The organism is Glycomyces sp. NPDC021274 (assembly GCF_040641195.1).
Lineage (GTDB): Bacteria > Actinomycetota > Actinomycetes > Mycobacteriales > Micromonosporaceae > Glycomyces.
Genome location: NZ_JBFADC010000009.1, coordinates 113,613 through 171,283, shown reverse-complemented (window position 1 = coordinate 171,283; position 57,671 = coordinate 113,613). Strand labels below are relative to the sequence as shown.

At 69.3% G+C, this 57,671-nt stretch carries 44 protein-coding genes, 2 tRNA genes and 1 pseudogene (2 of these 47 cut by a window edge); 38 read left to right on the top strand and 9 right to left on the bottom strand.

All coding sequences use genetic code 11. The annotated features are described in order from the left end of the window. On the top strand, nucleotides 1–101 hold the 3' portion of the coding sequence (locus AB0I03_RS19655; RefSeq protein WP_360414801.1) for a patatin-like phospholipase family protein. 964 nt of this gene lie to the left of the window's left edge; only the last 101 of its 1,065 coding nucleotides appear in the window; its start codon lies beyond the left edge, outside the window; its stop codon occupies nucleotides 99–101. Then, the gene (locus AB0I03_RS19650) at nucleotides 82–2,424 is read left to right on the top strand and encodes a protein kinase (protein WP_360414799.1); all 2,343 of its coding nucleotides are present in this window, start codon (nucleotides 82–84) and stop codon (nucleotides 2,422–2,424) included. Before AB0I03_RS19655 ends, AB0I03_RS19650 begins: the two co-directional genes overlap by 20 nt. Before the next feature lie 22 nt (nucleotides 2,425–2,446). On the opposite strand, the gene AB0I03_RS19645 is transcribed toward AB0I03_RS19650, so the two are convergent. Continuing rightward, a complete protein-coding gene (locus AB0I03_RS19645) occupies nucleotides 2,447–2,818 on the bottom strand; it encodes a DUF5319 family protein (RefSeq protein WP_360414797.1) in 372 nt (123 codons plus the stop codon). A gap of 161 nt (nucleotides 2,819–2,979) precedes the next feature. On the opposite strand from AB0I03_RS19645, the gene AB0I03_RS19640 reads away from it, so the two are divergent. The 5 genes from AB0I03_RS19640 to AB0I03_RS19620 all read left to right on the top strand — a co-directional run bounded on the left by AB0I03_RS19640 (nucleotide 2,980) and on the right by AB0I03_RS19620 (nucleotide 6,817). After that, nucleotides 2,980–3,171 carry a hypothetical protein gene (locus AB0I03_RS19640; protein WP_360414795.1) on the top strand — a complete coding sequence of 64 codons (192 nt, stop codon included), beginning with the start codon at nucleotides 2,980–2,982 and terminating at the stop codon, nucleotides 3,169–3,171. A gap of 273 nt (nucleotides 3,172–3,444) precedes the next feature. Beyond that, nucleotides 3,445–4,935: an IMP dehydrogenase gene (gene guaB, locus AB0I03_RS19635; protein WP_360414927.1), complete on the top strand. Its 1,491-nt coding sequence runs from the start codon at nucleotides 3,445–3,447 to the stop codon at nucleotides 4,933–4,935. A gap of 24 nt (nucleotides 4,936–4,959) precedes the next feature. Next, entirely contained in the window at nucleotides 4,960–6,081 is a 1,122-nt protein-coding gene (locus AB0I03_RS19630; protein WP_360414793.1) for a GuaB3 family IMP dehydrogenase-related protein, read from the top strand. 107 nt (nucleotides 6,082–6,188) lie between these two features. Then, entirely contained in the window at nucleotides 6,189–6,404 is a 216-nt protein-coding gene (locus AB0I03_RS19625; protein ID WP_360414791.1) for a hypothetical protein, read from the top strand. After that, nucleotides 6,401–6,817 (top strand): PIN domain-containing protein, encoded by a 417-nt coding sequence (locus AB0I03_RS19620; RefSeq protein ID WP_360414789.1) that lies wholly within the window; start codon nucleotides 6,401–6,403, stop codon nucleotides 6,815–6,817. The genes AB0I03_RS19625 and AB0I03_RS19620 overlap by 4 nt, the downstream gene beginning before the upstream one ends. Before the next feature lie 447 nt (nucleotides 6,818–7,264). Here AB0I03_RS19620 and AB0I03_RS19615 read toward each other — a convergent pair whose 3' ends face one another. Together AB0I03_RS19615 and AB0I03_RS19610 are read right to left on the bottom strand one after the other, a co-directional pair. Further along, a complete protein-coding gene (locus AB0I03_RS19615; RefSeq protein WP_360414787.1) occupies nucleotides 7,265–7,735 on the bottom strand; it encodes a hypothetical protein in 471 nt (156 codons plus the stop codon). After that, a complete protein-coding gene (locus AB0I03_RS19610) occupies nucleotides 7,732–8,109 on the bottom strand; it encodes a hypothetical protein (RefSeq protein WP_360414785.1) in 378 nt (125 codons plus the stop codon). Before AB0I03_RS19610 ends, AB0I03_RS19615 begins: the two co-directional genes overlap by 4 nt. A gap of 429 nt (nucleotides 8,110–8,538) precedes the next feature. On the opposite strand from AB0I03_RS19610, the gene AB0I03_RS19605 reads away from it, so the two are divergent. Together AB0I03_RS19605 and AB0I03_RS19600 are read left to right on the top strand one after the other, a co-directional pair. Then, nucleotides 8,539–11,904: an adenylate/guanylate cyclase domain-containing protein gene (locus AB0I03_RS19605; RefSeq protein WP_360414783.1), complete on the top strand. Its 3,366-nt coding sequence runs from the start codon at nucleotides 8,539–8,541 to the stop codon at nucleotides 11,902–11,904. A 549-nt stretch (nucleotides 11,905–12,453) separates the two neighbouring features. Continuing rightward, nucleotides 12,454–14,346 carry a protein kinase gene (locus tag AB0I03_RS19600; RefSeq protein ID WP_360414781.1) on the top strand — a complete coding sequence of 631 codons (1,893 nt, stop codon included), beginning with the start codon at nucleotides 12,454–12,456 and terminating at the stop codon, nucleotides 14,344–14,346. Nucleotides 14,347–14,476: 130 nt separating this feature from the next. On the opposite strand, the gene AB0I03_RS19595 is transcribed toward AB0I03_RS19600, so the two are convergent. Together AB0I03_RS19595 and AB0I03_RS19590 are read right to left on the bottom strand one after the other, a co-directional pair. Continuing rightward, entirely contained in the window at nucleotides 14,477–15,472 is a 996-nt protein-coding gene (locus AB0I03_RS19595; protein WP_270116103.1) for a ribonucleotide-diphosphate reductase subunit beta, read from the bottom strand. 90 nt (nucleotides 15,473–15,562) lie between these two features. After that, on the bottom strand, nucleotides 15,563–17,929 hold the full coding sequence (locus AB0I03_RS19590) for a ribonucleoside-diphosphate reductase subunit alpha (protein ID WP_360414779.1): 2,367 nt from the start codon (nucleotides 17,927–17,929) through the stop codon (nucleotides 15,563–15,565). A gap of 417 nt (nucleotides 17,930–18,346) precedes the next feature. Here AB0I03_RS19590 and AB0I03_RS19585 point away from each other — a divergent pair. Then, nucleotides 18,347–18,419 (top strand) — tRNA-Arg (locus AB0I03_RS19585). A 56-nt stretch (nucleotides 18,420–18,475) separates the two neighbouring features. On the opposite strand, the gene AB0I03_RS19580 is transcribed toward AB0I03_RS19585, so the two are convergent. Further along, a complete protein-coding gene (locus tag AB0I03_RS19580; protein WP_360414777.1) occupies nucleotides 18,476–18,796 on the bottom strand; it encodes a DUF3817 domain-containing protein in 321 nt (106 codons plus the stop codon). A 189-nt stretch (nucleotides 18,797–18,985) separates the two neighbouring features. Between AB0I03_RS19580 and AB0I03_RS19575 the strand changes: the two genes are divergently transcribed. The 13 genes and pseudogenes from AB0I03_RS19575 to AB0I03_RS19515 all read left to right on the top strand — a co-directional run bounded on the left by AB0I03_RS19575 (nucleotide 18,986) and on the right by AB0I03_RS19515 (nucleotide 37,171). Beyond that, nucleotides 18,986–19,642, top strand: a complete 657-nt coding sequence (locus tag AB0I03_RS19575) for an LppX_LprAFG lipoprotein (protein ID WP_360414775.1) — start codon at nucleotides 18,986–18,988, stop codon at nucleotides 19,640–19,642. Beyond that, on the top strand, nucleotides 19,629–21,134 hold the full coding sequence (locus tag AB0I03_RS19570; RefSeq protein WP_360414773.1) for an MFS transporter: 1,506 nt from the start codon (nucleotides 19,629–19,631) through the stop codon (nucleotides 21,132–21,134). Before AB0I03_RS19575 ends, AB0I03_RS19570 begins: the two co-directional genes overlap by 14 nt. 10 nt (nucleotides 21,135–21,144) lie before the next feature. Continuing rightward, nucleotides 21,145–21,435 carry a GNAT family N-acetyltransferase gene (locus AB0I03_RS19565; RefSeq protein WP_270116110.1) on the top strand — a complete coding sequence of 97 codons (291 nt, stop codon included), beginning with the start codon at nucleotides 21,145–21,147 and terminating at the stop codon, nucleotides 21,433–21,435. Nucleotides 21,436–21,610: 175 nt separating this feature from the next. Continuing rightward, complete coding sequence (locus AB0I03_RS19560) at nucleotides 21,611–22,117, top strand: hypothetical protein (RefSeq protein WP_360414771.1); 507 nt, start codon at nucleotides 21,611–21,613, stop codon at nucleotides 22,115–22,117. A gap of 92 nt (nucleotides 22,118–22,209) precedes the next feature. Next, on the top strand, nucleotides 22,210–24,231 hold the full coding sequence (locus AB0I03_RS19555; protein WP_360414769.1) for an AAA family ATPase: 2,022 nt from the start codon (nucleotides 22,210–22,212) through the stop codon (nucleotides 24,229–24,231). Nucleotides 24,232–24,355: 124 nt separating this feature from the next. Further along, nucleotides 24,356–26,044 (top strand): ABC transporter family substrate-binding protein, encoded by a 1,689-nt coding sequence (locus AB0I03_RS19550; RefSeq protein ID WP_360414767.1) that lies wholly within the window; start codon nucleotides 24,356–24,358, stop codon nucleotides 26,042–26,044. Nucleotides 26,045–26,284: 240 nt separating this feature from the next. After that, a complete protein-coding gene (locus AB0I03_RS19545; RefSeq protein ID WP_360414765.1) occupies nucleotides 26,285–27,982 on the top strand; it encodes an ABC transporter substrate-binding protein in 1,698 nt (565 codons plus the stop codon). Between the two features lie 356 nt (nucleotides 27,983–28,338). Continuing rightward, nucleotides 28,339–30,042, top strand: a complete 1,704-nt coding sequence (locus tag AB0I03_RS19540; protein WP_360414763.1) for an ABC transporter substrate-binding protein — start codon at nucleotides 28,339–28,341, stop codon at nucleotides 30,040–30,042. Nucleotides 30,043–30,490: 448 nt separating this feature from the next. Next, nucleotides 30,491–32,224 (top strand): ABC transporter family substrate-binding protein, encoded by a 1,734-nt coding sequence (locus AB0I03_RS19535; protein ID WP_360414761.1) that lies wholly within the window; start codon nucleotides 30,491–30,493, stop codon nucleotides 32,222–32,224. A 204-nt stretch (nucleotides 32,225–32,428) separates the two neighbouring features. Next, nucleotides 32,429–33,454, top strand: a complete 1,026-nt coding sequence (locus AB0I03_RS19530) for an ABC transporter permease (protein ID WP_360414759.1) — start codon at nucleotides 32,429–32,431, stop codon at nucleotides 33,452–33,454. Then, entirely contained in the window at nucleotides 33,447–34,361 is a 915-nt protein-coding gene (locus tag AB0I03_RS19525; protein ID WP_360414757.1) for an ABC transporter permease, read from the top strand. The genes AB0I03_RS19530 and AB0I03_RS19525 overlap by 8 nt, the downstream gene beginning before the upstream one ends. 2 nt (nucleotides 34,362–34,363) lie before the next feature. After that, nucleotides 34,364–36,549, top strand: a pseudogene (locus tag AB0I03_RS19520) (ABC transporter ATP-binding protein). A 103-nt stretch (nucleotides 36,550–36,652) separates the two neighbouring features. Beyond that, the gene (locus tag AB0I03_RS19515) at nucleotides 36,653–37,171 is read left to right on the top strand and encodes a hypothetical protein (protein WP_360414755.1); all 519 of its coding nucleotides are present in this window, start codon (nucleotides 36,653–36,655) and stop codon (nucleotides 37,169–37,171) included. A gap of 407 nt (nucleotides 37,172–37,578) precedes the next feature. On the opposite strand, the gene AB0I03_RS19510 is transcribed toward AB0I03_RS19515, so the two are convergent. Beyond that, entirely contained in the window at nucleotides 37,579–39,027 is a 1,449-nt protein-coding gene (locus tag AB0I03_RS19510) for a DUF222 domain-containing protein (protein ID WP_360414753.1), read from the bottom strand. A 493-nt stretch (nucleotides 39,028–39,520) separates the two neighbouring features. On the opposite strand from AB0I03_RS19510, the gene AB0I03_RS19505 reads away from it, so the two are divergent. From AB0I03_RS19505 to AB0I03_RS19465, 9 genes are all read left to right on the top strand, one after another. After that, nucleotides 39,521–39,603 (top strand) — tRNA-Leu (locus AB0I03_RS19505). Nucleotides 39,604–39,835: 232 nt separating this feature from the next. Beyond that, on the top strand, nucleotides 39,836–41,518 hold the full coding sequence (locus AB0I03_RS19500) for an ATP-binding protein (protein ID WP_360414751.1): 1,683 nt from the start codon (nucleotides 39,836–39,838) through the stop codon (nucleotides 41,516–41,518). Continuing rightward, nucleotides 41,518–41,949, top strand: coding sequence for a roadblock/LC7 domain-containing protein (locus AB0I03_RS19495; protein ID WP_360414749.1), 432 nt, complete (start codon nucleotides 41,518–41,520; stop codon nucleotides 41,947–41,949). Before AB0I03_RS19500 ends, AB0I03_RS19495 begins: the two co-directional genes overlap by 1 nt. Beyond that, on the top strand, nucleotides 41,949–42,320 hold the full coding sequence (locus tag AB0I03_RS19490) for a DUF742 domain-containing protein (RefSeq protein ID WP_360414747.1): 372 nt from the start codon (nucleotides 41,949–41,951) through the stop codon (nucleotides 42,318–42,320). Before AB0I03_RS19495 ends, AB0I03_RS19490 begins: the two co-directional genes overlap by 1 nt. Next, nucleotides 42,298–42,894 carry an ATP/GTP-binding protein gene (locus AB0I03_RS19485; RefSeq protein WP_360414745.1) on the top strand — a complete coding sequence of 199 codons (597 nt, stop codon included), beginning with the start codon at nucleotides 42,298–42,300 and terminating at the stop codon, nucleotides 42,892–42,894. The genes AB0I03_RS19490 and AB0I03_RS19485 overlap by 23 nt, the downstream gene beginning before the upstream one ends. 10 nt (nucleotides 42,895–42,904) lie before the next feature. After that, nucleotides 42,905–43,456, top strand: coding sequence for a GAF domain-containing protein (locus tag AB0I03_RS19480; RefSeq protein ID WP_360414743.1), 552 nt, complete (start codon nucleotides 42,905–42,907; stop codon nucleotides 43,454–43,456). A 138-nt stretch (nucleotides 43,457–43,594) separates the two neighbouring features. Then, the gene (locus AB0I03_RS19475) at nucleotides 43,595–45,334 is read left to right on the top strand and encodes a 5'-nucleotidase C-terminal domain-containing protein (protein ID WP_360414741.1); all 1,740 of its coding nucleotides are present in this window, start codon (nucleotides 43,595–43,597) and stop codon (nucleotides 45,332–45,334) included. A gap of 155 nt (nucleotides 45,335–45,489) precedes the next feature. Next, a complete protein-coding gene (locus tag AB0I03_RS19470; protein ID WP_360414739.1) occupies nucleotides 45,490–46,275 on the top strand; it encodes a Bax inhibitor-1/YccA family protein in 786 nt (261 codons plus the stop codon). Between the two features lie 40 nt (nucleotides 46,276–46,315). Continuing rightward, entirely contained in the window at nucleotides 46,316–46,594 is a 279-nt protein-coding gene (locus tag AB0I03_RS19465) for a hypothetical protein (protein WP_360414925.1), read from the top strand. A gap of 8 nt (nucleotides 46,595–46,602) precedes the next feature. Here the strand turns inward: AB0I03_RS19465 and AB0I03_RS19460 are convergent, their stop codons facing one another. Continuing rightward, nucleotides 46,603–48,684: an FUSC family protein gene (locus AB0I03_RS19460; RefSeq protein WP_360414737.1), complete on the bottom strand. Its 2,082-nt coding sequence runs from the start codon at nucleotides 48,682–48,684 to the stop codon at nucleotides 46,603–46,605. A gap of 57 nt (nucleotides 48,685–48,741) precedes the next feature. Between AB0I03_RS19460 and guaA the strand changes: the two genes are divergently transcribed. After that, a complete protein-coding gene (guaA, locus tag AB0I03_RS19455) occupies nucleotides 48,742–50,286 on the top strand; it encodes a glutamine-hydrolyzing GMP synthase (RefSeq protein WP_360414735.1) in 1,545 nt (514 codons plus the stop codon). A gap of 63 nt (nucleotides 50,287–50,349) precedes the next feature. Next, on the top strand, nucleotides 50,350–51,267 hold the full coding sequence (locus AB0I03_RS19450; RefSeq protein ID WP_360414733.1) for an NUDIX domain-containing protein: 918 nt from the start codon (nucleotides 50,350–50,352) through the stop codon (nucleotides 51,265–51,267). Here AB0I03_RS19450 and AB0I03_RS19445 read toward each other — a convergent pair. Further along, nucleotides 51,264–52,514 carry a phosphatidylserine decarboxylase gene (locus AB0I03_RS19445; RefSeq protein WP_360414731.1) on the bottom strand — a complete coding sequence of 417 codons (1,251 nt, stop codon included), beginning with the start codon at nucleotides 52,512–52,514 and terminating at the stop codon, nucleotides 51,264–51,266. The two genes, AB0I03_RS19450 and AB0I03_RS19445, sit on opposite strands and share 4 nt — an antisense overlap. Nucleotides 52,515–52,751: 237 nt before the next feature. On the opposite strand from AB0I03_RS19445, the gene AB0I03_RS19440 reads away from it, so the two are divergent. The 4 genes from AB0I03_RS19440 to pcrA all read left to right on the top strand — a co-directional run. Further along, nucleotides 52,752–53,879: a Cys-Gln thioester bond-forming surface protein gene (locus AB0I03_RS19440; RefSeq protein ID WP_360414729.1), complete on the top strand. Its 1,128-nt coding sequence runs from the start codon at nucleotides 52,752–52,754 to the stop codon at nucleotides 53,877–53,879. Between the two features lie 428 nt (nucleotides 53,880–54,307). Next, nucleotides 54,308–55,429 carry a Cys-Gln thioester bond-forming surface protein gene (locus tag AB0I03_RS19435; protein ID WP_360414727.1) on the top strand — a complete coding sequence of 374 codons (1,122 nt, stop codon included), beginning with the start codon at nucleotides 54,308–54,310 and terminating at the stop codon, nucleotides 55,427–55,429. 247 nt (nucleotides 55,430–55,676) lie between these two features. After that, nucleotides 55,677–55,940: a chorismate mutase gene (locus AB0I03_RS19430; RefSeq protein WP_360414725.1), complete on the top strand. Its 264-nt coding sequence runs from the start codon at nucleotides 55,677–55,679 to the stop codon at nucleotides 55,938–55,940. An 88-nt stretch (nucleotides 55,941–56,028) separates the two neighbouring features. Further along, nucleotides 56,029–57,671 carry the 5' portion of a DNA helicase PcrA gene (pcrA, locus tag AB0I03_RS19425; protein WP_360414723.1) on the top strand. 586 nt of this gene lie beyond the right edge of the window, so only the first 1,643 of its 2,229 coding nucleotides appear in the window; the start codon lies at nucleotides 56,029–56,031; its stop codon lies beyond the right edge, outside the window.

Here is a 57,671-nt window from a genome sequence, read left to right as displayed (position 1 = left end):
CGATCCAGGGGATACCGGTCGCGGAGCTCCGCGACGGGTCCTTCCGGTCCGTGCCCCGCATCGTCACGGTGAGGACCGCCGATGGCAAGCGCGTCGGTTGACCTCCTCAGCGCCGCCTGCGCGCACCTGACCGGCCGCGCCGAGAACCGCGACGCCGCAACGGCACTCGACACCTGGGACGCCGCGGACTGGCGCGCGGCCCTGCTCGACGTGCCGCTCGACGAGCGGGCCTACGCGGACCGGTTCGGCATCGAGCGGTGCACCGAGCTGGACGAGCTGTGGGCCTGGTGGTCCGATCCTGAGGCCGACGAGCGGGTGACGCACGCGACCGCCGGTTACCTCGGGTTCTTCCTGCTCACGCTCGTCTCGATGCACCGTTCGGACCGGATGCGCTATCACGGCGAGGCGTACGGGAGCAGTGAGATCGCCGGCCGCCCGGCGGACGAGCTGTGCGGCGAGCTCGTCGCCCATCCGCATGTGCAACGCGCGATCAAGCAGCTGTACGCACCGTCGCCAGAGGACGAAACGGCGGCGGTATGGGCCACGATCGATTTCGCCACCATGACCTTTCACCGTCAGGGCACGACGTCGATCATCGTCAAAGTGGACTCGGTCGCCCCCGCGGTCGGCCGCCCCGAGTGCCATGCCCTGAAATGCCTCATCTACCCGTACCTGCGCACCCCCGCGATCGTCGAGGCCACCAGGAACTACGCGCGCGAGTTCGGCGGCGTCCGCCCCGAGCGGTCGCCGCTGGTCACGGTGTGGGCCAGCCACGACAGCTGGGTGCTCATGGAGTACGTCGACGGCACGACGCTCACCGACCACCTCCGCAAGATCGCCGAGGAGCGCCAGGGCCGCAAGGGCTACAAGGCGCCGAAGTCCGAGCTCCTGCGGCCCGTCGACGTCAAGGAGCTGCGCGTCCTCGGCACCGCCCTGCTCGACGCGATGGCCGTGCTGGCGGAGAAGGTCGGCCACCACAACGACCTCACCCCGTCGAACATCATCGTCCAGGAGGAGGGGCGGCGGCTCAAACTCATCGACCTGGGTGTGAACTTCCTGCACACCCGGACGCTCGTCGGCGCCGAGTCCCGCGAATCCGGGTACATCGCGCCCGAGGTCAGGGCCACCGGCAAGGGCGGCCCCCTCGCCGACCTCTACTCACTCGGCATGGTGCTCATCGCGATCGGAGGCATCCCCCGCACGGCCGACGGCACGGTGCCCGACCAGTTCTATGTCGCCTCAGTCGGTCTCGCCCGTCTTTTCGAAGACCTGCTCGACGCCGACCCGGAGCGGCGCCTGATCGTCTCCGGCATCAAGCCCGGACCCGGCTCGTTCAAGGAGATCCGCGAGCTCTTCGTGCGCGAGATCGATGTGCTCGAGGCGGCCGAGTACGGGAAGCCCAGGACGCTGTGGCAGCGGGTGAAGGGCATCGTGCCCGGTGCACTGGAGGTCGGCAGGCAGCGCGCCATCGCGAAGGTCCGCAGAAGGCAGGCGAAGGCGACCGACAGGAAGACGCATCCGATCCAGGCCCACCACCTGCGGCAGGAGAAGGCCCTCAAGCGCTGGGCGATCGCCTGCGCGTTCATCGCGTGGGTGACGATCGCGCTGGTGCTGACCTGGTGGTCGCGGGACCTCGACCTCTTCTGGCAGGCGAAGTACGTCGAGTACGCGAACTTCCTCTTCAACCGCTCGGGGCAGGGCATCCCGTTCCTCGACGACATCCGCGCCGCCGACTACCCGATCCCGGACGCCTGGGACAACCTGCCGGTGCGGATCGTCGCCCTCACGTACGCGCTCACAGGTGTGCGGCTGTACCTGAACATCTTCGCCGACATCACGCCGCATTCGGCGCTGCGCAGGCGCGGCTGGACCGGTCTGCGCACGGCCGCGGCCTCGTTCATGATGCGGGCCACGGCGATCTACCCGTTCGTCTACATCCTGTTCCCGACCCTGGTGCAGCGGCGGTGGTGGGTGATCTTCTCACCGCTGGGGGTCATCACGGTGGCGGTGCTGATCTCGGCATGCCTGTGGTTCGCGCGCGACGCGAACGCGCGGGCCCGCAAGGCCGGCCTCTCCACCGTCCCCAAGGGAGAGATCATGACGCTGCAGCGCCTCGAATCCTGGGCGCCCGCCGCCTGGCTCTACGCCCTGCCGGTGGTCATCATCGGGATCTTCCTCTACAACGACCGCCTGCAGGACGAGCTCATGTACGCCATCGCGATCGGCCTGATCAACATGGGCATCCAGTTCGTCAAGAACACCGGGTCCGACGCGCCGTACGTGCGGGCCGGGCTGACGCGAGCGATCCTCGCGGCCGAGCGGCTCGACGTGCTGGAGCAGCACCGCAAAGCGAAGGCCGAGGCCGCTGCGAAGCGGGCCCGCGAGCCCCGCGCGGACGAGCCCCTGCAGGAGGCGGTCGCCTGAGCGGGCCGGCGAGGGGCGTCGCCTAGGCCATGTCCTCGCCGTGCGTCATGAGCCAGCAGTCGGAGAACCCGCGGGCGTAGTCCCAGGTCACGTAATGCGCCGGGTCGGGGTCGAAGGCGGGTTCGTGGACCTGCGCGCAGTTGGCCTCCAGGAGGCCGCGCAGGTTCGCCATGAGCAGGCCCCACGTGAAGTAGTGGGCTTCGTCGCAGTCGGCGCAGTCGACGACGACACCGCGGTAGCCCTGCGGTTGCAGGACCTTCTCGAACAGCTCCAGTTCGTGGAGGTCTTCGAGGAGGTCCGCGCGGTCGTCGTCGTCCAGTTCGGGCTCGAACGGGGCGAGCGCCTCCGCGTGGTCGGGATCGTCGGCGAACGGGTCGCGTGGCTCCTCATACACGTTCACCAGCCTAACCCTTGGCAACGACCTTGCCAGTCGGCCGCGGTGCGCGGGCGGTGACTCCCGGATGCGTGCCAGCCTGCACTCCGCATGATGACAACGCACCGGCCGCTCGTTAGCATGGGCCGCAAGTCAACCCACTCAACACTGAGGAGACGGCCATGGACGGCTTCGGCGAGAACGTAGAAGAGATCTTCGACGACGTGGTGGACGGCGTCGCCGACGCCGTGACCGACATCGACGCCACGGAGGTCTGGGAGGACGTCAGCGAAGGCGCGAGCGACGCGTGGGAGGCCGTGTCGGAGTCGGACACGTTCGAAGCCGCCTCTGAGGAAGTCAGCGACCTTTTCTAGGACAAAACCGGTTAAAGCCGAAACGGGCCTGGCAAAGGCGGCGGGTGAACGAGGCTTCGCCACGTTTGCAGATCCGCTGCTCTTCCCGGGCCCGTCCGGTCATCCCCCCAATTCGCGTTATTCCTGCTGCGAATCACACCTCAAGGGGACGTGTGCGCTGCGGAGCGACGCAGGTTACGGCACTACGATTGACCCATGGCGTTCTCAGGGGATTTCGGAATTCAGGGGCACGAGGGTGCCGCCGGTGAAAGGGTCGGGGGCACCACGGTGCCGATGGGCGCGGCCAGTGCCATCCCACTCGGCCTGACCTTCGACGACGTACTGCTCCTGCCCGGCGAATCCGACGTGATCCCGTCCGAGGTCGACACCTCCTCCCAGCTCACCCGCAACATCCGCATCTCCGTGCCGCTGCTCACGGCCGCGATGGACACCGTCACCGAAGCCCGCATGGCGATCGCCATGGCCCGCCTCGGCGGCCTCGGCATCCTCCACCGCAACATGTCCGCCGAAGAGCAGGCCCAGCAGGTCGACCTCGTCAAGCGCTCCGAGTCGGGCATGGTCGCCGACCCGGTCACGTGCTCGCCGCACGACACGCTCGAGCAGGTCGACAAGCTCTGCGGCCGCTACCGCATCTCCGGGCTCCCCGTCACCGACGAGGACGGCAAGCTCATCGGCATCGTCACCAACCGCGACATGCGCTTCGAAAGCGACATGTCCGTCACCGTGGCCTCCGTCATGACCTCCCGCAACCTGGTCACCGCCCCCGAGGGCGTCTCCAGTGAAGAGGCCCTGGCGCTGCTCAAGGCCAACAAGATCGAGAAGCTCCCGATCGTCGACGGCGACGGCCACCTGCGCGGCCTCATCACCGTCAAGGACTTCTCCAAGCGCGAAGAGTTCCCGAACGCCTCCAAGGACGACGTCGGACGCCTGCGCGTCGGCGGCGCGATCGGCGTCGGCGACGACCAGTACGCGCGGGCCGGGCAGCTCGTCGAGGCCGGGATCGACGTCCTGTCCGTCGACTCCGCGCACGGCCACTCGCGCGGCGTGCTCGACATGATCTCGCGCGTCGCGAAGGACTTCGGCGACAAGGTCGACATCATCGGCGGCAACATCGTCACCGCCGAGGCCGCGACCGCCATGATCGACGCGGGCGCGGACGCCATCAAGATCGGCGTCGGCCCCGGCGCGATCTGCACCACCCGCGTGGTCGCGGGCGTGGGCGCGCCGCAGATCTCGGCGATCATGGACACCGTCCGCATCGCCCGCCAGCGCGGCGTCCCGGTCATCGCCGACGGCGGCATCCAGTACTCCGGCGACATCGCCAAGGCCATCGTCGCCGGCGCGTCCTCGGTCATGATGGGACAGCTGTTCGCCGGCTGCGCCGAGAGCCCCGGCGACCTGATCTACATGAACGGCAAGCAGTTCAAGTCCTACCGCGGCATGGGCTCGCTCGGCGCCATGCAGTCGCGCGGCGAGGCCAGGTCCTACTCCAAGGACCGGTACTTCCAGGGCGGCGTCGACTCCAACGACAAGCTCGTCCCCGAAGGCGTCGAGGGCCAGGTTCCCTATCGCGGGACCCTCGCACAGGTGGTCTACCAGCTGGTCGGCGGACTGCGCAGTGCCATGGGCTACACCGGGGCCGGTACGATCGAGGGGATGCATGAGCGTGGACGGCTGGTCCGGATCACCGCTGCGGGCCTCAAGGAGAGCCACCCGCACGACATCCAGATGACTGTTGAAGCACCCAACTACCACACGCGGTAGTCGGGCCCTGTAGGAGGAGTGACTGTGCGGGAATTGGTCGAGATCGGCCCCGGCAAGATCGTGGCGCGGGGCTGGCGGCTGTCCGAAGTGGCGCTCGTGCCGACCCGGCGGACCCGGGACATCGACGACGTCTCCACCGAATGGCAGCTCGACGCCTACCGGTTCGAGATCCCGGCTGTGGGGCACCCGTCCGATGCGACGATGAGCCCGACGTCCGTGATCGAGATGGGCCGCCTCGGCGGCCTCGGGGTGCTCAACGGCGAAGGGTTGTGGTGCCGCTACGTCGACCCCAACTCGCTGCTCAAGGAGCTGGCGGACACGCCCGCCGAGACCGCCATCGAGCGGCTCCAGGAGATCTACGCCGAGCCGGTGAAGCCCGAGCTCATCGCGGAGCGGATCGCCGAACTGCGCGCGGGCGGGATCACCACCGCCATCCGCTTCAGCCCGCAGCACACCGCCGAACTCGCGCCGCTCGCGGTCGAGGCCGGGGTGGACCTGCTGGTCATCCAGGGCACCATCGTCTCCGCGGAGCACGTCTCCTCCGGCGGCGACGTCCTGAACCTGAAGCAGTTCATCGCGGACCTGGACGTTCCGGTCGTCGTGGGCGGGGCCACCAACTACAAGACGGCGATGCACCTGATGCGCACCGGCGCTGCCGGCGTCATCGTCGGCGTCGGCTCCGACGACTGGTCCACCACGGACACGGTCCTCGGCATCGACGTCCCGATGGCCTCGGCGATCGTGGAGGCCGCGGCCGCGCGCCGCGACTACCTCGACGAGACCGGCGGGCGCTACGTGCACCTGATCGCGGACGGCGAGATGACCAACTCCGGCGCGATCGCCAAGGCCATCGCGTGCGGCGCCGACTCGGTCATGCTCGGCTCGATCCTCGCGGACGCGGCCGAGTCCCCGGCCGCCGGCGCCTGGTGGCACTCCGCCGCCTCGCACCCGAAGCTCCCGCGCGGCCGCTTCCGCCCGGGCGACTCCGGCGACGTCGAGGTCCCCGACCTGGAGGCCATCCTCTACGGCCCGAGCAACTCCTCGGACGGCAGCCAGAACCTCTTCGGAGGCCTGCGCCGCGCCATGGCCAAGACCGGCTACACCACGGTCAAGGAATTCCAGAAGGCCAGCCTGGTCACCGCTTAACCAAGCAGCCAATCGAGGCCCGGTTCCGCATTTGCGGAACCGGGCCTCGGCGCATTTCAGCGCCAGACCCCGTACGCTTGAAGCCGACACGCAAGGGAGGTGCCGAAATGACGAGCAAGGAGCTGCTGCACCGGCTGGTCGAGGACCTTGGCGAGCCGCAAGCGGCCGAGGCGCTCACCTGGATCCGGGCCCGCTACGCGATGCCGGACCCTGCCCGAGACGACGCCGCCCTGCCCGACTGGGTCGGGTCGTTTTCGTCGGGTCGGGGCGACCTCGCCGAGCGGCACGAGGAGATCCTGCGCGACGAGGATGACGCCCGTTGATCGTTGTCGACACCGGCCCGCTGGTCGCGTTGATGGACAACGACGACGACCACCATTCTCGCTGTGTTGAGTGGTTCCGCACGGTTCGAGTACCGCTATTGATTCCGGCACCGGTCCTGACCGAAGTCTGCTGGCTCCTCGATCGCAACCGGGGATCCAAGGCCGAGGCGATCTTCCTGCGGGCGCTCGCCGACCCGCGAGGACCATTGACGCTCAGCCCGACCACGGACGAGGAGCTGTTGCGGATCGCCGATCTGGTCGAGCAATACGCCGATCTGCCGCTCGGAGCGGTGGACGCTTCAGTAGTCGCGTTGGCGGAACGCCTCGGCATCCGCGAGGTCGCCACGATCGACCACCGCCACTTCAACATTGTTCGCCCCGCACACACCCAGGCCTTTACGCTCCTTCCGTGAGCTGCGGTCCGAGTTCGACGAACTTCAGTCAGGGTCGGTCGGTACGTGGTTGAACTGCCCTGCAAAAGCAGGTGCCGCGGAGAGCGACGATCTCCGGCCGAGTAATCGGTTCGATTCTCGGTGGCGACGTGTCGGGATTGAAAAGCGGGTCGACGAATGTCTCCCAGACGGACTGCCGTTCTCCGATGGGCAACGGCCACAATGCGATCCGTCCGACCCGACCGGCCAGCATCTCGGACACGCCGCAAGCGGCGCGAGAGTTGGCAAATCCGGTGAGCAGGCGCTGGCCGCGGTCGTCACGGGTGGTCGGCCGCCGTTTTGATCACGAGAATGAGCCCCTGGCCTGCCCGAAGTCAAAGCGATCAAAACGCCGGATCTGAAGTGATCAGAACGCCGGACAATCGGGACCCGGCCCGCGAAGCGGACCGGGCCTCGGCGCGTTCGGAGTCACCGCGACGGGTCTGGCGGGTCGTTGCCGTCGATGAGGTCGATCTCGTCGACGAACGCCTTCCAATCCTCGATGTCCGCCTTGGAGCGTGAAACGGGGATTCGATGAAACGCGCCTCCGGGCCCGAATTCGACGATCGCGCCGCGCTGCGTCCGGCCGATCCAGCGGTATCCGCTGCGCGGATACGTCCTTCCACCGTTGACCACCAGCGTTTCGATATCGGGGCGGTAGGTGAAGTAGTGCGACCGGATGAGTTGGGTCGCGCCGCTCGTCGCACACCCGATGGCGACGAAGTAGGTGAGCATGATCGAGAGCGTGCCCCCGTACTGGAAGAGCGGCCTGCGATCTGACATGAGGTCGTACAGCACGGTCGCAAGCAGCATCGCCGTCCCGAACACGAGCCACGAAGCGGCGGCGGTGCGATTGAAGCGGACGGTGATCTCCGGAGCCGCGGCCTTGCCGTCGCTCATGATGACTCTGGTTCGGCGGGGGCGTGATCACGCTCGAACTGGTCGATGAACGCGCGCCACTCGGCGCGGACCGCTTCGTGGCGGTCGACCGGGACGCGTCGGCGTTTGCCGTCGGCGCGGACCTGGTAGAGCCTGCCGGTCCCGGCCTCGTATTCGAGCCGGTCGAAGCCTTCACACGGGTACTCGCGCCACAACCCCCAGATCCGGTCGCGCGCTGTGACAGTGCGAGTCTGCGAGTCATACGTAAGGTGGCGGCGCCGGAGGGACGAGACGAGCCCGACTCCGAGGATCCCGCCGATCAGCGCACCGGCGACTTGGGGCCAGTACCAGGCTATCGATGGAGGAGAATGCGGATCGGTGAGGTACAGCGCCATCCATACGAGCACTGCAACCGCCAGCAATCCGAGGCCGAGGAGCAGTATTCGAGGATTCTGGACGTGGTGCACCACGATCGGGGGTGTCGAGGGCGGGTCGACATCCGACGAGGGAACGTTCGGGGCCATATTGGGGGCTTTCGTTGCGGAGCCTGGAGGGGTTCGGCTCGTGTCAGGGGATTTTATCGGGGCGGGCGGGGTCGGTGGGTGCTGTCGGGGTGTCCGGTTCGAGGCGGGCGGGTTCAGCTTTTCGGCTGAGCGGGGTGCCCGCTTCCCGGGTATTTGTGCTCCTGCACACAGGTATCTGTCAGGTAGGCCACGTATCCTTGCGAGCGTGAATTGCAAGAACCACCCCATTCCCACAAGGAGTGGGGAACAACACACCCTGCCCACGGCGTTGGTGCTGCTGTGACCTGCCCATTCTGCTCCGTGCCCACCGTGCCCGGCGCGCGCTACTGCCACAACTGCGGTGCGCCCCTCTCCCCGGAGGCGACCGCCCCGCAGACGGAGCGCCGGTACGTCACGGTGCTGTTCGCCGACCTCTCCGACTTCACCACCTGGTCCGAGAGCCTCGACCCCGAGCGGGTCTCGTCCGTCACCGACCGCCTGCTGGCGGAGTGCGTTTCCGCGGTGAACGAGTTCGGCGGGCATGTGGACAAGCTCATGGGCGACGGCCTCATGGCCGTCTTCGGCGCGCCGCTGTCGCACGAGGACGACGCCGAGCGGGCCGTCCGGGCCGCTCAGGCCATGCAGAAACGGGTGCGTCGCCTTCTCAAAGCCGAGTCCGGTGGTGGTCTTCCCATCGGACTTCGCATTGGGCTGCGCTCCGGCCTCGTCGTCGCGGGCATGCAGGCGAACCTCGAGTACACGGTCATCGGCGACACCGTGAACACCGCCTCCCGCATCTGCGCGATCGCCTCCGTCGGCACCATCTGGGCCGGCGAGGAGACCATGCGCTCCACCAAGCACGCCGCCGCCTGGCGCCGCCTCACCCCCGTGCGGCTCAAGGGCAAGCGCGAACCCGTCGACGTCTACCAGCTCCTGGGCCTCGAGGACGAGCCCGGGACGCGCGCCAGCCTCGGCGACACCGCGCCGTTCATCGGGCGCGACGCCGAGATCGGACGGGTCAACGGCCGGCTCGAAGCGGTCATCGACCGCGGCGAGCCGCTGGTGCTCATCCACACTGCCGAAGCCGGCATGGGCAAGACCCGCTTCGCCCGCGAAGTGCGCACCGTAGCGACCGAACGCGGCGCCCGCGTCCTCACGGTGCGCGTCGCACCGTACGGCGAGGGCCGCCGCTTCGGCCCCCTCGCCGACCTGGTCCGCAAGGCCGCCGGCATGCGGTTCGACGACGACCGCGCCACCGCCGAGGCGAAGCTCCGGCGCATCGCGGACGGGCACGCCGACCACGGCGAATGCCGCCTCAACATCACGCTGCTCCTCGGCCTGCTCGGCCACGGCCGCCCCGGCGCGGCCGACCGCGTCGGCGGGTTCACCGGCCAGCAGTCCGACGCGTACACGATTCCTGAAGCCGTCGCCGAGCTCATCACGCACATGGCCACCCAGGGCCCGCTGGTGCTCAACATCGACGATCTTCATACGGCTTCTGCGGCCGGCATCGACGCCCTCGGGGTCGCGCTCGCGAAGATCCACGGCCCCGTGCTCGTGCTGCTCTACGGCCGCCCCGAACTCACCCGCTCCTCGGGCGTCCTCACCCGGATCTCCGAGGCCGAAGTGCACCCGCTGCCGCCGCTCGCCGGCGCCGACGCGGCCCGCCTGCTCCGCGAGTTCCTCGGCGGCGGGCGCATGCCCAAGCCCGACGAGGACCGCCTCCTCGGCTTCGCCCAAGGCAACCCGTACTACCTCGCCGAACTCGTCACGCTCCTCACCGAGCAGGGCCTGCTCTCCGGCGACGGCGACCACTGGCGCCTCGCCGCCGGGTCGCTCACCGGCCGCGTGCTCTCCCGCGACCTCGCGCAGGTCCTCGGCGCCCGCATCGACGCCCTCACGCCGGCGGCCCGCGCGCTGCTGCGCGCCGCCTCGATCTTCGGCGACGCCGTGCCCCCCGAGGCCGCGCAGCTCCTGGAGAAGGAGGTCCCCGGCGAGTTCGAGGCCGCACTCCAGGAACTCCTGGACCGCCGCATGCTGCGCCGCCGCTCCTACGGCGGCTACCGCTTCGTCACCCCGCTGCTGCGCCAGGCCGCCTACGCGCCCATCGGCAAGGCCGACGCCGCGCACGCGCACGCCGAGATCGCCCGCTGGGCCGCCGACACCGAACTCGAAGGCCAGAGCGCCGACGACCTCGTGGTCTACCACGCCGAGCAGGCCGTCACCCTCGCCAAAGAGGTCGAGATCGAAGCGCTCGACGAGGTCTGGAACGTCCTCCCGCTCGCCGTCGAGGCCGTCCGCAAGCAGGCGGCCCGCGCCATGGACGCCTCCGAGCCCGAGCGCGCCGTCGCCCTCCTCAACGGCGTGGAGGGCCTCGCGCCCCTCTCCTTCGACGACCGCCTCCTGCGCGGCCGGGCCCTCACCCGCCTGGGCCGCAGCGTGGAGGCCGAGTCCGAGATCGAGGGCCTCGCCATCGACATCGGCCTCATCGTCCCCAGCGACGACCACGAGGAGCACCCCTCCGGGCGGCTCTTCGGCGACGACTTCGCCGAGGACGAAGCCGAACTCGTGGCCCAGCTGCTGCTGCTCCGCGGCCGGCTGCACCGGTACAAGGGCGAACTCCAGGACGCCCGCACCGCCTGGACCGCGGCCCTGGCACTCTCCCGGCGCGAAGGCCTCGCCGGGCCGCGCTGCGACGCGCAGTGCCGCATCGGCCTCCTCGACTTCCTCGCCGGGCACCTCTCCGAAGCCGAGGCCCGCTTCCTCGACGCCTACGACACCGCGTTCGGCGTCGGCGACGACAAGCGCCTCGCCTGGGCCCTCCAGCACCGCGCGTGGGTCCTGGTGGCCCGCGGCGACTTCGACGGCGCCGACGACGTGCTCCGCGAGGCCGCGAAAGCCTTTGCGCGCCAAATGGACCTGGTCGGCCGGGCCTGGGTGCGCGGCGTCTCCGCGTTCGCGCTCCTCATGGCCGGGCGCTTCACCGAGGCAAAGCGACTGTCCGATGTGTTCATGCCGATCGGCGAGCGCTCGGGCGACGTGTTCGCCGTCGGGCTCCTGCGCGCCATCGGCGCCGCCGCCCAGGTCGCGCTCGGCCACCCCGAAGGCGCCGACGCCGCCGCCCGCAAGTCGTTCCGCGACTTCGAGCGCATCGACGACGACTGGGGCCGCGGCTTCGCCAAGTACGTGCGGGCCCTCGCGGCCCGCTCGATCGGCGCGCTCGACCACGCCCTCGACCTCGCCCAAGGCGCAGAGGAGTACGGCGCGAAGACCGGCCATCCACTGTTGATCTCCTTGGCGCACAACCTCAGAGGCCAATGCGCCCTCGAACTCGGCGACCTGGCCACCGCCGAGGCCGCCGCCGCCGAAGCGCTGGCGCTCGTCACCGACGACGTGCTCGAACCGGGCCGCGCGGCCAACACCGCGCTCCTGGCCGACGTGCGCGCCGCCAAGGGCGACCGCGCCGGGGCCCTGCAGATGCTCGAACCCCTTGCGATGCACCACGACGAGCCCGCGCTGGGCCGTGCGCGCCGCGCGATCGTGGCCCGCTACGCCCGACTCCTCGACGAGGACGGCCAGGTCGAGGCGGCCCGCGAATGGGCGCAGGCGACCTTGAAGTCCTTCGGCGAGGACCCGGCGTCGACCGCCTGGGCCGAGGAGTACCTCGAGGCCGCCAAGGTCTCCTGACCGCAACGGCTCGCAGGGCGCCGGCTCCTGCGGGCCGCGGGTTCGCGCTTGCCGTTCGTCGCGGGCACCGCCACCTGAGGGCATCGTCTCCTGTAAGGACGCACACCCTGTACGCCGGGGGCGCCGCCGGTGCTGCAATGCTTGGAGGCAGAGTGGGGGAGACGCAGCGGGTGGACGGGCGGCCCTTTCGGGCCGGGGCCTTGCGGCACGGGGCCCGTTCCAGTCGGACCGCCCGTCCTCCCGCGCGCTACACGGGGGATGCATTCACTATGAGTCACCCGGCTCTGCCGCAGTGGAAGCGACATATCAACCGTTCGGCCAGTTATCGCTGGCTCTTCGTCCAGGGGTATACAGAATCGTGGGCGCGTTGCCGTAACGTTATGCGTCAAAGGTCCCATGACTCGGTTCCCCCAGGCCCGAGTGCCGCGACCTGAGGTCCGGAACAACCCCATGCACCGATCAGATGATCGGCGCACCGACCTGCACCAGGTACGACGCCAGCACGGGTTCACGCCCGTGCGCGTCGCCGAGAACGGAGGCTGTATCACAGTGGACACCATCTCGTCCTACGGTGCTCCAACCGATCCCCACCTCGCCCCGTCCGCCCCCGTCTCACCCCCAGGTCAGCGCCCCGATACCGATCCGGAAGCCCTCTTCCACGGCATCGAGCGCCTCACCGGCTTCCGCGAGATCGACCGCGGCGCCTTCTCGATCGTCTACAGCGCCACCCGGTACGACGACGGCTCCGAAGTCGCCGTCAAGGTCGAGGCCCGGCCGCTCACCGACGACGACGCCCGCGAGCGCTTCCGCCGCGAGGTCCAGACCGCCGGGCGCCTCTCCGGCCACCCGTGCGTGGTCAAGATGCTCTCCGCCGGCCTCACCCACCAGGCGAACCCGTACGTCGTCATGGAGCGCTGCCGCGGCACCGTGGCCGACCTCCTCGACCGGCACACCCGCATCCCCCCGCACCGGACCATCGAGATCGGCATCCGCATCGCGGACGCCCTCGCCGCCGCCCACGAGGCCGGCATCGTCCACCGCGACGTCAAGCCCGCGAACCTCCTCGTCGACCACCACGGCCACGCCGTGCTCGGCGACTTCGGCCTCTCGAGCCTCATCGCCGCGCCCCGCCCGGGCGAGCCCGTCTCGACCATGGCCACGCCCGCGTACGCGCCCCTGGAGGTCTTCCAGATGCGCGAGGTCGGCCCCAGCGCCGACGTCTACTCGCTCGCCGCGACGCTCTACACGATGCTCTCCGGCACGCCGCCGCGGTTCCCCGTCGACGGGGTCCTCGACATCAACGACGTGGCGGCCCTGTTCGACCAGCCGATCCCGGCGATCCCCGGCATATCGCCGCTGCTCCTCGAGATGCTGCGCACCGCCCTGATCAACAACCCCGGCGGGCGCCCGACCGCGGTCGAGTTCCGCGAGTTCCTCGCGAGCATCCCCGAGGCCTCAACCGGGGTCTTCTCCCGCGTCACCGACGACCCGCCGCCGAGTTCCCCTGCGCCCCAAGGCGTCGGCGTCTTCGGCGCGTACTCCTCCCCGCCGCGGGAGGAGGCCCGCACGGCCTCGCCCCCCGGCTACGCCCAGCTCGACCCGAGCGCGTTCCCCGACGCGCCCTCGACGCTGCGGCTCGCCCCCGGCAAGCGCCGCGGCCGGACCCCCGAACCGCAGCCGGTACGCGCGGCCGCGGCCGGACTCGAAGCGCCGTTCACCTCCCCGGTCGTCCCGGACCTGAACACGCGCCTCCCCAACCCGCCGGTCAGCCCGGCCGTGGGCGGCCCCGCGGGCCAGGAGGACGACTTCGGCGGCGAGACCACCGCGTGGAAGTCCTTCGCCTCCGGCGGGAGCCGCGACGACCACGATTCGCGCCTGCCGGTCCCCGTGCCGCGCAACGAGACCGGCCTGACCCGCCGCGAGCGCCGCCTCAAGGAGGGCGACAACGACTCGAGCGTCGGCCGCATCGTCGGCATGGGCGCGGGCGCCCTGGTCATCCTGGCCCTCCTCGTCTTCGGCGGCATCAAGCTGTTCGGCGGCGAGGAGACCCCCGACCTGGCGGAGCAGTCCAACGCGGGCGACTACGTCAGCACGTGCACGCTCCAGACCGAAGGGGTCGGCTGCGTCTCGGAGCCCGCGTGCTTCGACGCGAACTTCGCCGCCGCCGACTGCGACGCCGCCCACCGGTGGGAGGCCTACGCGACCGGCCCGCTCCCTGAAGGCGTCACCGACGCCGCCGGGGCCCGAGCCGACGCGACCGTCGCCGCCGCCTGTGTGAACGCGCAGGCCGAAGGCGGCCCGCTCTCGCAGCTCATCGGCGGCGACTCGCTCGACTGGACCACGGACGTGTACGTCGGCGGCGACGGCACGTTCCAGTGCGTCGCCCAGCTGAAGGACGGCACGGACGCCACGGGCGCCATGTTCGTCCGCGACGCCGGCTAGGACGCCCTCGAGAGAGGGCAGCGACAAGACGAAGCAGCGAAAAAGGGCCCGGTACCTCGCGTACCGGGCCCTTCGCCGCAGCGGGACACATCACGGCTCGCACGCTTCGCCGTGCCGCCGCGGCCTCAGATCAGAACTCCTCGTCGAGGTCGACCTTGCCTTCCACGGCCACTTGGTAGGCGGTCGCGCGCCGTTCGAAGAAGTTCGTCAGCTCTTGCACGTCCTGGAGCGCCATGAACGGGAACGGGTTCTCCGAACCCCACTGCTTCGGCATGCCGAGGCGCACGAGGCGCTGGTCGGCGGCGTACTCCAGGTACGACTTCATGTCCTTGACGGTCATGCCGGGCATGCCGTCGCCGATGAGGTCCTCGGCGAACTGGAGCTCGGCCTCCACGGCCTCCTCCATCATCGCGACGACCTCGCGGTGCATCTGCTCGTCGAAGAGCTCCGGCTCCTCCTGGCGCACCTGGTCGACCACGCTGAACGCGAAGTTCATGTGGCAGGACTCGTCGCGGAAGACCCAGTTCGTGCCGGTGGCGAGCCCGTCGAGCAGGCCACGGCTGCGCAGCCAGTACACGTAGGCGAAGGCGCCGTAGAAGAACAGGCCCTCGATGCACGCGGCGAAGCAGATGAGGTTGAGCAGGAACGTGCGGCGGTCCGCGGCGGTCTTCAGCTCCTGCATGTCGAAGGCCGAGTCGATCCACTTGAAGCAGAAGTCGGCCTTGCGCTTGATCGACGGGATGTTGTTGACCGCGTCGAACGCCTTCGTGCGCTCCTCCGGGTCGGGCAGGTAGGTGTCGAGCAGCGTCAGGTAGAACTGGACGTGCACGGCCTCCTCGAAGAGCTGGCGCGACAGGTACAGGCGCCCCTCGGGGGAGTTGATGTGCTGGTACAGGTTGAGGACCAGGTTGTTCGCGACGATCGTGTCGCCGGTGGCGAAGAACGCCACGAGGCGGTGGATGAGGTGCTGCTCCTGGGGCGTGAACGCGTTCAGGTCCGTCAGGTCGGACGCGAGGTCGACCTCCTCCACGTGCCAGGTGTTCTTGATGGCGTCCTTGTACTGCTCGTAGAAGTCCGGGTACTTCATCGGTCGCAGTGTCAGGTTCATGCCCGGGTCGAGCAGCATCGGCGGGTCCTCTCTCGTTTGCGGTGGGCGGGGTGGCGGCGTGGGGATGGTGCGGGCGGGGCCCGAAGGCCCCGCCCGTCTTGCGACGTCCTACTGGCAGGCCTCGCAGCTCTCCGGGTTCTCCAGGGAGCACGCGATGTCGGCCGGGACGACCTCGAGTTCGGTGGGCGTCGTGGCGGCGGGCGCGCTGACCGTGGTCTGGTTGATGCGCGTGGCCGGGCGGCTGCGCAGGTAGTACGTGGTCTTCAGGCCCGACTTCCAGGCGTACCGGTACATCGAGGAGAGCTTGCCGATGGTCGGCGCGGCCTGGAACAGGTTGAGCGACTGGGCCTGGTCGATGAACGGCGTGCGCGCTGCGGCCAGGTCGATGAGCGCCTTCTGCGGCAGCTCCCAGGCGGTGCGGTACCGCTCCTGGAGGTCCGCCGGGATCTCCTTGACGCCCTGCACGGAGCCCTCGGCGACGATGATCGCCTGGCGCACCTGCTCGCTCCAGATCCCGCGCTCCTTGAGCTCGGTGATCAGGTGGCGGTTGACCTGCAGGAACTCGCCCGAGAGGGTTTCGCGCTTGAAGACGTTCGACACCACGGGCTCGATGCATTCGGCGCAGCCGGCGATCGAGGCGATCGTCGCGGTCGGCGCGATCGCGATCATCAGCGAGTTGCGCAGGCCGTGCTCGCCGATCCGGGCGCGGACCGCGTCCCAGCGCTCGCCGAGGGTCAGGCGGGCGTCCTGGTAGTGGTCGATGTGCAGCACGCCGTCGGCGGCGCGGGTCTCCGCGAAGTTCGGGTGCGCCCCGAGCTCGGCGGCGAGCCCCGCGGAGGTCTCGTACGCGACGATCGCGATGCGCTCGGCGATCGCGGTCGAGAGCGCCAGCGCCTCCTCTGAGTCGAACGCGAGCTTCAGCTTGAAGAACACGTCGGCCAGGCCCATGCAGCCCAGGCCGATCGGGCGCCACTTGCGGTTGGCCTTCTCGGCCTCCGCGGTCGGGTAGAAGCCGAGGTCGATGGTGCGGTCGAGGAACTTGACGGCGGTGCGCACCGTGGTCTCGAGCCGCTCGAAGTCGAAGCCTTCGGGCGTGGTGTGCTCGGAGAGGTTCACCGAACCGAGGTTGCACACGGCGGTCTCGGAGTCGTTGGTCACCTCGAGGATCTCGGTGCACAGGTTCGAGAGGTGGATGACGTTCTCTTTGCGCGCCGTCTGGTTCGAGGTGCGGTTCGCGGTGTCGGAGAAGGTCATCCAGCCGTTGCCGGTCTGCGCGAGCGTGCGCATCATGCGCCCGTACAGTTCGCGCGCCGAGACGGCCTTCTTGGCCTTGCCCGCGGCCTCGGCGGCCCGGTAGGCCTGGTCGAAGTCGTCGCCCCAGAGGTCGACCAGCTCGGGGGTCTCCTTCGGGTCGAAGAGGGACCACTGCGCGTCGTCCTCGACGCGGCGCATGAACTCGTCGGGGATCCAGTTGGCGAGGTTCAGGTTGTGGGTGCGGCGCTCGTTGTCGCCGGTGTTGTCGCGCAGCTCGAGGAACTCCTCGATGTCGGCGTGCCAGGAGGCGAGGTAGACGCACGCGGCGCCCTTGCGGCGGCCGCCCTGGTTCACGGCGGCGACCGAGGAGTCGAGGGTCCGCAGCCACGGCACGATGCCGTTCGAGTGCCCGTTCGTGCCGCGGATCAGCGAGCCGCGCGAACGCACGCGCGACCACGCGATGCCGATGCCGCCCGCGTACTTCGAGAGCCGCGCGACCTGGCTGTACCGCTCGTAGATCGAGTCCAGCTCGTCCTTCGGCGAGTCCAGCAGGAAGCAGGAGGAGAGCTGCGCGCGGCGCGTGCCCGAGTTGAACAGGGTCGGCGACGACGGCAGGTACGAGAGCGTCGACAGCAGGCGGTAGAGTTCGGCGGCCTCCTCGACCGACTGGCTCAGCCCGCACGCGACGCGGAGCATGAAGTACTGGGGGCGCTCGAGCACGGTGCGGTGCTCGGGGTGGCGCAGCAGGTAGCGGTCGTAGACCGTGCGCAGGCCGAAGTACTCGAAGCGGTCGTCCGCGGCCTCGTCGATCACGGCGTCGAGCGCTGCGGCGTTGGCGTTCACGAACGCCACCAGGTCGTCCGCGAGCAGGCCGTTGGCGTTGGAGGCGGCGATGGAGGTCGTGAACGAGGTGACGCCTTCGCCCGCGGTCTCGTCCGCGATGTGCTCGGCGAGGAGCCGCGCGGCGAGCTTGGAGTAGGTGGGCTCGGAGGCGACGGTGGCCGAGGTGATCTCGATGGCCCGCTCGCGCAGGGCCGGCAGGGTCGCGCCGGGCCAGAGACCCGCCTCGATCTGGGCGATGACCTTCTCGGCGTCCACATCGGGCAGTCCCGCGGCGTGCACGCGGAGGCGCTCGGCGATGCGGGCGGCGGGACCCTGCTCGGGTTCCCGCTGCTGCGGTGCGGTCGTGGTGGCGGATGGCGTGGTGGCGAGCCCGGTCATCTCTGCATCCCCTCGGAGTCCTTGTGCGATGTGGCGGTGCGTCGTGGTTGTGCGGCGCGGTCGTGCGACGCGGCGTGCGATCTCCTGCAGATCGCGCCGGCGGCGCGGCGGCGCCGCCCTCCCCGCGCAGTGGGAACGGGAACTGACAGCACCGACCTGACAGAGCAGAATCATACATGTAGTGGTCGGTGCTCGGGGTCGCCCCAAGATGTTGCGGTTTTCCGGGGTTTTGAACACCGAACCCCCAGCGTGTCAGCTAGGCTCGGAGGTTTCCGCCGGGTCAGCCTAGACCCGCCGTCCGACATTCCTCCCGCGAAACGGCCGCACTCACCCGGGTGTGATCCTCACCGGCCAAACCGGCTGCGACCCCGCGCCCGCGAACTGGTAGCATCGTGGCGGCCTGTTCAGTCAGGCCATGCCTCCGTAGCTCAGTGGATAGAGCACTGGTTTCCGGGACCAGGTGTCGCAGGTTCGAATCCTGCCGGGGGCACAGCACGGATCCGCCCGAGTCGTTTCGACTCGGGCGGATCTTTTTGCGTTGCGGGCCTAGGCCGGCTGGGCGGCGGCGTGCTCGGCCGCCAGGAACTCGTCCTTCTTCGCGTGGTGGAAGAAGAACGGCGCCAGCGGGACCACCGAGCAGATCAGGGCGACGAGGGTCGTGCCGAGGCCCCACTGGAGGCGGCGGCGGATGAAGAGGGTCGCGAGGACCAGGAGCACGAACAGGGCGCCGTGGAGGGCCCCGAGCGGCATGACGAGGTCGATGTCGGAGATGCGGCTCAGGAGCGAGCCGAACACGAGGAGCAGCACGAACGACCACCCCTCGGCGAGGGTCAGCATGCGGTAGCGGAAGACGGGGTTCGCGAGCACGGCAGGGTGTCCTTTCGACAGCGCAGTCTTTCGACGGCGTTCCACGGGGTGTCACATGGGGTTTCCTGCGGCCGACACTAACACCGGGATCCTGCACGGCCGCTGTGGTCTTGAGCGGCCTGAGGCAGGTCACGCCGGTGCCCGCGTCGAGGTCGCCCACCGGTGTTCCGCACGGCATAGGATCGGCTCATGCGATCGATACCCCTCGTGGTCACCGCCGGTCTCGCGCTCGTCGCGGCCGCCGCCTGCTCGGGCGGCGGGGACCTGCCGCCCGCCGACGAGATGATGCCCGACGCCGCCGCCGCCATGCGCGAGGTCGAGACCGTCCGCTTCGACCTCGCCGTGGACGGCGACGTCCCCGGCCTCGAGATCAAAGCCGCCGACGGGGCGGTCACGGCCGACGGCTCCGCGCAGGGCACCGGGATCCTCATGGCCTTCGGCATGGACATCGAAGCCGAGTACGTGATCATCGGCGAGGACGCCTGGGTCAAGGGACCCACCGGCGGCTTCCAGCAGATCCCGGTCGGCGACGACATGCTCCCGTACGACCCCACGCTGCTCCTCGACCCCGACTCCGGCGTCGCCACCCTCCTGGAATCGGTCGATTCGGCCGAACCGGAGGACACCGAGAACCTCGACGGCGTCGACACCTACCGGTACGCCGTCGAGTTCGACCCCGCCGCGTTCGCCACCCTCATCCCCGCCGAAGGGGATTGGCACAAGGCCACCGTCTGGTTCGACCAGGAGACCGCCCGCGTCGTGAAAGCCGAGTTCTCCCAAGGCGACGCGACCGTGACGCTGCTCCTCTCCGACTACGACGAACCGGTCCAGATTGACGCGCCCTAAGCTGCAGCGCTCTGAGGCGGGCCGCCGCCGGCTCGCCATCAGCGCGGCCGGAGCCGCCGTCCTCATCGGCTCGATCGACGCCTACGTCCTGGTGACGGTGCTCGTCGACATGATCGGCGAGTTCCACATCCCGGTCAACCACCTCGAGCGGGCCACGCCGCTCGTGACCGGGTACCTCCTCGGCTACACCGCCGGGATGCCGCTCCTCGGGCGCCTCTCCGACCGGCTCGGGCGCGCGCCCGTCATCCACGCCTGCCTCGCCGCGTTCGCCATCGGGTCCGTCATCAGCGCGACCGCGACCGACCTCTGGCCCCTCGTCGCCGGACGGGCCCTCCAAGGTCTCGCGGGCGGCGCCCTCCTGCCGGTCACCATGGCGCTCGCCGCCGACCTCTTCGCCGCCCGGCGGCGCCCCGCCGTCCTCGGCTGGGTCGGCGCCGCACAGGAACTCGGGGCCGTCATCGGGCCGCTGTTCGGCGCGGGCGTCGCCGCCCTCGTCGGGTGGCGCGGGATCTTCTGGATCAACGTGCCCCTCGCCGTGCTCGCGATGCTGGCGATCCACTACGCCCTGCCGAAGGCCGAGCGGCGGCCGGACGCCGGGCGCGTCGACTACCTCGGCGGGCTCCTGCTCGCCGTCGCCTTGGGGCTCTTCACCGTCGGGCTCTACAACCCCGACCCCGAGCACGCCGTCCTGCCCTCCTGGGGCGTGCCCACCGTCCTCGCGGGCGTCGCCGTCCTCGCCCTCTTCGGGCTGCAGCAGTGGCAGTCCTCCACGCGACTCCTCGACCCCGCGGGCGTCTCCTGGCGGCCGTTCGCCGCCGGGCTCGCCGCGAGCCTGGCTGCGGGGGCCGTCCTCATGGTCACCCTCGTCGACGTGCAGCTGCTCGCCCAGACCCTCCGCGGGCTCGACGCCGCGGGCGGCGCGCTGCTCCTGCTCTGGTTCCTCATCGGACTGCCCGCCGGCGCGCTCCTCGGCGGGTTCCTCGCCTCCCGCCTCGGCGAACGCCTTCCCACAGTGAGCGGCTTCGCCGCCGCGGCAGCCGCCTACTGGTGGATCGGCACCGCCGTGCCCGACATCGAACCCGGCCTCGCCCTCGCCGGGGCCGCCCTCGGCGCCACCATCGCCCCGCTCTCCTCCGCCGCCCTGCGCACCACCCCCGAGGACAGCCACGGCACGGCCTCCGCCGCGGTCGTCGTCGCCCGCATGATGGGCATGCTCATCGGCGTCGCCGCCCTCACCTCCTGGAGCCTCCACCGCTTCCAGCAGGCCACCGCCGACCTCGACACGCCCCTGCCGTTCGGCATTCCCGAAGCCGAGTACCTTGCGCTCCAAGCGGACTACCTCGAAGCGTTCAACTCGGCCCTCGCCACCCAGTACGCCGAGGTCTTCACCGCCGCCGCCTGCATCTGCGCCGCCGCAGCACTCGTCTCGCTCGCTATTCCCGGACGTGTGCGAGCCCCCAGATCCTCGCTGACGGGCCCCGCGTCTGGATAGGGTTGGCCGCATGGCGGATCTTTCTGTGGTCGAGAATGTCGACGAGCACCGGTACGAGCTGCGCGACGACGCCGGGACCGTGCTCGGTTACCTGGAGTACCTCCCGCGCGAGGACTTCTTCGTGCTGCCCCACACCGAAGTGGACCGATCCCTGCGCGGGCAGGGCTGGGGCGACCGGCTCGTGCGCCACGCCCTCGACGACCTCCGCGCCAAAGGCACCAAGGCCTACCCGACCTGCCCGTTCGTGGACCGCTGGATCCAGCGCCACGACGAGTACGAAGACCTCCGCTACCAGCCCTAGCAAATATTCGGCTCGCAAGCGTCGCCGGGAGCGACGCCTCTGCTGCGGACTGTTCACCTCCGCTTCAACTTCGGGTTCATCCACAGTTCACTTAGGGATGAAGCATCTTCAATATGCGTCTCCCGGTTGCCGAACCCCGGCCCTCGTCCCGCCTCCGCGCGAACGGGGGCCGCTGATGCTCTCCGCCCTCATCCTCCTGCGCCACGTCGCCCTCCCCGCAGCCGAACCGGCCCCCCTCACCGACGCCCAGTCGCGCCGCGCCTGGGCCCTCGCCGACTTCCTCCAGCTCTACAACCCCACCGCACTCCTCAGCGGCCCCGCCCGCGCCTGCACCGACACCCTCGCGCCACTCGCCAGCCGCCTCGACCTCCGCGTCACCGCCACCGAGGACCTCAGCGCCGCCGCCCCCAAGCTCCCCGGCGCCGCCCACACCGCGGTCTGGCTGGCCGCCAAGGCACTCCGCACCCTCCCCGACCCCCGCCGCACCACCGTCGTCTGCGCCGAAGGCATCGTCCTCGCCGCACTCCTCGTCGCCGTCGCCGCCCGCGACGGCCACGACCTCGCCGGCCACGACCTCACCCTCCCGCTCGACGCCCCCGACACCGCCCCGCCCGGCACCGGCTGGGTCCTCCACCGCGACGACGGCCGCCTCGTCGACGTCAAGCCCCTCGCGGCCCGGTAGTGCCGTAAATCAATTGCTCCCGCAGGTCAGGCGCAAGTAAGCTCGACGGTTCGTCTGCTTCAATCCTGTCCGAATCCACCGGGAGAAGAGCTGTGTCCGAAAACGAACTCCAAGCCGAACTCGACCATCACGAATACGCCCGCGCCCAGATGGCCGCCATGCGCGAGGTCACCGAAGCCATCCACCGCACCTACGCCGGCGACTTCGACGAATCCGGCAAGAACCTCGGCATCGGCGACGTCGGCGCCGACCAGCACTTCGGCTGGGTCATGGCCAACTTCACCGTCCCCCGCCTCGCCGACCTCACCGAACGCGACATCGCCCTCTTCTTCGGCCGCATCTGGATGGACGACGGCGAGGACTTCCACATCGGCCGCCGCCACATCCGCGACGAGCACGGCGACCCGCTCGTCATCGACTGGCGCGCCCCGCTCGCCGAGCAGTACTACCGCGCCTCCGCCCACCACCGCCAAGACGTCGCCAGACGCCGCCGCTTCGGCTTCCAAGGCGCCCGCATCACCGGCTTCGAGGACGAGAACCTCCTCCTCGGCGAAGAAGTCGCCTCCGACATCCTCACCGAGGAGATCGAACGCCCCCGCACCGGCCCGATGCGCGACATCGTCGCCACCATCCAGCCCGAGCAGGACGAGCTCATCCGCCGCGAAGCCGCCGTCAACCTCTGCGTCCAAGGCGCCCCCGGCACCGGCAAGACCGCCGTCGGCCTCCACCGCGCCGCCTGGCTGCTCTACAACTACACCGAGAAGCTCGACAAGGCCGGCGTCCTCGTCGTCGGCCCCAACGAAGGCTTCCTCTCCTACATCTCCGGCGTCCTCCCCACCCTCGGCGAATCCTCCGTCTGGCAGGTCACCGTCCAGCAGCTCACCGGCGCCCACACCGCCCTCGCCGCCGACACCCACGAAGCCGCCCTCGTCAAGCACGACGCCCGCATGGCCCTCGTCTGCGAACGCGCCGTCTGGGGCCGCGTCGGCACCGCCGCAGACGGCGGCGTCACCCCCGACGAAGGCCTCCTCATCGCCGACGGCGGCTGGCGCTGGCGCCTCGGCCAGCGCTACCTCGACGAGGCGATCACCAACGCCCGCAAGCACACCCGCACCTACACCGCCGGGCGCAAAGCGGTGGAGGACGCGATCGTGCAGGGCGCGCGCCGCCAGGCCGAGATCCGCTCGGGCCACTCCCCGGACGGCAAGTGGGCGACGAAGCTCAAGCGCACGGAGTCGGTGCGGGCGTTCATGGAGGCGGTGTGGCCGAAGCTCAACACCAAAATGGTGATGAAGCAGCTCTACGGCGATGCGGCCTTCCGTGCCGACGCCACGCGCGGCATCCTCACCGAGGACGAGGCGGCGCTCCTCACCGGCAAGGCCGCGAAGCCGACCCCGGGGGACCTGCTCATCTTCGACGAGATCGAGTCGCACCTGCGGCTGCGTGAGCCTTCGGAGTCGTTCGGCCACATCGTGATCGACGAGGCGCAGGACCTCTCGCCGATGCAGTGCAGGGTGATCGCCCGCCGCTCCGGCAAGGGCTCGGTCACGGTGCTCGGCGACCTCGCCCAGGGCACCACCCCGTGGGCGGCCTCCTCCTGGCACGACCAGATGCGCCACCTCGGCAAGGAGCAGGTCGAGCACACCGAGCTGACCACGGGTTTCCGCGTCCCGGCGGTCATCATCGCCCTCGCCAACCGGGTCCTGCCGCACCTCGGGGTCGACGTCGCGCCCGCCCACTCGATCCGCTCCGACGGCTCCTACGACCGGATCGAGACCGCGGACCTCGAAGCGGGCGTGCGCGAAGCGGTCGACAACGCCCTCGCTGAGGAAGGCCTCGTCGGCGTCATCGCAGCCGACGAACGCGCCGCATTGCTGCGGCCGCTCCTGGAGGGCACCGAACGGGTGGAGCTCGTCGCGGCGAGCCTCGCGAAGGGCCTGGAGTACGACCACGTCGTGGTGGTGGAGCCGGCCGAGATCGTCGCGGCCCCGGCCACCGGCGGAGCGACCATCGAAGGGGTCGGCCTGCGCCACCTCTACGTCGCCTTGACGCGGGCCGTCTCGCGGCTCACCGTCGTCCATTCGCGAGCGCTCCCGGCCGAGATGGAGGCCTGAGGCGCCGGCGTCCCACGCCGTTTGTCCGAAACTTCCCGAAACCGGCCCTTCCAGGTGTAACGATGATCCAATTGCGGGCTTTTTGCGGCCCACAGTGGATGTACACACACGGGGGAGTGGTCATATGCGACCTGCACAAGCGAGGGCCAGCGCCCTCGCCGGAGCGGCGGTGCTCGCCGCCGCGGCGCTCGGCGCCTGCGGCGGCGGCAGCGAATCGGGAGGCGGCGACACCGACGTGACCTGGGCGGTGAGCTCGGGCTGGGAGTCGTGGAACGAGAACACGGCCGACGGCAACACCTCTTACCTGCACCAGGCCCTGTCTCCGGCGACGACCGCGCTGGGCGACTTCAATCAGGACGCCGAGTGGGTCTTCAACGACGCGCTCCTCGCGAAGGCCCCGGAGCTGACCGGCGAGTCGCCGATGACGGTGGCGTACACGCTCAACGAGAACGCCCAGTGGTCCGACGGCGACCCGTTCGACGTGGACGACTTCATCTACCTCTGGCACCAGATGTCCGGCAGTGCCGAGCACTGCGACCAGACCCAGTGCCTGCCCGCCTCCACCGACTGGGGCGCGAACGTCGCCTCGATCGAGCAGGAGGGCGACGTCGTCACGATGACCTATGTGGACGGTTATCTGGACCCGGAGTGGCAGTACTTCCAGACGCCGATGTACCCGGCCCACATCGCCGAGGCCAACGGCTTCCCGGACTGGGCCACCGACCCGGCCCAGATGGGCGGCAGCGCCACCTGGTTCACCCAGAACCCGCCGACCTGGTCGACCGGGCCGTACACGCCGACGGACGCGTCCGCGGGCGAGTTCGTCACGTTCGAGCCCAACGAGAACTACCAGGGCTCGACCAAGCCGGCCCTGGACAAGCTGACGATGAAGGTCGTCGAGGGCACCGAGGCGATCATCACCGAGCTGCGGCAGGGCTCGATCGACGGCGCGTGGCCCTCGGAGTTCAGCCAGGAGGAGCTCGACAAGGTCGCCGACGACGACGCCGTCACGACCGAGGTCTACGAGGGCTCGATCTGGCTCCACATCGACACGAACATGAACAACGAGTTCCTGGCCGACCAGGCGCTGCGCCAAGCGGTGTTCACGGCGATCGACAACGCGGACATCATCGCGAAGGCCTACCCGGACACCGAGGTCATGGCCCGCACGAACCACTTCTTCAACGAGCAGTCCGACTACTTCGAGGACGCGCTCAACGCGGCCGACCCGCCGCAGGGCACGGGCGACGAGGCCGCGGCCAACGCGGTGCTGGAGGCCGCGGGCTACACCACCGGCGACACGCTGATGACGCCCGGCGGCGACCCGGTCACGCTGAACTTCCGCTACGGCGAAGGGGATGCGACCCGCACGCTCGCCGGTGAGCTCGTGCAGTCCTATCTGGCCGAGATCGGCATCGACGTGACCCTCGAGGCGATCCCCGACGGCCAGCTCGGCACGGTCCTCTCCGAGGCCGACTTCGACCTGGTCATCTACGGCTGGTCGGGCACGCCCGCGTTCACGACCGCGCCGCAGCAGTACTTCGGTTCGGACTCGTCCTCGAACTTCGGCAAGTACCAGCTCGACGGCCTCGACGAGGCGATCGCGAAGGTGCGCTCCACGACCGACATCGCCGAGTCGGCGCAGTTCGCGAACGACGTCGAGGCGATGGTCGTGCCGCAGGCGTTCACGCTGCCGATCTTCGACGAGCCGCAGTCGGTCGTCTACCTCAACCAGAACCTCGACGGGATCGTCCCCAACGGCAACAGCCAGGCGGGCCCGATGTGGAACATCCAGGAGTGGAAGCCCGCGTAGGGCAAGGGTTCGGAAACGGGGGCGGCCTGCACGGCCGCCCCCGTCGCGTATCGGTCCGGTAACAATGCTCAGGCAACTTCGTACCGATGCGTGGTGTTCCCAGGTGATACATGGCACTGTGGCTCCCAGCACTGCCGAGCGGCCCGCCTGGCCCCTCCGCGACCCCCGTGACGGCGACGAAGCCCCCAACGGCGCATCAGGCGAACCCCTCGGCCGGACACCCTATGGAGGAGAACACTCATGGCTCTGACTCGTAGAGCACTCGGCGGTTTGACCATCGGCGGTTCTTCCGCCCTCATGCTGGCCGCATGCGGCGGCAACGACGACAGCGGCAGCGAGAGCGGAGGCGAACTCGTCTGGGCGGTCTCGTCCGGCTGGTCGGCCTGGAACATCAACACCGGCACCGGCAACTCCTCCGCCACGAACATCGCCACGACGCCAATGAACCCGGTCGGCAAGGTCGGCTACGACTTCGACCCCGAAGGCAACGTCTTCTACGACGACGCGATCTTCGAGGGCACGCCGGAGCTGATCAGCGAGGCGCCGATGCAGATCCAGCTCACCCTGAAGAAGGGCGCGCAGTGGTCGGACGGCGAGCCGGTCCGCCTGCAGGACTTCATCTTCCAGTGGTACAGCACCTCCGGCGACCCGCTGCACGCCAACCAGGAGAAGGCGCTCCCCGCCGGCACTACCGGTGCGAACATCGCCAGCATTGAAGAGCCCGAGCCGGGCAAGATCGTCATCACGTACAAGGAAGGCACGACCGACCCCGAGTGGGCCTTCAACGGCGGTGTCTACCTGCCGAGCCACGTCGCCGAGGCGAACGGCTTCGCCGACTGGGCGACCGACCCGGAGATCATGGGCGACGCGGTCAACTTCTTCAACGACGACCTGTGGGACGTCGTGGTCGGCGCGTACAAGCCGGTCGACTGGAAGGTCGGCGAGTACGTCAAGTACGTGCCCAACGACAAGTACCAGGGCTCGGCCAAGCCCTTCTTCGACAACATCACCATGCAGGTCGTCGAAGGCATCGAAGCGCAGGTCACGGAGCTCCGCCAGGGCACCATCGCGGGCTGCTGGCCCAACGACTTCAGCCTCGAACTCATGCAGCCGCTCGACGACCAGCCCGAGCTGAAGTACGAGTCCTACGCGGGCGGCACCTGGTCGCACTTCGACATCAACGTCAACAACGCGTTCCTCAAGGACGTGGCGCTGCGCCAGGCCGTGTTCACCACGATCGACATCGAGGAGATCAAGGCGCGGGCCTTCCCCGGGACCGAAGCCCCGTGGCTCGGCAACCACTTCTTCAACGAGAACAGCCCGTACTACCAGGACTTCACGGGCCCGGCGAACTACGGCAAGGGCGACATCGAGGCGGCGAAGACCATCCTCACCGGCGCCGGCTACACCACGAACGGCGACGGGAAGCTCCTGAACCCCGACGGGGAGCAGGTGCTGTTCAACTTCCGCTTCGCCTCCTCGAACGAGATCCGCAAGCTCACCGGCGAGATCATCCAGGCCCAGCTGGTCGAACTCGGCATCGACCTGGAGCTCAAGGGCTTCGGGGACGACGAGCTCTCCTCGACCCTCTCGGAGGGCGACTTCGACATGGTCGTCTTCTCGTGGGTCTCGGACCCGTCGTTCTCCACCGCGCCCGACCAGTACTTCTCGACGGAGTCGGACTCCAACCACGGCAACTACAACGACCCGGTCATCAACGAGCTGCTGCCGCAGGTCCGCGCCACGCTGGTCCTGGACGAGGCCGCCGCGGTCGCCAACCAGATCAGCGCCCAGGCTGTCGCGCAGGCGTACACCCTGCCGCTGTACAACAGCCCGATGGCGATCTTCTGGAACACCGACATGGTCGAGGGCGTCGAAGTGAACCCGGCCAGCCAGGCCTCCTCGCTGTGGAACGTCCGGGAGTGGAAGCGTCCCTAACACCTACCCTAGTACCACATTCCGGGACGGACGGCCGCTCGAAGCCGTATCGAATTCGCCACCATCCGTCCTGATCATTCAGTGAATTCCCCCGTGGGGCCGATGCCACATCGGCCCCACGGTCCATGTCCGGCACCGGCTTCGCGGCGCAAAGTCACGAATACATCACGAATAAACTCCAGTTGGGGCCGCGACCATGTCAATCCCCTCACGTCTGTGCAAGTGTTTGTCACAACATCGCCGAGGGCGCCTCTGACGCCTTCCCCAACCCGATCCCTCGGGGCTCGGGTACCGGACGCGAGGCATCGGCGCCTTCGCGAAGGCCCCTCGGCATCGATACCTGGAGGAGAACACTCATGGCTCTGACCCGTAGAGCTTTCGGCGGCCTGACCATCGGCGGTACGGCCGCCTTCACCCTCGCCGCGTGCGGCGGCAACGATGGCGACGGCGGCTCCGGCGCCGGCGGCGAGCTCGTCTGGGCTATCTCCTCGCCGTGGGAGTCCTGGAACGAGAACACCCTGCCGGGCAACAACTCGTACGGCCACCAGGCCATGTTCCCGATGCGCTACGGCATGGACGGCAACGCCTCCGGCGACTTCGACGAGAACGGCGACTACCACCTGAACGACGCCGTCTTCGCCGACGCGCAGGTCATCAGCGAGGCCCCGTTCCAGGTGGAGTACACCCTCCAGGAGAACGCGCAGTGGTCGGACGGCAAGCCGATCCGCGTGGAGGACTTCATCTTCCAGTGGTACTCGACCTCCGGCAAGGAGGAGCACGCCCCGCAGGCCATCGCCCAGCCCGCCTCCGTCGCGGTCGGCGAGAAGATCGAGAAGATCGAGTCCCCCGAGGCCGGCAAGATCGTCGTCACCTACGTCGAGGGCCACCTCGACTTCGAGTGGCTCTACAGCGCCACCGTCTACCTGCCGAGCCACGTCGCCGAGGCCGAGGGCTTCGCGACCTGGCAGACCGACCCGGCCGTCATGGGCCAGGCCATCGACTGGTTCGGCAAGAACCTCAGCGACGTCAGCGTCGGCCCCTGGATTCCGGTCGACTCCAAGATGGGCGAGTACATCAAGTACGAGCTCAACCCGAACTACCAGGGCTCGGTCAAGCCCTCCATCGAGAAGATCACGATGCAGGTCGTCGAGGGCACCCCGTCGATCATCACCGAGATGCGCCAGGGCACCATCGCCGGCTCCTGGCCCTCCGAGTTCAGCCAGGAGGAGCTCGACAAGGTCGCGGACGACCCGGCGATCGGCCAGGAAGTCTACGACGGTTCGGTGTGGCTCCACATCGACACCAACATGAACTCCGAGCCGCTGAAGGACGTCGCGCTGCGCCAGGCGATCTTCACCGCCATCAACGTGCCGGACGCGATCGCCCGCGTCTTCCCGAACACCGAGGTCAACCAGAAGCTCAACCACTTCTTCGGCCCGGACAGCCCCTACTTCGTCGACTACATCACCCCGAGCAAGCAGGGCTCCGGCGACATCGTCGCCGCCGCCGAGATCCTCACGACCGCCGGTTACACCGGTGCGGCCGAGGGGCAGAAGCTCGCGAAGGACGGCACCGAGGTCCCGAAGATCGTCTTCCGCTTCGGAGAGGGCGACGCCACCCGCACCACCATCGCCGAGCTGGCCCAGTCCCAGCTCGCCCAGATCGGCCTCGAGATCGAACTCCAGGCCATCCCCGGCGGCGAGCTCGGCACCGTGCTCACCGAGGGCCAGTTCGACCTGGTCATCTTCGGCTGGTCCGGCAACCCCGCCTTCGCGGCGAGCGTGCCCCAGCAGTTCGGGACCCAGGTCAACTACGGCTCGTACTCGTTCCCCGAGATCGACGCGGAGATCGACAAGATCTCGCAGACCCTCGAGATCGACGAGGCCGCCGCGGCCGCGAACAAGGTCGTGGAGCTCGCGGTCGCCCGGGCGCTGACGCTGCCGCTGTTCGACGAGCCCCAGAGCTACCTCTGGAACAAGAACATGGTCGAAGGCACCGTCGTGAACGGCAACTCCCAGGCCGGTCCGATCTTCAACATCGCAGAGTGGAAGCTCAAGTAAGGGCTCAGTGAGCCGAGCGGCGGGGCCTTCGGGCCTCGCCGCTTCCCTCTTTCAAGGGCTCGCGTTTCGGCCGTGTCGCTCACTCGTGAACGACCGTCGACGCCCCTCGCGGACCCCGCTCCGCACCGGTCGCACCGCCGCGACGGGCCGCCGCCCCCGAGCGGAGGCGGGGTCATCCCTCCTGGCGACGCTTGCGAGCCAGCAGTTAGCGCAGGCAGACAGTGAATTTTCCACTTGACGCCGCCATTCAGGGAATGAACGTCACGGGAACATAACGAACGAAACTCATCTCGTGTTCGGTTGTCCGAAACCCGGGATTCCCGTGGAAGGCTGTACCTCGCGTCACTGACCGCCGCCGATCCGAACAGGAGCCTGGCGGCACGGCCCGGAGCCCCGAACCCACCTCGGTGCTCCCGCCGGTCGGTGGCGCAAACCTTCGAGAGGAACCATGAAGCGACACCACAAGGCGGCCGTCGCCGCCCTCGCCTGCACCGCCCTGGTGCTGACGGGTTGCGGACAGGGTGACGAGTCCGCCTCGTCCAGCCTCGACGCCTGCCTCACCGACCCCGCCGGCTGCAACGCCGGCGAGCGGGCCGACGGCGGCGAGATCACCTGGGCCCTCGACGGCTCGTGGGGCACCTGGAACCAGACCACCTCCGAAGGCAACAACGCGTACGTGAGCGCCGCGCTCGTCGGCATGTGGCCCTACACCGGCCAGTTCGACCCCAGCGGCGAGTACCGCTTCAACGAGGGCATCCTGGCCTCCGCCCCGGAACTCGTCAAAGAGGACCCGGTCACCGTCGAGTACACCCTCAAGGACGGCGCGAACTGGGGCGACGGCACCGACATCACCGTCGACGACTTCATCTACCACTGGTACGCCACCTCCGGCGACGCCTCGCTCTGCGACGGCTGCGACCCCGCCAACACCACCCGCGGCTCCCAGGTCGAGTCCATCACCGGCGAGGGCTCCCAGGTCACCGTGACCTACAAGGACTCCTACCACTCCGCCGAATGGCAGTACGAGGAGATCCTCTCCTCGCCCTCCCACGTGGCCGAGGCGCAGGGCTTCGACTGGCAGAACGACCCGAAGGACATGAAGGCCGCCGAGGACTACTTCTCCGAGACGGTGCCCACCTGGTCCACCGGGCCGTTCAAGATCGACGACGCCAAAGCCGGCGAGTACGTCATCTACGTGCCCAACGACGACTGGGCCGGGGAGACCGAGGTGACCCTCGACAAGGTCACCTTCCGCGTCATCGACGGCCTCGAGAACATCGTCACCGCCCTGCGCAACGAAGAGATCGACGGCGCCTCCCCGTTCTCGGTCACCGCCGAGACCATCACCCAGCTCCAAGGCGCCGACGGCCTCGAGTACGCGGTCGCGGGCGGGCCCTCCTTCGAGCACATCGACCTCAACACGCAGAACGAGTTCCTCGCCGACCCCGTGCTGCGCCAGGCGATCTTCACCGCCATCGACATCGAGAACATCATCGCCCGCACCTACGCGTACGTGCAGTCCGACATCGAGCGCAAGGGCAACCACCTCTTCCGCAACGGTTCCGAGCACTACACGGACTACCTCTCGGCCACGGGCCAGGGCACCGGCGACATCGAACTCGCCTACAGCCTCCTCGACGAGGCCGGCTACGAGCTCGCGGAGGGCGTGCTGCGCGACCCCGACGGCAAGCCCGTCGAACTCGACTTCCGCTACTCCGAGTCCAAGGAGAACCGCCGCATCACCGGCGAGCTCGTCCAGGCGAACCTCGCCGACCTCGGCATCCAGGTCGACCTGCGGTCCATCCCCGACGCCGAACTCGGCACGGTCCTCGGTGAGGGCAAGTTCGACATGATCGCCTTCGGCTGGTCCTCCGAGCCCGTGTTCGTCGCCGCCGCCTCCCAGTACTGGGAGACCGGCTCCGGCTCCAACTTCGGCGGGCTCTCCGACCCCGCCCTCGACGAGCTCATCGGCGAGATCAACGGGACCCTCGACATCGACGAGGCCGCCGTGCGCGCCAACGCCGCCGTCCAGCAGGTCGTCCAAGCCGCCTACTCGCTGCCTATCGTGGACACACCGGTCGCGGTCATGGTCTCCGATAGGTTGGTCAACGTCCGCGACAATTGGGCGTCGCAGCAGCGAGCCGCGTACAACATTGCAGAGTGGGGCGTGGCCGCTGAGTGACTCGAGGAGAACCCGAGCGGAGCCGCAGGCGCACCGCGAACCGGAACTAGTTTGGCAGTGCTTTAGAAGAACAAGTGCCAGGGGCTCACGGACCCGGCCGCAGAACGCGAGTCAGTGAGCCGTAGGAGAAGCCGCGTCGCTGCGCGGCCGGGCCGGTCGGCAGGCGAGCCGGTCCACCACCAGAGAAACCGTTAACGAGGCATTATGGTTGTATTCATAATCCGGCGCACCCTACTGATGATCCCGGTGCTGCTGGGAGCCACTATCTTGTGCTTTGTCCTGGTCGACGCTGTCAACGACCCCGTCCAGGACATGGTGTTCGAGATCCAGCAGTCCACCGGCGAGCCGGTGCCGCAGTCGACTGTCGACGCCCTCGAGGAGTCGCTGTACTACGACCGCTCCATCCCCGAGCGCTACTGGATCTGGCTCACCGGCATCGGTGACACCAACGGCGACATCGGCCTCCTCAAGGGCGAATGGGGCCCCTCCATCGAGGGCTCCGCCATGGACATCGGCTACGAGATCTCCACCCGCTTCTGGATCACCCTCCGGCTGGTCCTGTTCGCGACCCTCGCGTCCATCGGCATCGCCATTCTCTCCGGTGTCGTCAGCGCGGTCAAGCAGTATTCGCGCACTGACTACACGCTGACCTTCCTCGGCTTCCTGTTCCTGGCCATGCCGGTCTTCTGGCTCGGCTCGCTGTTCAAGGAAGGCGCGGTGCAGCTGAACAAGATCCTCGGCTCCACCATCTTCCAGACCTACGGCTCCGGCTCCACCGGCTTCCGAGGCAACGGCTGGGAAGTCTTCGCCGACTCCATCCCCTACCTCATCGTGCCGACCCTGGTACTCATGCTCGGCGGCTACGCCGCGATCTCGCGGTACCAGCGCGCCTCCATGCTCGAGGTCATGAACTCCGACTACGTGCGGCTCGCCCGCGCCAAAGGCGTGCGCAACCGCACCGTCATGCGCCGGCACGCCCTCCGGACCGCGCTCATCCCGGTCGCGACCTTCGCGCCCCTCGCCCTCTCCGGCGCGATGGGCGGCGCCATGGTCACCGAGAGCATCTTCGGCTGGCGCGGCCTGGGCGTGTACTCCCTGGACGCCATCCGGGCCGGCGACACGTTCGTCGTCATGGCCTACGTGCTCATCTCCGGTCTGGTCGTCCTCGTCGGCGTCCTGATCTCCGACATCCTGTACGGCGTGCTCGACCCGAGGATCCGCTATGAGTAACAAATCCGCTGCGCCTTCACTCGACGCGGAAGCCATCACCAGCAAGGAACGCGGCCAGTGGGAGATGGTGGCCCGCCGCTTCTTCCGCCACCGCGCAGCCGTGGTCAGCCTCGTGATCTTCGTGCTCATCGTGCTGTTCGCCTACCTCGGGCCGTTCCTGTGGAAGTGGGACTACAAGATCCACTCGGAGATCCCCTCGTGGGCCGCCCCGAGCCTGGAGCACCCGTTCGGCACCGACAAGGCCGGGCGCGACATGCTCGGCGCGATGATGCAGGCGACCAAGCAGTCCCTGAACGTCTCGCTCGTCGTCGCCATCGGCTCCACCGTCCTCGGCGCGCTCTACGGCGCCATCGCCGGGTTCTACCGCGGCTGGATCGACGCGATCATGATGCGCTTCCTCGACGTCATGTTCGTGATCCCGTTCCTCGTCATCACCGGTGCGATCGCCGGCGCGATCGACTCCAGCGTCCGCTGGTACCACATGGCGTTCATCCTCGCGATCTTCGGATGGACCTCGATCGCCCGCGCCGTGCGCGCCGAAGTGCTATCCCTGAGGGAGAAGGAGTTCATCGAAGCCGCCCGCTCCGCGGGAGGCTCGGACTGGCACATCATCGTGAAGCACCTGATCCCGAACACGATGAGCGTCATCATCGTCTCGGTGACGCTGCAGATCGCCTTCGCCATCCTGTCGGAGACGACCCTGTCCTTCCTCGGCCTGGGCATCCAGAGCCCCGACACCTCGCTCGGCCTCCTCATCGAGGCCGCGGGCGCGTCGGCGTTCAACGAGCACTGGTACCTGTTCTACATCCCGGGTCTCATGATCATCCTCATCGCGCTCACCATCAACTTCATCGGTGACGGCCTGCGCGACGCGATGGACCCGCGGCAGACGATGGTGAGGCGATAGCGATGTCGAACATCTCAGTGAGCACCAACGGCGCCAAGCGCGCCTCCGGCTCCAAGGGCGACATGGTCCTGGAGGTCAACGACCTCAACGTGGCGTTCCCGACCGACGACGGCCTCGTGCACGCCGTCCGCGGCGTCTCCTACGAGCTGCGCCGCGGCCAGAGCCTCGGCATCGTCGGCGAGTCCGGCTCCGGCAAGTCCGTGACCTCCATGGCGATCATGGGCCTCCTGCCCAAGACCGCCCAGATCACCGGCTCCGCCCGGCTCGAAGGCGAAGAGCTCCTCGGGCTCGGCGACGTCGAACTCTCCCGAATCCGCGGCAAGAAGATCTCCATGATCTTCCAGGACCCGCTGACCAGCCTCAACCCGGTGTACACCGTGGGCTTCCAGCTGGCCGAGGCCATCCGCGTCCACTACCCGGACGTGAACAAGGCCGAGGCCCGCAAGCGCTGCATCGACCTGCTCGACTCGGTCGGCATCCCGAACCCGCAGCAGCGGGTCGACGCCTACCCGCACGAGCTCTCCGGCGGCATGCGCCAGCGCGTGGTCATCGCCATCGCCATGGCGAACAACCCGGACGTCATCATCGCCGACGAGCCCACCACGGCCCTCGACGTCACGGTCCAGGCCCAGGTCCTCGAGGCCCTGGAGAAGGCCCGCGAAGAGGTCAACGCCGCGCTCATCCTCATCACCCACGACCTCGGGGTCATCGCCGGGCACACCGACGACGTCCTCGTCATGTACGCGGGCAAGCCGGTCGAGCAGGGCACCGTCGACGAGATCTTCTACGAGCCGCGCATGCCCTACACGCTGGGCCTGATCGGATCGCTCCCGCGCATGGACGAGGACCGGAGCCACCGGCTCACCCCCGTCCACGGCACGCCGCCGTCGATGCTCAACCTGCCGCCGGGCTGCCCGTTCCGCCCGCGCTGCCCGATGCACCAGGACATCTGCGCGGAGGTCGAACCGGCCCTCATGCCGACCGGCCCCACCGGGCACGTCTCGGCCTGCCACTTCTCGGACCAGCTCGAGGGCAAGGCCCCCGACGACGTGTTCGCGCCCGTGGCCACCGACCTGTCGGTCGAAGCGGAAGTCGAAGCCGCCGAAGCCGAGGCCGCCGCACTGCACGCTCAGGAGGAGGAGAAGTGAACGCGATGCTCGACACTCCGCAGACCGCGGCGAACCCGGTCATCGCCGGGAGGAACCTGGTCAAGGAGTTCCCCGTGCGCGCCAAGGGGATCCTCCGGCGCAAGGTCGGCGCGGTCCACGCCGTCTCGGGCGTGAGCCTGGAGATCGGCCAGACCGAGACGCTCGCGCTCGTCGGCGAGTCCGGCTGCGGCAAGTCCACGACCGCGCGGCTGATGATGAACCTCATCCCGCCGACGTCGGGCGAGATCCTCTACGAGGGCCGCGACCTGACGAAGCTCTCGCGCAACCAGATGCGGCCGATCCGCCGGGACCTCCAACTGGTGTTCCAGGACCCGATGGCCTCGCTGGACCCGCGCATGACGGTCTTCGAGATCATCGCCGAGCCGCTGCGCGTGCACAACCTGTTCAAGAACGGCGGCCGCGACCGGGTCAACAGCCTGATCGAGATCGTCGGCCTGAACCCCGAGCACCGCAACCGGTACCCGCACGAGTTCTCCGGCGGTCAGCGCCAGCGCATCGGCATCGCCCGCGCGCTGGCCCTGCAGCCGCGCGTCCTCATGCTCGACGAGCCGGTGTCGGCGCTCGACGTGTCGATCCAGGCCGGCGTCATCAACCTGCTGGAGGACCTGCAGGACGAGCTGGGGCTGTCGTACCTGTTCGTCTCGCACGACCTTTCGGTGGTGCGGCACATCGCCGACAAGGTCGCGGTCATGTACCTCGGCAAGATCGTCGAGGAGGGCACCACCGACCAGCTCTTCGCCGGTCCGGCCCACCCGTACACGCAGGCACTCATGTCGGCGATCCCGCTCCCGGACCCGCGCAAGGAGCGGACCCGCGAGCGGATCGTCCTCCAGGGCGACGTGCCGAGCCCGTCGAACCCGCCCTCGGGCTGCCGATTCCGCACCCGCTGCCCGCTGTTCAAGGAGCTCAGCGCGGCGGAGCAGGCCAAGTGCATCGAGATCGAACCGCTCCTGCGCTCCGACCACGCGGGCCAGACCCGCGCGGCCTGCCACTACGCGCAGCCGAAGCAGCTCGTCTAGCACCACGTGTGCCGGGGCCGTCCCACCACTGCGGTGGGGCGGCCCCGTCTCTTTCTCCGTCGTCGGTTCGCGCGCCCTGGACCTCCAGTGCGAGACTTCGGCCATGACCGCATCTGCGAAGGCCACCGTGACCGCCCTGCTCGCCGAACTCGGCGACCGGTGGGAGACCCGCGAGAAGATCGCCGCCGCCCGTGAGCGGCTCACTGCGGACCTCCCCGGCTGGAAGGTCCCTGCCGCTTACGGGCTCGGGATCTACGACGTCTCCGGCGAGCTGGTGTTCGGCCACAAGAACGCCGGCGACCATGCGCTTCCCGCGGCGGTCATGGCCGTGATCCTCGGCCACGAGGGCGGCTCGGACTCGTACGACGTGGACGCGGCGACCCTGCAGCAGGCCATCCGCCTGCTCGAACCGGCCGGGGCCTGCCGGGACTACGACCACCCGAACCTGGCGGACTGGAAGCGGGTCCTCAAGCTGCTCAAGGGGGACCGGCAGATCGAGGCGAAGATGGTCTTCGTCGCCGACTTCGACGACTGGCGCGACAACGACGACGTGGACGACCTCTGCGAGGCCGTCTACTACGCCGCCAAATCCGCAGGCAAAGCGAACCCGGACCGCGGCTGAGAGACCCGTGGCACGGCCTTCACCCCCTACTGCGGGCAGCGACAACGGGGTGGGGGGAGGGGTCGGCCTGGACTGCGGCCTCGGGCTTGACGGGCTCCGGCTTCAAGCTGGCAGCGACAACGAGGCAGGGGAGGGCCCAGCCTGTTCTGCGGCCTCGGGCTTGACGGGCCGCGGGTTCAAGCTGGCAGCGACAACGAGGCAGGGGAAGGGGCCAGTCTGTTCTGCGGCCCTCCGGCTTGACGGGCCGCGGGTTCAACCCTGGCAACGACAGCGAGGCAGGGGAGAGGCGGGGCCGGTTGCTGTCCTCCGGCTCGACTCGGCCCGGCTTCAGGCGGGCGGCGACAAGAGGTGTTCTCCTTCTCCGGTCGCACTGCGGCCTGCGGACGGGATCTCTCCTAATGCGTTCGCTACGGCCCCGTTTCCGACACCGGACATGCTGAGGGGCCCGGTCCCCCTTGGGAATCGGGCTGCGCTGGCTTCGACCTGCGCTCCCCCTCAGCAGTCGCCCGCTGAGGGCAGGTTAAGAACGGGGGATCGCCCGGGTCTTCCCGCATCACCGCGGGTGCCATCTCCTTGGCGGCCACGGGTTCCCGGAACCGCTCGCGAGTCTTGATGATCGTGGCTTCCAAGCTCTTCTGGGCGTACCAGGCGGCATAGTCGGTCAGCTCTCGCCGGTAGGTAGGCGACCATTCCGAGGAGTCATGCCCGTTCGGCAAGTCCTTGAAGAGGTCCGCTTCCCATTCCTCATCGGTGCAGCCAGTGCTCTTGTGCCGGATGGCGACCCGGCCGGGGCCGGTCTTCGCAATGTCCCACTTGCCTGTATGTATGCGGCCGTGATGGAACCTGCAGAGGAGGACCAGGTTCTCGGCGGTCGTCGCACCGCCGTCGGCCCAGTGCTCCAAGTGGTGAGCCTCGGTCCAGGAGATCGGGGCCCGGCAACCGGACCAGGCGCACCCGCCCGGCTGCTCCAGCTCGAGCTTGTGGCGGAGGGCTGTGTTGGGGAGGCGCTTGGCGCGGCCCAGTTCGATTGCTTCGCCGGTGCTGTAGTCGAAGACCGAGGGGATGATCCCGGCTTCGCAGGCGAGGAGGCGGGCCTTGGCGACGGCGATCGGCTTGCCGTCGAGCATGGGCAGGCGACCGGTCTTCTCGCCGCGCAGGGTCGCGAGGTCGCAGGTGAGGTTCAGGGTCGCGGTGTGCCCGTGGCGCTTGGGGGCCGCGGGGTCCGTGCCGTAGGCCGCTGCCATCTGGTGCAGCGCTTCGGCATTGCGACCGGAGGCGCGGGGGAGCAGGCCGTCTACGTCGGCCTCGTCCTTGCGGGGAGGCGGGACGGCGGTCTTCAGGACGTTGCTGATGAGCTTCCCGGTGTCATCGGTGAGCAGGCCTTCGATGTCCCACATGCCATCCGGGCGCTGGTTGACTTCCAGCCAGGCGAGGGACTGCTGGCTCAGCTCGTCGAGGAGCGACTGCTGGTCGAAGAGCTCGGCGCAGATGCGGTCCAGGTGCTCGGCGAGTTCGGCGCGGGTGGAGTGGATGCAGTACTCCCGGATCAGCTCCTCGGGGGTCCTGCAGAGCACCTCGCCGTAGGGGGACTCGACCGGGGCGGGGTAGGGCACCCGGGAGTACACGGCCAGGCCTTCTCGTTCGATGCGGCGCATGGCGTAGGCGATGGCGTCGATGCGTGCAGAGCCGGAGAGGGCGGCCTCGGTGAGGTGCTTGAATTTGGGAGAGAGGCGGGCAATGGAGGCGATCTGGCCCGCGCATGCCTCATTGAGACTGAAGGACTCCTTGATCCAATCGCGGATGCCGGAGAAGCCGTCGCATTCTTTGTGGAGCCCTTGGGAGGTGTAGGCGATCACTGCTTGCAGGAGATTGGCCTCGACTGCGCAGAGCTGGGAGGTGAGGGAATCGATCCGGGGGCGCAGGGCCGCTGCCTGTGAGTTTCGATCTTTGCCGTTCATCCTGCTCACCCCCTCGGGAGTTATCCGATTGTTCGTGTGGCGGTTATATGTCAATGATGACAGGTTTGGGAGGTGGTGGCATCACTCTAAAGGGTGAAGTGTCGTCCATAATGGACCTGGCGGTCCCACTGCGCAAGCCGCCGACCGCAGTTCGACCTGCGCCTCTTACTGCCTCTTTGTCGCTGCCGCTTGGACTTTGTGTACTACGCGCCGAAAGTCGAAGTGGGACAATGGAAGCACTCCCGCCTGTCGGTGCTGCTTGAACCGCAAGGGAAGTCGACCGGCAAGTGTCGGGATCACGACACTTCGATGTTCCCTCAGGTGAACGCGTGGGGCGGGAAACTTGGGGGGTCCATCACGCTCGGATTCCCGCTAGCGTGGCGTCATACGGGCCCGAGTGGTGGAATCTGGTAGACACAGTCGGCTTAAAACCGGCCGTCGTGAGACTTGCGGGTTCAAATCCCGTCTCGGGCACGCGGGGTCGGGCGGTGGTGGGGCGCCCGTGCCATGCGTGCGACCAGCGCCTGGGTGCCCGTTCGGGTTGCGACTGTTGACTGTTCGAGGGAAGCCGTGCTATCCAGTAGCTGAGCATTGGTACCCTTCTGGCGGACCGGTCGGTATGGTTCCCCGGATTCCCCTTGTGCTGCAATAGTTCTGAATCTTTCCGATTTCACGGTGTCGATAGGCCTGTGTCGTAAGGATGGCGATGCCCGAAACATCTCGGACCACAACCCAGACTTATCACCCCGAAGCCCCCCACGCTCCGGACTCCGGTGGGCCCGACCTCAAGGCCCGCCTGCTGCGCCTGGGCCTCCTGCCCTTCTGCGCCGCCGTGGTCGCCGGCGCGGGCGTCGCCGTCTTCCTCTCCCAAGGGGAGTCGGATCTCGCCCCCGTCGTCTACGCCTCGGCCGCAGTCCTGCTGCTCATCGTCGGCTACCTGACCCTCATGTCCGCCACCAAGATCGACGCCGACCTCGGCCGCCGCATCGGCTCCGTGCGTAGATCCACTGTGGAGACGCACTACAAGGTCTGGCAGGCCCTGGACGACCTGCAGCGCAACCGCCCCATCGAACAGCGCTGGTCCGTCCCGCTGCCCTCCGGCGGCGAGATCGCCGCCACCACCGACGAGGCCATCAGCCAGCTCGCGGCCGAGACCCGCCACCTGCGCGCCGCCGCAGAGGCGATCGTCGCGCGCGGCATCACCGCGGCCCCGGTCCAGCAGCCGCGCATGGTCGCCCCGCCGCCGCAGCGCCCGGCGGTCGCACCGCCCCCGCCGCCTCCCGCGCCCGCCGCACTCGCCGCGCACGCCAAGGTCGGCATCTTCGTGAGCCTCGCCCGGCGCATCCAGCCGCTGGTGCACAAGGAGATCATCGAACTCGACCACCTGGAGAAGCAGGTCGAGGACCCCGACCTCCTCAAGGGGCTCTTCCTCGTCGACCACCTGGCGACCCGCATCCGCCGCCACGCCGAGAACCTCGCCGTCCTCGGGGGCGCCACCCCGCACCGGCAGTGGAGCCGCCCGATCAACGTCTACGAGATCCTGCGCTCCGCAGTATCCGAAGTGGACCAGTACCATCGGGTCAAGCTCGTGCTCCCGATCAAGGGCACCGTGCAGGGCCACGCGGTCGCCGACCTCATCCACCTCGTGGCCGAACTGGTCGAGAACGCCACGGTCTTCTCCGACCCGAACACCACCGTCCTGATGCGCGTCTCGCGGGTCCGCACGGGCCTCGCGGTCGAGGTCGAGGACCGCGGCCTGGGCGTCGAGCAGTCCGAGCGCGACAAGTACAACCGGATGCTCGCCGACCCCGAGAACACCGACCTCGCGGCCCTGCTGGACGACGGCCGCATCGGCCTCTACGTCGTCGCCTCGCTCGCGCACCAGCACCACCTCACGGTGCAGTTGCAGGGCAACATCTACGGCGGCACCCAGGCGGTCATGATCATCCCCGAGGAGCTCCTCGGCGACGTCCCGAAGCCCGCCGAACCCGCGGCCATCGCGGCCGCGCCGGAGCCCAAGCCCCCGGTCGTCCAGATGCGCGCGCTCCCCACCGCGGGCACGGGCCACCACACCGGCGCGCTCCCGGCGCCCCGCATGGACCCGGTCCCGGCGAAGACCGACGCCCTGCCGGTCACCGAGGAGATGCCCGTCCTCGACGAGCCCCGGCCCCTCAACGGCGAACGACCCGACCTCCCCAAGCGCCGCAAGCAGTCCCACCTCGCACCGCAGCTCCGCGACACCACCCCCCGCAACGGCCACCGCGCCCCCGACGCCGGCCACGACCCGGGCCTGATGAAGGCCTTCCAGCAGGGCCAGCACCGGGCGGGCGGCTACGACGAAGCCCCGATCCCCACATCGGAACACCAAGCGACGAATGAGGAGTCCTAATGGCAGGCGACGAGGTTGCGGCGGCATCGGATCTCAGCTGGCTCCTGGCCGGCCTGATCAAGAAGGTCCCGCACGCCCGCAGCGCCCTCCTGCTGTCTTCGGACGGCATGAAGAAGGCCTACCACGGCCTCAGCGTGGACCAGGCGGACCAGCTCTCGGCGATCGCGTCGGGCATGTTCTCCCTGGCGCGCAGTGCGGGGGCGCAGTTCGGCTCCAGCGGTCCCGTCCGCCAGGTGGTCGCGGAACTGGACGACACGCTGCTGTTCGTCTCGACGGCCGGCTTCGGCGCGGTCCTGGCGGTGACGGCGGGCCGGGAGGCCGACGCGGGCACCGTGGGCTACGAGATGTCGGTGCTGGTGAAGAGCGTTCGGCCGCACCTGGAGACGCCGATGCGCCGGGCCTACTCGGCCAACGGTGAAATGGTGGGCTGATGCCCCGTTTCGAGGAGGAGCGCCTGCTGGACGACGATGCCGGGCCGCTGGTGCGCCCGTACACGGTGAGCGGCGGCCGGACCACTCCGACCGCGGCGTTCGACCTCTTGTCACTGGTCCGGTCGACCGGCCGGATGCGCCCCTCGCAACTGGAGGCCGAGCAGGCCGCCGTGCTCCTGCTCTGCCACGAACCGGTGTCGGTCGCGGAGATCGCGGCGCACCTGCGGCTCCCCGCGATGGTCATCAAGGTGCTGCTCTCGGACCTCGTGGAGTACGGCGCGGTCACCGCGCACGCGCCCGAGACCGCCCTGGACCCCACGGACTTGAACCTTTTGGAGGCACTCCTCAATGGCCTACAGCGGCGACTCTGACCGGGCGCCCTCGCCACCCGTCCCCACCGCGATCAAGCTCCTCGTCGCAGGCGGCTTCGGGGTCGGGAAGACCACCTTCGTCGGCGCGGTCTCCGAAATCGAGCCGCTGAGCACCGAGGAGACCATCACCACCGCCTCGATCGGCGTCGACGACCTGACCGGAGTGGGCGCGAAGACCACCACCACGGTGGCCCTCGACTTCGGCCGCGTCACCCTCGACGCGGGCCACATCCTGTACCTGTTCGGCACCCCCGGGCAGGACCGGTTCTGGTTCATGTGGGACGAGCTCTCGGACGGGGCCTTCGGGGCGGTCGTCATGGCGGACACCCGCCGCCTGGAGGACTGCTTCAACGCCCTCGACTTCTTCGAGCGGCGCAAGACCCCGTTCGTCGTGGCCGTCAACGTGTTCGACGACGCGTTCCACTACGACCCCGAGGAAGTGCGCGACGCCCTGGACCTGGGCCCGCACGTCCCGATCGTCTCCTGCGACGCCCGCGATCCCCGTTCCGCCACCCTGGTGCTGGTCACCCTGACCAAGCACCTGATAGCGACCGCCACCACGGTCGCCCGATAAGGAGAACAGCATGACCGACCTCGAACACGAGTTCCGCCTCACCATCACCCCGAGCGACCCCGACGGCACCAAGCGGGCCGCGAAGCTGCAGTACTGGGGCGCGCTCCCCGAGGCCGACCCCGAGTACGACGACGTGGCGAAGGAGCTGCTGGAGCTGACCGGCGCGACCTGGTCCGGCGTCAACTTCGTCGGCGAGGGCCAGCAGCAGTTCTTCCCCGGCATCGCGGGCCCGGGCACCGAGTCCGTGGACGGCAAGGACCCCGAGATCGGGCGCGAGATGCCGGCCGAGGCCGGCTACTGCGTGCACGTGGTCGCACGCGAGAAGGCCATGGCGCTCAACAACGTCATGGACTACTCGCGGTTCGCGACGAACCCGGTCGTGGACGCGCTGGGGATTCGCGCGTACATGGGCGCGCCGCTGGTCGACAGCGACGGGCACACCATCGGCACCGTGTGGGTCATCGACAACAAGACCCACGAGTGGACGCAGGACGATGTGGACGCGATGAAGGCCGTCGCGGCGCGGGTCATGAAGCGCATCGAGGAGCGCAAGCCCCGCTAGCACTTTCATCGGGCCTTGACCTCGGCTTTGTGAAGCCGTTATGTTCAGTTGACCCGGGCGCAATCGTCCCATGATTGGATCACAATCGGGCGATTGCGCCCGCCGTCCCCCGAGCCCCCGTCAAGTCCCTGGAGAGCAATGAAGCCTGAACACAAGCGCCTCGCAGCGGCGGGTGCCGCCGTCGCGCTCGCCGCGACCACGTTCGCCGTCGGCGCGTGGTCGGCCAATGCCGGCCAGTCCGGCCACGGCCGCGAGATCGACCTGCAGCTGCTGGCGATCAACGACTTCCACGGCCACGTCGAGGCCTCCTCCGGCGACACGTACCCGGTGGACGGCGTGAACGTCCCCGCAGGCGGCGCCGAGTACCTCGCGGCCCACCTCGAGCAGGCCCGCGAGGGAGAGCGCTACTCGACGACTGTGGCCGCCGGCGACCTCATCGGCGCGAGCCCGTTCATGTCGGCGATCTTCGACGACGAGCCGGCGATCGAATCGCTCAACGCGATGGGCGTCGAGGTCTCCTCGGTCGGCAACCACGAGTTCGACGCCGGATTCCCAGAGCTGAACCGCATCATCGAGGGCGACGAGGACTTCGAGGGCGCGGACTTCCCGTACCTCGGCGCGAACGTCGTCGACGAGGCCACCGGCAAGACGGTCCTCGACCCGTACTGGGTCAAGGACTTCGGCCGGGGCGTCAAGGTCGGCTTCATCGGCATGACCCTCGAGGGCACCGGCGACATCGTCTCGAAGTCCGGCATCGAGGGTCTGGAGTTCCTCGACGAGGTCGAGACCGCGAACAATTACGCGAAGGAGCTCAAGCGCAAGGGCGTCAACTCGATCGTGGTCCTGCTGCACGAAGGCGGCGTCCCGGTCGCCGGCGACACCGGCCACGAGTGCGAGTCCCTGGACGGCTCCGGCGTCGGCATGTCCGGCCCCATCGTGGACATCGCCGAGACCATGACCCCGCTCGTGGACATCCTCGTCACCGGCCACACGCACCAGGAGTACGTGTGCTCGGTGCCCGACCCGGCCGGGAACCCGCGCATGGTCACCTCCGCGTCCTCGTACGGCCGCGTGTTCACCCAGATCGACGCCACGTACGACCGGCGCACCAAGGACATCGTGCGCTCCTCGGTGAACGGCTCGAACACCGTCGTCACCCGTGACGTCGACCTCGACGCCTTCGAGTCCGACGACGCCCAGTCCGACATCATCGCCGAGTACGGCCCCGCCGCCGAAGAGGCGGGCGGCCGCCTGGTCGGCTACATCGCCGAGGACATCAAGCGCGGCCAGACCCGCGCCGAGGAGTTCCCGCTCGGCAGCCTCATCGCCGACGCGCAGCTGTGGAACACCGCCGACGCCGACACCGGCGGCGCCGAGATCGCCCTCATGAACCCCGGCGGCGTCCGCGACGACCTCCTCCTCGAAGAAGGCGTCACGGGCGAGGTCTCCTACCGCGAGGTCTTCGACGTGCAGCCGTTCAACAACTACGTCGTCACCCTCGACATGACCGGCGCACAGCTCCTCAAGGCGCTCCAGCAGCAGCTCCCGATCCCGGGCGGGCGCACGACGACCCTGTTCCTGCAGGTCTCCGAGGGCTTCACGTACACATGGGACAAGACCAGGACCGGCACCGACCAGATCGTGGCCGACTCGCTCATGCTCAACGGCCAGCCAATCGTCGCCGACCAGACCTACCGGGTCACGACGAACTCGTTCCTCGCCGAAGGCGGCGACTCGTTCACCGCGTTCACCGAAGGCACGAACACGCTCTTCGGTGAGCTCGATGTGGACGCGTTCGAGGACTACATCGCCGAGCTCGGCACCGCAGCGGCGCCCCTCCAGGCGCCCGAACTGGGTCGGGTCACAGTGATCTCCTAGTTGTCTGAGTACATTCACAGCGGTGGAGCATGGGAATGCTCCGCCGCTGTGTCGTGTTTGAGGCAGTGACCGGATAAGCTCGGAATCACCCTTGAAATTCCAACGGAGGACCGCAGGTCATGGCAATGCAGAGCAGGAACTCATCCCTTCGAAATATGGTGAAGACCCAGTACAACGAGCAGCACATGGGTGCCGCGTACGGGCCTTACGGGCAGATGACCCAGGCTCCGCAGGCTGCGACCATGCGGATCGACGACGTCATCGTGCGCACGGTGGCGCTCGTGGGCGCCACGTTCGTGGCCGCGATCCTCACGTACTCGATGGTCGCCGACGGCATCGCGACCGGTGACACCGACGCGATCGGCACCGCGATGATGCTCGGGACGATCGGCATGGTCGTGGGCCTCGGCATCATGATCTTCTCGATGTTCAAGCCGGTGACGAACCCGTTCGTGGCGTTCGCGTACGCGATCGGCCAGGGCCTGCTCCTCGGCGGCGTCTCCGCGATCTTCGAGCAGCAGTGGCCGGGCATCGTGGTGAACGCGCTCCTCGCGACCATCCTCGTGTTCGGCGCGATGCTGGCGCTGTACAAGTTCCGCATCCTCAAGAACTCGCCGATGTTCACGAAGGTGATCGTCGGCGCGGGCATCGGCATCTTCGCCCTGACGATGGTGAACCTCGTCGCGGGCGCGTTCGGCATGGACCTGGGCCTGTTCGCCGCTCCCGGCGAGTCGGTCTCGGCGCTCCAGTGGATCATCGCGATCGGCATCACGCTGTGGGCCGCGTTCTCGTTCATCCTCGACTTCGACATGATCGAGTACGCCGCGAACAACGGCGCCGCGAAGAAGTACGCCTGGGCGGGGGCCTTCGGCCTCACCGCGGGCCTCATCTTCCTGTACTGGAACCTGCTGCGCCTGATGTCCTACTTCCAGGGCGACTAGCCGCGGAAGCACGGTTTTGAGCACTGCACTCGAGCGGGCGATCGGGCGTGTCGTCGAAGGCACGCGCCACTGGTCGCCCGCTCGCTGGTCTTCGAGGGCGGGGGCGATGCACGCCCTCGTCCAGGCCCTCGCTGACCTCGCAGCCGATGCTGAGGGCCAGCCGCGGCGTCCCGTGCCGCGGCTGCCGAACGACACGCACCTGCCCGATCAGCTGCAGGTGATCGGCCTCGACCTCCTCGAGTTCGAGTCGAAGCTCACCGAGGAGCAGCGCGCGGCAGCCGAAGCGGCGATCCAGCGGGCCCGCGCCGCGCTCTTCTAGGGCCTTTTCTAGGTCTGGTTCCAGCCGGCCATGAGCAGGGCCGCGTCGTCCAGGGCCTCCACTACGTTGTCGGACTCCCAGCGCAGGACGCTGCGCCGGGTCCGCGTGTCGCGGTCCTCGATGGCCGCGAGGCGGAAGTCGAGGCGCTGTACGGCGTCGCTGAGGTCGATGCCGCGCGGCGGGGCGTCGCCGCGGGCCAGCGCGGCCAGCCGCAGGTAGGCGGTGTCGAGGGAGTCCGCGAACGCGTCGACGCCTGCGAGGCCCTTCGCGTTCGCTTCGCGGCCGAGGGTCGCATTCACGGCCACGAGTGCCCTTGCGGCCCTTGACAGTGCCGCTTCTGCGCCGAGTGCGTCCGCTGAGAGCGGGCCCGGTCCGGCGACCGGTTCGGCCTTGGCCTGGTCGGCGGCGCTGGTGAGGGCGGCGCGGCGGGCGCGGATGCGGTCGATGGCGGCGTGCATGACCTTGCGGTCGTAGTCGGCGGGGTGCGCCTGGCGGTCCAGGGAGAGCCGGGCGTAGTCGCGGTAGGCGTCGACGAGGTCGCCGAGGAGGTCGCCGAGGCGGCGGGTCTGCCAGGTGGGGGCGAGCGTGTAGAAGCCGATCGCGAGCGCCGCGCCGACGAGGGTGCACGCGCCCCGGTCGAAGGCGGCGGCGATGGGGCTCTCGCCCGAGAGGTCGATCTGGAACACGGTGAACCCGGAGACGGCGGCCGCGAACACGAGCATGGAGACCGGCCGGGTCAGGTAGGCGATGAGCGCGTAGGCGAGCACGATGAGGCTCAGCCACAGCTGGTCCTGCGGCAGCAGCATCCCTAGGAGCGAGGCGAGGACGACGCCGCCGGTGGTGCCCACCGCGCGGGTGACGCCGCGGGTGAGGGTCCCGGCGAAGTCGGCTTGGAGCACCAGCCAGGCGGTGAGCGGGATCCAGTAGCCGTGCCCGGTGGGCCAGGCGAGGCCGATCGCCATGGCGAGGGCGATGACGCCGGCGCGGCGGAGCGCGTGGTGGATCACGGGGTCGTGGCGGTGCAGGCGGGCCCGGAGCTGGCCGAGGGCCTGGCGGGCGGTGCTGGTGGCGTGTGCGAGGGCCGGGTCGGCGATGACGTCGTCGCCGCCGGCGGTGATGCGTTCGGCGAATCCGCCGGTGTCGTGGAGGGTGCGCAGGAGCCCGCCGATCTCGGTGGGCATGGTGCCGGTGGCGGTGGCCATGGGGTTCTGGGAGAGGCCGTCGAGGAGTGCGTCCCAGTCGAGTTCGGTGGGGCTGCGGGAGGTGATTTGCTCGGCGAAGTGGCCGAGGAGCCGGGCGGCGAGCTCCAGCGCTTCGGAGTAGAACTCGACGGTGTCGCGGTCCTGCGCGTCGGCGCGGGCGCGCGCTGAGGCGGTGTGGCCGATGGCGCTCGAGACGGCGTAGATCTGGCGGCGCGCCTCGAGGATCGCCGCGGGCAGGGCCCGGCGGCGGTCGAGTTCCTGCGCGGCCTCGAAGAGCGGTTCGGTGCGGAACGGCGCGTTCGGGTCGGCGGCGAGCGCGTCCGCTTCGGCCGCGAGGGCGAGCCAGGCGTCGGCGAGGGTGCGCCGGTCCTCGGCCCACCGGTAGTACGGCGGCAGGAGCGCCGTCAGTGCCTGCACGGCGCCGCCCGCCGCGACCGCGAGCGCGGCGATGAGGACGCCGGCGTGGGCGGTGAGGTGGTCGGCGAGGAAGAACATGATGCCGGACACGGTGAACGTGACGCCCGCGATGTGGGTGACCGAGCCGATGAACGTGAGCGTGAACGCGTAGGCGGCCGCCGCGGCGATGAGCACGACCGGGTCGCCGATGGAGCCGAGGACGACCCCGAGGGACCCGGCCGCGCCGATCAGCAGCGGCAGGGAGGGCCCGGTGCGGGTGCCGGGGGTGAGCATCGCGACGCCGCCGAGCCACGCGCCCATGACCGCGGCCTGCCCCCACGAGGGGTGGTCGAGGAGGGCGACGGCGCTCATGGCGGCGGCGATGCCGAACGCAGCGCGCACCGCGAGCACCGGAACGGCCTCGCCCGGGGTCCATGACCGCAGGTCCCGGCCGACCCGGCGGAACGATTCGCGGACCCCAGGGTTGAGCACGTCATCAGGGTAGCCGCGCCTTCCAGTGTGAGGCCGACTACCGGTTACGCTGGTGTCATGCGACAAACGGTGCTGGTGGTCGACTTCGGTGCGCAGTACGCGCAGCTCATCGCGCGGCGCGTCCGCGAAGCGAACGTCTACTCGGAGATCGTGCCCTCCTCGATGCCCGCGAGCGAGATGCTCGCCAAGGAGCCGGCTGCGATCATCCTCTCGGGCGGTCCTTCGAGCGTGTACGCCGAAGGCGCCCCGCAGGTGGACCGCGCCCTGTTCGAGGCCGGCGTGCCCGTGCTCGGGATCTGCTACGGCTTCCAGGCCATGGCCGCCTCCCTGGGCGGGACCGTGGCCAGGACCGGGCTCTCCGAGTACGGCGGCACCGAGCTCGACGTGCTCTGCCCGTCGAAGCTCCTTGCAGGCCTCCCCGAGCACCAGTCGGTGTGGATGAGCCATGGCGACTCCGTGACCGAGGCCCCCGCCGGTTTCGAGGTGGTGGCCCGCACCAACGGCGCGCCCGTGGCGGCGTTCGAGAACCTGGAGGCGCGCCTGGCGGGCGTCCAGTACCACCCGGAGGTCGCCCACACTCCGCACGGCCAGGCCGTGATCCGCCACTTCCTGCACGACATCGCCGGCATCAAGCCGAACTGGACGAACTCGGCGATCATCGACGAGCAGGTCGCCGCGATCCGCGAGCAGGTCGGCGACAAGCGGGTCCTGTGCGCCCTCTCGGGCGGCGTCGACTCCTCCGTGGCCGCGGCGCTCGTGCACCGCGCCATCGGCGACCAGCTGACCTGCGTCTTCGTCGACCACGGCCTGCTCCGCGCGGGCGAGGCCGAGCAGGTCGAGAAGGACTACGCGCAGCTCACCGGCATCGACGTGCGCGCCGTGGACGTCTCGGAGCAGTTCCTCACCGCCCTCAAGGGCGTCACGGACCCCGAGGAGAAGCGCAAGATCATCGGCCGCGAGTTCATCCGCACCTTCGAGGCCGCCGCGCGCGAGATCGCCGAAGAGCAGGGCATCGACTTCCTCGTCCAGGGCACCCTGTACCCGGACGTGGTCGAGTCCGGCGGCGGCACCGGCACCGCGAACATCAAGAGCCACCACAACGTGGGCGGCCTGCCCGACGACCTCCAGTTCGCGCTCATCGAGCCGCTGCGGACCCTCTTCAAGGACGAGGTCCGCGCGATCGGCCTCGAACTGGGCCTGCCCGAGGCGATGGTCTGGCGCCACCCGTTCCCCGGCCCCGGCCTGGGCATCCGCATCGTCGGCGAGATCACCCGCGAACGCCTCGACCTGCTCAAGTCCGCGGACGCGATCGCCCGCGCCGAGCTCACCGCCGCCGGCCTCGACCGGTCCGTGTGGCAGTTCCCGGTGGTCCTCCTCGCCGACGTCCGCTCCGTGGGCGTCCAGGGCGACGGCCGCACCTACGGCCACCCGGTCGTGCTGCGCCCGGTCTCCTCCGAGGACGCGATGACCGCCGACTGGTCCCGCCTGCCCTACGAGCTGCTCGCGAAGATCTCCACGCGCATCACCAACGAGGTCGCCGACGTCAACCGCGTCGTGCTCGATGTCACCAGCAAGCCGCCGGGGACCATCGAGTGGGAATAAGCCCTACCAATTGCGGCTTGCAAGCGGCGCCGAGGGGCCTTGATCACGCCGTACAGTTGAGGGATGCAATTCCGGATAGCTGCGTACGGGGAGGTCCGTGACGAGAACGGCCGGGTCCTGCTGACGAGGAGGGCCCGCGGACGCGAAGCCGGCCCCTGGCACCTGCCGGGCGGCGTGCTCGACCACGGCGAGCCCCCGAAGCGGGCCGCCGGGCGCCTGGTCGGCGAGCACACCGGCTACGAGGTCGCCGTCGGCGCGCCCCTCGAAGCGGTCGCCGTCGCCAGGCGGGGCGTCCACACCAACGCGATCATCTACGCCGCCACCGTCACGCACGGCCCCGGCGACGACTTCGCAGGCGACGCCGCCGAATGGGTCGAACCGGCCCGCGCGGCCGCCGAATCCCATTCGCCGTTCGTCTCCGCATGCCTGCACCTCGCCGACGACCGGCTCGCCGGACGCGTCGACAAGGCCCCGCAGGAGACCCGGCCCGTCCCGCCGTCCAAGGCCAAGAAGGGCCGCCGCAGAAGGGGCCAGCGCTTCGGCGCGTACGGGGTCGTCGCCGACGGCGACGGCCGCATCCTCCTCGCCCGCATCGCCGAGGGCTACCCCGGCGGCGGCACCTGGCACCTGCCCGGCGGCGGCGTCGACTTCGGCGAGTCGCCGCGCGCGGCCGTCTCCCGCGAGATCTACGAGGAGACCGGCCAGGAAGCCCAGGTCGGCGAGCTCCTCAACGTCACGTCGTTCCGGCACCGCCGCGCGATCGGCCCCGAGGGGTACCCGCTCGACTGGCACGGCGTGCGCGCGATCTACTCGGCCACCGTCGAAGACCCCTCCGCCGCGCAGGTGGTCGAGGCCGCGGGCGGCTCCACGAGCGAATCGCGCTGGTGGGACGCGGACGCGCTCGACGACCTGCCGCTCTCGGCGGCCGTCGAGGACGCCCTCCAAGTGGTCGACCTGAAGAACCTGGCCGCGCAGGCCTAACGCCAGCGCGCCACGACGGTCTCTCCGGCGCGGATCGTCTCGCCGGGCACGACTGCTGCTTCCGCGGCACCCGCGGGCAGGTACACATCGGTGCGGGAGCCGAAGCGGATCAGGCCGTACCGTTCGCCCTTCGCCACGGCCGCACCGGGTTTGGTGCGGTTGACGATGCGGCGCAGCAGCGCGCCCGTGCGCTGGGCGACGACGACGCGGCCCCGCGCGGTCGACAGCACCGTGTAGCAGGCGGCGTTGTGCTCCGCTTCCGGCGCGGAGACCTTCGAGTAGCCGCCGCGCTCGGTGAACACGTCCACGACCTCGCCCGCCACGGGCGAGCGGTTGATGTGCACGTCCGTGACCGACAGGTACGCGCTGATGCGCAGCCATTCGGCCCCGGCGGTGCCGGTGGCGGCGCCGAAGCGCTCGTCGACCACGGTCTCCACCGCCATGATGCGGCCGTCCGAGGCGGCGAGCACCGCTTCGGGCTCGTCGTCCTCGCCGCGCAGGTCCGCTTCGCGCTGCGGGTCGCGGAAGAACGCGGCGACCGGGACGGCGGCCAGCGCCGGCAGGACCCACGCCTTCGAGGAGGGCCGGATCTGCTTTGCGGCCCAAGCGGTCCCGAAGAGCAGCCCGGCGGCGATCACGCCGTTCGAGTCGAGGTGCATCGAGCGCGTGACCGCGACCGAGGAGGCGCGCCACGCGGGCGCGAGGTCTTCGGCGGGGGCGATCGCGTGCGGTTCGCCTTCGCGCTTCGCGGCCGAGCCGATGCGGAGCTTGTGGATGCGCACGGGCGGGAGCGACCGGACGATGAGGTCGGTGCCGATGCCGTACTCGGCGACGAGCTCAGCGATCTCCTCGCGGGCGGGCGCGGTCAGGGTCGCGGCGAAGGAGAGCACGCCGCCGGGCGCCACTTTCCCCTGCAGCAGTTCGATGTCGGCGATGAACTCCTCGGCCTCCACGGTGACCGGGGAGGCGAGCATGACCTCTTCGGCCGGTTCGGCGTCGCCGAGCTTGGCGACGGCGGTGACGTTCCCGGCGGTCCAGGAACCTTCGGCGGCGAGCGAGGCCTTGAGGTCCTCAATGGATACGGGATCGGCGACGACGGTGAGCCGGTCGGCGGGCATGAGCGCCTCGAGCGCGGCCGTCAGGACCGGGTTGCCCCAGGCCGCGCCCACGACCAGGCCGGTCTTGGGGCCCCTCCGGCGAGCGAATTCGTCGGTGATGCCGCGAGCGGCGGCTTTCGAGATCGGCATGACTCCGACTATAGAGCGCCTGTCTGACGGGTCCGGGTCGCGTTGGCGTGTTGCGTCATGTCAAGACGCGACCATTGTCCTGATTTGGGATCGTACTTTCGGCGGGTTCTGCACATCGTTCGGCCGAGTGGCCGCGCCGTCACTCTGGGTCCTCTCGTTTCCCCTCTTGTCAGGCCGACCCGGCACTCCACTCACGACCTGCCGCCTCAAGTCCGCTCCCAGGAGGACCGAACCACGATGAGACTCAAGACGATCCGCACCTCGTTCGCGGCGGCAGCCGCGCTCCTCGCCACCGCCGCCCTGAGCGCGGTCGCGGGTGCCCCCGCCCAGGCCGAGGAGCCCGAGCCGGTCTCCGGCGACGTCGTCACCGCCCCCGGCCTGGAGCTGCGCGGGCGGTTCGCGGAGGAACGCTACGACGTGTGGGCGAACGTCCTCGGCCTCAAGCCGCACGGCGGCGACGAGACGCTCGTCGTCTACTGCATCGACATCCACACCCCGCTCGACACCGAGAGCCCGTACACGGAGGGCGACTGGGAGGAGTCGGAGGTCGCGAACCTCGAAGAGGTCCGCTGGGTCCTGTTCAACGGCTACCCGAACGTCGGCGCGGAGGAGCTCATCGAGTCCTCCGGCGCCGAGGTCAACCCCGACTGGTCCGGCGAGGAGGTCGCCGAGGTCGCCTACGCGGGCACGCAGGCCGCCGTCTGGCACTTCACCGACGCCTGGGCCCTGCTGGAGGACAACCCGGTCAAGGGCGGCAACAACGGCGAGGACGAAGCGGTGCTCGCGGTCTACCGGCATCTGACCGAGGACGCCGGAACGGTCCCGGACCCGTCCGAGTTCACCGTGGACCTCGAAGGCGAGGAGTCGGCGACGTTCGTCGACGGGCGCTTCGGTCCGTACACGATCCGCTCCAACGCCGGCCCCGTCGAGCTCACCGCCGACGGCGGCAGCCTCGAGACCGAGGGCGGCGACGCGGTCGAGTCCCGCAAGGACGGCGAGCAGTTCTGGATCGTCCTCGACGAGGGCACCAACGAGATCACCGTCAACGGCACCGCCGCCTACGACCTGCCGGTGGGCCGGGTCTTCCTGGCCACGACCGACGAAGCGCTCTCGGGCGACGCGCTCAACCCGATGACCGTGGGCGACTCGCAGAAGCTCATCCTCGCGCAGCCGCGCGAAGGCGAGGTCCCCGCCGAATGGCGCTTCGCCCTCGACGCGCCGCCGGAGGCCAGCGCCCCGCCGAAGCCGCAGCTGCCCGTCACCGGTTCGACCTTGAGCGTCGCGTTCGCGGCGGGCCTGGCGCTCCTGGTCGGCGGCCTCACGGTGGTCACGCTCGGCAAGCGCCGCAGGACCACCGACCACTAAGACCTGACGGATGCGGGCGCCTGCTTGCCGATGGCGAGCGCCCGCTGCCGCAGGAGCGTTCCGGACCACCTCGAACGGTCCGGACCCGGGCGCGCTCCTCGGCTCCAACGAAGCCCGGTGCATGGTGCGGCCGGGGCCGGGGGAAGCGATCCCCCTGGCCCCGGCCACTTCCGTCCCACCGGTATCCACTCGTCACCGTCCGTCGCCCCAGGATCGGCCGATACCGAATCGTTATAGTGGCGCGGCTCTCTAAGGCCGCGCCATTTCCCTTGCCTCGCAGTCGAAACCCAGCTCCCGGATTTTCTGCCGCCGAATGCAACCGGCAGCGTGCCGCTAACGTGTCGCATGAAGAGTCTGTACCGATTTACGACTCGCAAGCACCCCAAGACCGCGTTCAATCCCTCAGAAAAGCAAAGGGACTTCAACCAATGATGACCAAAGCCCTGAAAGGGACGATGGCCGCTGCCGCGGGCGTCGCACTCGGCCTCACCGGCATCACCGCCGCCCAAGCCCAGGACGAGGAGGCGGAGGCGGGCATCCTCGCCGCCGGCAACGTCGTGATCGAGGACGGCGGCATCCAGCTGTACGGCGAGGCGGGCGGGCAGCAGAAGTCGCCGCACGCCTCGATGATCGCCCTCGACACCGGCGACGGCGACCCCCGCACCGTCTACTGCATCCAGCTCGAGGTCGACCTCGAAGAGCAGTACCTCCACGAAGAGCGCCCGTGGGAGGACATCCCCGTCGAAGATCTCCCGATGGTCCTCGGCGTCCTCGCCACCGGCTACGACGGCACCAACGCCGGCGAGCTCCTCGAAGAGGCCGGCCTGGCCAGCGACGACTACGGCGACGTGACCCAGGACCAGCTGGCCTACGCGGCCACCCAGTCCGCCATCTGGTCGCTGACCGACGGCTGGGTCCTCAGCGAGAGCGACCCGACCGAGAACGACGTCGCCGACGAGATCGTCCCGGCGCTCCAGCAGTGGCTGCTCGAGAACTCCGCACCGATCGAGGAGCCCGAAGAGCCCTACTTCGACTACGACGCCACCGACGCCAAGGTCGACGGCACCACCGTCGGTCCGTTCACCGTCGACACCAACATCGACTCCCTCAGCTTCGAGCAGCCTGAGGGCGCCACCGTCATCGACGAGAACGGCGAGGAGCTCACCACCCTCACCGACGGCCAGGTCTTCTCCGTGAAGTTCGACAAGGCCGAGACCGCCTCGGTCACGATCGTCACCGACACCGTCGAATGGACCACCCCGGCCGGCCGCACCTTCGTGCCCGTCGACGCCGACGGCGCCGACGTCGAAGGCCAGCGCCTGATCCTCGCCGAGGAGTTCACCGAGGAGTTCTACTTCGAGATCCCCTTCGAGATCACGGTCGACGAGGTCCCGAGCCAGAGCGAGTCCCCGAAGCCGCAGCTGCCCGTCACCGGTTCCAGCCTGACCACCGTCGCCACCGTCGGCGGCGCGGTCCTGCTCGCCGGCGTCGTCGCGATGGTGCTCATGCGCCGCCGCGCCGCCCGCGCGGACTGGGGCTCGGAGGCTTAACAGCAGCCGAACACTGCGATAACCGCCACACGCCCGCTGGTCCCACCGGCGGGCGTGTGGCATACTTGCCGCGTGACTCAGAGCGTGCGATTTTATTTCTACGGCCGGACCCGTCCGAGCCGTAGGTCGTCGCGCTGACACGCAGACTTACCGGCCCCGGGCGAACAGCCCGGGGCTTTTTTCACGCCCAGGGCTCTACCCGCGCCCGGAGTTCGATACCGATAATCGCTCTAGAGGAGAAGCCCTGATGACCGCATCCGCAGAAATCGCACCTGACGAACTCCAGGACCTGCGCGTCGAGATCGACGCCCTGGACGCCGAGATCATCCGCCTGTGGCAGCGCCGCGCCGAAGTCTCCAAGCGCATCGGCGAGATCCGCATGGCCAACGGCGGCACCCGCCTGGTCCTGGACCGCGAACGCGCCATCCTCGAGAAGTACCGCTCCGCCCTCGGCGACGACGGCATCCAGGTCGCAATGCTCGTCCTCAGGTCGGGCCGCGGACCGCTCTAAAGAGTGATGCCGCGCCGTAGGAGTGTCACACCCGGCGCGGCACCTGCGCCTCCGTAATGCCTTGCAAGCTGCGGCATAATTGATCCCGATGAACGACCTTCTGACCGGCCTCAACGAACCGCAACGCCAAGCCGTCGAGCACGCCGGGTCCCCGCTGCTCATCGTCGCGGGCGCGGGCTCGGGCAAGACCCGCGTCCTCACCCACCGCATCGGCCACCTCCTGGCCGAGCGCGGCGCCCACCCCGGCGAGATCCTCGCCATCACCTTCACCAACAAGGCCGCCGCCGAGATGCGCGAACGCGTCGACGCCCTCGTGGGCCCGCGCTCGCGCGCGATGTGGGTGCTCACCTTCCACTCCGCGTGCCTGCGCATCCTCCGCCGCGAGGCCCACCGGCTCGGCTGGAAGTCCAGCTTCACGATCTACGACACCGACGACGCCCGCCGGCTCCTCACCCAGATCGTCAAGGACCTCGGGCTCGACTCCAAGAAGCAGTCGCCGCGCTGGTTCGCCGCCGAGATCTCCCGGCTCAAGAACGAGCTCATCGGCCCCGAAGCGGCCGCCGCGAAGGCCGACGACGCCCGCGGGAAGCTCGTCGCCGACGTGTACGCGCAGTACACCGAGCGCCTGCGCCTGGCCCAGGCCGTCGACTTCGACGACATCATCGGGTCCACAGTGCACTTGTTCCAGGCGTTCCCGGAGGTCGCGAAGTCGTACCGGATGCGGTTCCGGCACGTCATGGTCGACGAGTACCAGGACACCAACCACGCCCAGTACACGCTGGTGCGCGAACTCGTCGGCACCGGTCCAGACCATTCCGAGCTGTGCGTCGTCGGCGACGCGGACCAGTCGATCTACGCGTTCCGCGGCGCCACGATCCGCAACATCATCGAGTTCGAGCGGGACTTCCCCGACGCCAAGACGATCCTGCTGGAGCAGAACTACCGCTCCACCCAGACGATCCTCGACGCCGCCAACGGCGTCATCCGCAACAACACCGAACGCGGCCGCGAGAAGCGACTGTGGAGCGACGAGGGCCCCGGCGGGCGCATCCTCGGCCACACCGGCGACAACGAGCACGACGAGGCCGCGTGGGTCGCGAACCGGATCGACGAGCTCGTCGACGCCGGCGAGACCAGCTTCGGCGACTCGGCGATCTTCTACCGCACCAACGCGCAGTCGCGCGCCTTCGAAGAAGTGTTCGTGCGCCGCGGCATCCCGTACAAGGTCGTCGGCGGCGTGCGCTTCTACGAGCGCAAAGAGGTCCGCGACATGCTCGCCTACCTCAAGCTCACCGCGAACCCGGACGACACGGTCTCCGCGATGCGCGTCGTCAACACGCCCAAGCGCGGCGTCGGCGACCGCGCCGTGGCCGAGATCGAGGCGCTCGCCGCGCGCCTGCGGATCTCGTTCCCCGCCGCGCTGCACCGCGTCGACGAGGCCCCCGGGGTCTCCGGCCGCGCCCGCACCGGCATCAAGCGGTTCTGCGAGATCATCGACGAGGCCACCGCGCTCGCCGCGTCCGCGCCGCCTGAAGAGGTGCTCGACAAGCTCATCGGCGACACCGGCTACCTCGAAGGCCTCGAGCAGTCGAACGACCCGCGCGACGAAGGCCGCGTCGAGAACCTCCAAGAGCTCGTCGCGGTCGCGCACGAGTTCACCGAGTCGGTCATGCGCGGCACCACTGAGGACGACGAAGCCGACCTCGCCGCCGACGTGCCTTCGTTCCTGGA

What these genes read in the sequence shown, in the direction of transcription:
- AB0I03_RS19650 (WP_360414799.1), top strand. Translation starts at nt 82, where the DNA reads ATGGCAAGCGCGTCGGTTGACCTCCTCAGCGCCGCCTGCGCGCACCTG.
- AB0I03_RS19640 (WP_360414795.1), top strand. Translation starts at nt 2,980, where the DNA reads ATGGACGGCTTCGGCGAGAACGTAGAAGAGATCTTCGACGACGTGGTG.
- guaB (WP_360414927.1), top strand. Translation starts at nt 3,445, where the DNA reads ATGGGCGCGGCCAGTGCCATCCCACTCGGCCTGACCTTCGACGACGTA.
- AB0I03_RS19625 (WP_360414791.1), top strand. Translation starts at nt 6,189, where the DNA reads ATGACGAGCAAGGAGCTGCTGCACCGGCTGGTCGAGGACCTTGGCGAG.
- AB0I03_RS19615 (WP_360414787.1), bottom strand. Translation starts at nt 7,735, where the DNA reads ATGAGCGACGGCAAGGCCGCGGCTCCGGAGATCACCGTCCGCTTCAAT.
- AB0I03_RS19610 (WP_360414785.1), bottom strand. Translation starts at nt 8,109, where the DNA reads ATGGCGCTGTACCTCACCGATCCGCATTCTCCTCCATCGATAGCCTGG.
- AB0I03_RS19595 (WP_270116103.1), bottom strand. Translation starts at nt 15,472, where the DNA reads ATGCTGCTCGACCCGGGCATGAACCTGACACTGCGACCGATGAAGTAC.
- AB0I03_RS19590 (WP_360414779.1), bottom strand. Translation starts at nt 17,929, where the DNA reads ATGACCGGGCTCGCCACCACGCCATCCGCCACCACGACCGCACCGCAG.
- AB0I03_RS19575 (WP_360414775.1), top strand. Translation starts at nt 18,986, where the DNA reads ATGCGATCGATACCCCTCGTGGTCACCGCCGGTCTCGCGCTCGTCGCG.
- AB0I03_RS19565 (WP_270116110.1), top strand. Translation starts at nt 21,145, where the DNA reads ATGGCGGATCTTTCTGTGGTCGAGAATGTCGACGAGCACCGGTACGAG.
- AB0I03_RS19560 (WP_360414771.1), top strand. Translation starts at nt 21,611, where the DNA reads ATGCTCTCCGCCCTCATCCTCCTGCGCCACGTCGCCCTCCCCGCAGCC.
- AB0I03_RS19550 (WP_360414767.1), top strand. Translation starts at nt 24,356, where the DNA reads ATGCGACCTGCACAAGCGAGGGCCAGCGCCCTCGCCGGAGCGGCGGTG.
- AB0I03_RS19545 (WP_360414765.1), top strand. Translation starts at nt 26,285, where the DNA reads ATGGCTCTGACTCGTAGAGCACTCGGCGGTTTGACCATCGGCGGTTCT.
- AB0I03_RS19540 (WP_360414763.1), top strand. Translation starts at nt 28,339, where the DNA reads ATGGCTCTGACCCGTAGAGCTTTCGGCGGCCTGACCATCGGCGGTACG.
- AB0I03_RS19535 (WP_360414761.1), top strand. Translation starts at nt 30,491, where the DNA reads ATGAAGCGACACCACAAGGCGGCCGTCGCCGCCCTCGCCTGCACCGCC.
- AB0I03_RS19530 (WP_360414759.1), top strand. Translation starts at nt 32,429, where the DNA reads ATGGTTGTATTCATAATCCGGCGCACCCTACTGATGATCCCGGTGCTG.
- AB0I03_RS19525 (WP_360414757.1), top strand. Translation starts at nt 33,447, where the DNA reads ATGAGTAACAAATCCGCTGCGCCTTCACTCGACGCGGAAGCCATCACC.
- AB0I03_RS19515 (WP_360414755.1), top strand. Translation starts at nt 36,653, where the DNA reads ATGACCGCATCTGCGAAGGCCACCGTGACCGCCCTGCTCGCCGAACTC.
- AB0I03_RS19500 (WP_360414751.1), top strand. Translation starts at nt 39,836, where the DNA reads ATGCCCGAAACATCTCGGACCACAACCCAGACTTATCACCCCGAAGCC.
- AB0I03_RS19495 (WP_360414749.1), top strand. Translation starts at nt 41,518, where the DNA reads ATGGCAGGCGACGAGGTTGCGGCGGCATCGGATCTCAGCTGGCTCCTG.
- AB0I03_RS19490 (WP_360414747.1), top strand. Translation starts at nt 41,949, where the DNA reads ATGCCCCGTTTCGAGGAGGAGCGCCTGCTGGACGACGATGCCGGGCCG.
- AB0I03_RS19485 (WP_360414745.1), top strand. Translation starts at nt 42,298, where the DNA reads ATGGCCTACAGCGGCGACTCTGACCGGGCGCCCTCGCCACCCGTCCCC.
- AB0I03_RS19480 (WP_360414743.1), top strand. Translation starts at nt 42,905, where the DNA reads ATGACCGACCTCGAACACGAGTTCCGCCTCACCATCACCCCGAGCGAC.
- AB0I03_RS19475 (WP_360414741.1), top strand. Translation starts at nt 43,595, where the DNA reads ATGAAGCCTGAACACAAGCGCCTCGCAGCGGCGGGTGCCGCCGTCGCG.
- AB0I03_RS19470 (WP_360414739.1), top strand. Translation starts at nt 45,490, where the DNA reads ATGGTGAAGACCCAGTACAACGAGCAGCACATGGGTGCCGCGTACGGG.
- guaA (WP_360414735.1), top strand. Translation starts at nt 48,742, where the DNA reads ATGCGACAAACGGTGCTGGTGGTCGACTTCGGTGCGCAGTACGCGCAG.
- AB0I03_RS19450 (WP_360414733.1), top strand. Translation starts at nt 50,350, where the DNA reads ATGCAATTCCGGATAGCTGCGTACGGGGAGGTCCGTGACGAGAACGGC.
- AB0I03_RS19445 (WP_360414731.1), bottom strand. Translation starts at nt 52,514, where the DNA reads ATGCCGATCTCGAAAGCCGCCGCTCGCGGCATCACCGACGAATTCGCT.
- AB0I03_RS19440 (WP_360414729.1), top strand. Translation starts at nt 52,752, where the DNA reads ATGAGACTCAAGACGATCCGCACCTCGTTCGCGGCGGCAGCCGCGCTC.
- AB0I03_RS19435 (WP_360414727.1), top strand. Translation starts at nt 54,308, where the DNA reads ATGATGACCAAAGCCCTGAAAGGGACGATGGCCGCTGCCGCGGGCGTC.
- AB0I03_RS19430 (WP_360414725.1), top strand. Translation starts at nt 55,677, where the DNA reads ATGACCGCATCCGCAGAAATCGCACCTGACGAACTCCAGGACCTGCGC.